Below are 56,435 nucleotides of genomic sequence, written 5' to 3'. Positions count from 1 at the left end.
AACCGCTGCGGCCCTTCATGCACCGACAGATAGGCCCCAACCCCGTGGCCCGTGCCATGGGCGTAATCCAGCCCTGCCTCCCACAGGCGCGCCCGCGCCAGCGCGTCAATATCGCGCCCCGCCAGCCCCTTGGGAAAGCGCAGCCGCGAAATGGCGATCATCCCTTGCAACACGCGGGTGAAGTTCTGCCGCTCTTCCTCGCCGGGGGTGCCGATGGCCATGGTGCGGGTGATGTCGGTGGTGCCATCGACATATTGCCCGCCGCTATCGACCAGCAACAGTTGCCCCTCCAGAACTGGGGCGTTGGTGCTGTTGGTCACGCGGTAATGCACGATGGCCCCGTGCGCGCCCGCGCCGCTGATCGTCTCAAAGCTGATGTCGCGCAGGGCATTGGTGTTGCGCCGCTCGGCCTCCAGCGCCATAGCCACGTCAATTTCCGTCAGCGTGCCGGGGGGCTGCGCATCCAGCCAGCACAGGAATCGCGCCATGGCGGCGGCATCGCGCAGATGCGCCTGACGGCTGCCCTCAATCTCAACCGCGTTCTTGCGCGCCTTGGGGAGCAGGCAGGGGTCTTGCCCCTCGACAACCTGGCGCCCGGCCTCTTGCAACCGGTCCACCACGATCAGCGGAACCGAGGCCGGATCCACCATCACCGGCCCGTCCAATTCGGCCAAGGCTTCCAGGAACGCATCAACCGGACGCTCTGTTACACAGGCCCCAAGGTCCAAACCTTCGGTCTTGCCCGGCGCAATGAACAAGGTCACACGCGCATCGGCATGCAGCACGGCAAACCCATGCGGCACGGGGTTGCGCGGGATGTCGCTGCCGCGGATATTCAGCAGCCAGGCGATGGAATCCGGCAAGGTGATGATCGCACAAGCCGCCTTGCCAAGCCCGGCCGCCAAACGCGCGATCTTGTCTTCCCGCGTCTCACCGGCCAAGGACACCGGCTGTTCAAACACCGTGCCCATGGGCGGCGCGGGCTGATCGTCCCAAACCGCATCGACAAGGTTCGCGCAGCGCACCAGTTCGGCGCCTGTCAGAGTCTCTTCCAACATACGCACCTCGGCCAGCCGGTGCAGCCACGGGTCAATGCCGATTTTTGCCCCCTTTGGTGCCTCAGAGTTCAGCCACTCCGCGACCTCAACCTCGGGCCAGGCCACAGGGGTGAACACATCCGCCACCTGCGCGCGCACCTGAACGCGGTAGCGCCCATCGACAAAGACCCCGGCCTTGTCCATCAACGCCGCGCAAATCCCCGCCGACCCGGTAAATCCGGTCAGCCAAGCCAGCCTATCATCATGGGGCGCTACATATTCGCCCTGATGCGCATCGGCGCGCGGCACCAAAAACCCGTCCAGCCCGCGCTCGGCCATCTGCGCACGCAGCGCGGCCAGCCGCGCCGGGCCCGTGTCCGGCGATGCAATATCATCGTAGGTTTGAAACATGTCGCGGCTCCCCTTGTCAGCCCGCCCGAGACAACCCGAACGCCGCTGCGGATGCAAGCACGCTGCATGTATTTTCTGACTGGAAATATTCCTCGGGGGTCCGGGGGCAGACAGCCCCCGGCGGGCGTCATGACGCCCGCTTGATCCCCATGACACGGGCGCGTGCCCGTGGGTCGCTGTCAAACAGCGATGCCAATTGCTCGGTCATTGCGCCAGCCAGCTGTTCGACATCGGTGATGGTCACCGCGCGGTCGTAATAGCGGGTCACGTCGTGGCCAATGCCGATGGCCAGCAATTCCACCTGCCTGCGCTTTTCCACCATGGCGATCACATCGCGCAGGTGCTTTTCAAGGAAATTGGCCGGATTCACGCTCAGGGTGGAATCGTCCACCGGAGCGCCGTCGGAAATCACCATCAAGATCTTCCGCGCCTCAGGCCGGCCGACCATCCGGCGGTGCGCCCATTCCAGCGCCTCCCCGTCGATGTTTTCCTTCAGCAGTCCCTCTTTCATCATCAGGCCAAGGTTGGCGCGGGTGCGGCGCCAAGGCGCATCGGCCCCCTTATAGATGATATGGCGCAGATCATTCAGGCGTCCGGGCTGCTGTTCGCGGCCATCGTTCAGCCAAGTCTCACGCGATTGGCCGCCTTTCCACGCACGGGTGGTAAAGCCCAGGATCTCGACCTTGACGTTGCAGCGTTCCAGCGTGCGGGCCAGAACATCGGCGCAGATCGCGGCAATCGAAATCGGCCGCCCGCGCATTGAGCCCGAGTTGTCGAGCAGCAGCGTCACAACGGTGTCGCGGAATTCGGTGTCTTTCTCGATCTTGAAGCTAAGCGGCGTGGTCGGGTTGGCGACCACACGGGCCAAGCGGCCTGCGTCCAGAATGCCTTCCTCCAGATCGAATTCCCAGCTGCGGTTCTGCTGGGCCTGAAGGCGGCGTTGCAGCTTATTGGCCAGACGGCTGACCGCGCCTTTCAGCGGCTCCAACTGTTGGTCCAGATAGGCGCGCAAGCGTTCCAGCTCGATCGGCTCGGCCAGATCTTCGGCAAGGATTTCTTCGTCGAAATCCGATTTATAGACTTTGTAATCCGGGTCCGCTTCGGACACCGGGGCAGGGGGCGGCGGCTCTAGCGGGGCCTCGCCCTCGGGCATTTCGGCCTCGTCGCTCAGCTCATCCTCGGCGGATTCGTCCATCGACACCTGAGCCGAACTGGAATCCTGCGTTTCGTCCTGGCTGCGCTCGGGGCTGGCCTCGGTTTCTTCGTCTTCGGAGTTGTCGTCCTGACCGGTCGAATCCGGGTCTTGCTGATCGTCCTGTGAATCCTCGGCCTGTTCTTCGGCCTCGTCTTCGATATCATCCGGGTCATCGCCCAGCTGATCACCATAGCCCAGTTCGCTGATGACCTGACGGGCAAAACGGGCAAAATCGGCCTGATCGGCCAGCCGTTCATTCAGCGTCTCAAGCGAGGTGCCGACCTGCTGTTCGATGAACGGGCGCCAGATGTCCATGACGTTCTGGGCACCATTTGGAAGGGTGCGGCCCGTTGCCAGATGCCGGACCAGATAGCCCGCGGCCTCGGCCAGAGGCGCATCAGATGTGTCTTTGACCTGCGCATACCCGCGCCGAAGCGCTTCGCTGGCGATCTTGGCGTCGATGTTGCCCGCGGTGCCGGGCATGTCGCGCGCGCCCATGGCTTCACAGCGGGCGGTTTCCATCGCTTCGTAAATTTCGCGCGCCATATCGCCCGGAGGCGCATAGCGGGCATGGGTGGCCCCATTGTGATAGCGCCGTTTCAGCGCCAAAGCATCGGCGGTGCCGCGCGCCAGAAGGACTTCATCCCGTGTCATGCGGCGGCTGACCTGAGGCAAGCGCATGGCGTCGCCGGACACGCCCGAAGGATCGACCGTGTAGCTGACTTTCAGTTCTGGGTCATCCGCCATGACCTTGGTCGCTTCGGCCAACGCCTTTTTGAACGGATCTGCGGGGTTGTCTGACTTCTGTGCCATGGGAACGGTTTTCGACCGTTGTCCGGGAATTGGCAAGGGTAATTCTTAGGGTGGGCGGTGCGGATCGGGTCTAACCAACCAACAGGCTGGCGCATTGCGTCAGCAACTGTTGCGAGGTGACCTCGGCCATGCGTTTTTCGCGCGGGGTGCGGGCAAAGGTCGCCCGTTGCAGCAGTTCGGCCTGCGCCATTTTCGCGTCAATGCGCCAGCTTAGCAGGGTCGAGCCATTGATGCCCTCAGCCTCGGCCTGATCGCGCACAGCATCGAGGATATCGAGGAACCCAGCCCGGCGGGCCTCGGTGGCTTCCGAGGCCGCGCCGTCGAACATCCATTGATGTTCCATGAGTGCTGAGAGGCGCCCGGTACAGGTTGCGAACATGCGGACCTGCCCGGACAAACTGCCCGATGCAGCAGGCGTACTCATTAACATGACCACAGCCATGACAGATCCACCTAGATATGTTCGCAAACTGCCCATGACTTAAACATTAAGCTGTAAAAAGCGGTCATCAATTGGGTGAGATGAAAATCTCGGTGTCGTTGTTGCATTCCTGAAACAGAATGCGTTTGCAGCGAGACTTGGTGCAAATGCGGCAATCTTGCGGGATCATGGGGTTATGCGCCGTTTTCAATCCAAGCGCGAATGCCTTGATGTTTGACCAAAAGATCAATTTTCCCGGCCCAAAAGGCTAGGTTTGGCGTATATGCCCGGAAAAAGCCGCAATCGGTTGGCTGCAAAGCAAAAGGGCCAGCGCATGGCGCCAGCCCTTGAAACCTCTGATGTTTGGCAGATCAGTCCAGCGAAACGCTGGCCGCGCTTTCGGGCAGTTCTTCGTCAAAGCAGCGCTGATAGAACTCGGCCACGGTCTGGCGCTCCAGCTCATCACACTTGTTCAGGAAGGACAGGCGGAAGGCATAGCCGACATTGCGGAAGATTTCCGCGTTCTGCGCCCATGCGATGACGGTCCGGGGTGACATCACGGTCGACAACTCGCCATTCATGAAGGCACGGCGGGTGAAGTCGGCGACGGTCACCATCTGGCGGATCGTCTTGCGGCCCTTGTCATTGTTGTAATGCGGGGCCTTCGACAGAACGATGTTCGTTTCGGCGTCGATCGACAGATAGTTCAACGTGGCCACCAGCGACCAACGGTCCATCTGGCCTTGGTTGATCTGCTGGGTGCCGTGATAGAGCCCGGTCGTATCGCCAAGGCCGACGGTGTTGGCGGTCGCGAAGATACGGAAATATTTGTGCGGGGTGATAACGGTGTTCTGGTCAAGCAGCGTCAGCTTGCCATCGGTTTCCAGCACGCGCTGGATCACGAACATCACGTCCGCGCGGCCTGCATCGTATTCGTCGAACACGATGGCGCAGGGGTTGCGCAGCGCCCAAGGCAGGATGCCTTCTTGGAACTGGGTGACTTGCTTGCCGTCGATCAGCTTGATCGCATCCTTACCGATCAGGTCGATCCGGCTGATGTGGCTGTCAAGGTTCACACGAACCGACGGCCAGTTCAGGCGCGCGGCCACCTGTTCGATGTGGGTCGATTTGCCGGTGCCGTGATAACCTTGGATCATCACGCGGCGGTTGTTGCGGAAGCCCGCCAGAATGGCCAGCGTCGTATCGGGATCGAACTTATAGGTCGAGTCCAGATCCGGCACGCGATCTGTCGCATCCGGGAAGCCATGCACGATCATATCGGAGTCAATGCCAAAGACTTCACGAACAGAGATTTCCTCAGTCGGTTTTGCATTGGTGTCGAGCGATGCAACGGCCATGTCGCGCGTCCTTCTTTGGCAGCTTCCAATATTCGGCCTGTGGTGCCTGATATTGCGGGCAAGGGCAAGAGGATCCGGGGGGAATTCCGCCCTTTGGCGCGCAAGCGGCACAAAGGGGCGTGGAAAACGAAAGGCCCGGCCTGTGAAAACAGCAGGCCGGGCCAATGGGTTGCGTGCGGAGGCGTGACCGCCTTGGATGCGCCGATCACTTGAAGTTGCGGCTATCCTTGATCTGATCCCAGGCCCAAACAACCTGCTGCAACTGTTCTTCCTGAGACCGGTCGCCGCCGTTCATATCAGGGTGCAGCACCTTGATCAGGGCCTTATAGGCCTTGCGCACCTCGGCCTTGGACCAGCTGTCCTTGGCGTCAAGGATATCAATCGCCTGACGTTCGGTCGGGGGCAGGCGGCGCGTATGGCCTGCGGTCGAGGCGTTTTTGCCCGGATTGCGCGTGGCATTGTCGCCCAGAACCTGATGCGGGTCTTCGATGCCCAAACGGGCCCAGGCGCGGGCTTCGGGGTCGCGGAAACTTTTGGTTTCGCGTTCCCACACCTTATCTTTGGAATGTTGGGCGTTCATCTCGGCTTCGGTCTTGCCGTCGAAGAAGCTCCATTTGGCGTTATATTCGCGGACGTGGTCCTTACAGAACCAATAGAAGTCGTCCAACACGTCGGGGGCTTTGGGCGCACGGTACTTGCCTGCGGCCTCGCAGCCGTCATGTTCGCACAGCCGCGTGGATGTTTCAGATTCGCCGGTCATGCCGCGCCGGCCGCGTGGTTTCTTTTTCTTGGCCGAACTAACGGACATATCAAAACCGAAGGGGTCTGGTCTGCTCATGGGAACACCTTTTCGACTCGGACGCCAGAGTTTAGACATTCTGACGGAAGAGTGTAGAGGCGAGGCCCGAAAAAATGACCCGAGCGGAAGAAATTCAACAACGTTTGCAACAAGCCTTCGCGCCGTCGACGCTGGATGTGCGCGATGACAGCGAACGGCATCGCGGTCACGCGGGATATCAGGAAGGCGGCGAAAGCCATTTTCACGTGACCATGCGGTCAGATGCGATGGCGGGTAAGTCGCGGATTGCGCGGCACCGGGCGGTTCATGGTGCGATCGGGGCCGAACTGATGGGCCAGATCCACGCGCTATCGCTGGATCTGGACGTCTGATTTATTCGGCGGCCATGCCGCTGCGCTGATGGGCGGGGGCGTCGATCTGTTCGTCGTCCTCGGCCAGCAGATCGATGTCGTCCAGCAGATCTTCGTCGGCCGATAGATCATCCGCCACGGTCAGTTCTTCGGCGTCTTCGATCTTACCCTCGGCACCGCGAATGGTGGCAGCGCGGTTGCGCACCACTTGGCCAAGGGAATCAAGTTCCTGAACGTCGCCTTCGGCCAGATCAAACACCATCGACGCGGCGGTGGCTGCAGCGGGGCGGGGCGCAGGTTTCGGGGCCGGATTGGGCGCGGCGGCTTCGGCGGGCTGGGCCGGCTCGGCCACGGCAGCAACGGGTTTCGCTTCGGGCGCGGGGGCCTCAAGCATCATCGGCGCATCGACTGCGGCTTCGACGGCTTGGCGCGGACGGCGGAACACCAGCACATTGCGCCAGTTTGTCGTGGTCGAGGTCAGACCGCTGCGTTCCTCCGAAGGAAGCGTTTCAGATCTTTGAAATTCCCAGCCCTTTTGCGCCATGTCGTTCATGAGGTTTTCCAACGCAAAGGCGAACCGGCTTTCAGCACCTTTTACACCTTTGGCCCGTTGCCCTTTGGATGGGGCGGGGACCACCTTATATTCGTAACCAGTCATCTGCCCCCCAATGCCTTGGATCTAATCAATAGATGAACCATACGCTTTTGCCATAATTTTTGCACGATCTGTTTGTGATCGTTTACACTTTGGAAACAGAATGTGGAAAAAGTTTGGTCTGTTCCGGGGAATTGCGCGGCATTCGCGGTATTGGTGTAGTATGAATGACAAAAGGGCCACCATCGGCGGCCCTTTGTTGCTTTTTTAAAACGGTTTTTACTCGGCCAGCTTGCGGGCAACCAGTTCGTTGACCGCCTTCGGATTGGCCTTGCCGCCCGTGGCTTTCATCACCTGACCTACGAACCAACCTGCCAGTTTCGGGTTCTGCTTGGCCTTTTCGACCTGCGCGGGGTTGGCGGCGATGATCTCATCGACGGCGGCTTCAATCGCGCCAGTGTCTGTTACCTGCTTCATGCCGCGCTCTTCGACAATCGCCTCGGGGTCGCCGCCTTCGGTGTAGACGATCTCAAACAGATCCTTGGCGATCTTGCCCGAAATGGCGTCGGATTTGATCAGCTTGATGATCCCCGCCAATTGCGCCGGGGTGACCGGGCTTTCGGTGATGTCGTGGTCTTCTTTCTTCAGACGGCCAAACAGTTCATTGATGACCCAGTTTGCCGACAGCTTGCCGTCGCCTGCATCGGCGACCACGGCTTCGAAATAGGAGGCGTTTTGGGTGTCTGCGGTCAGAACGTTGGCGTCATATTCGGACAGTCCGAAATCTTTGACGAAACGGGCCTTCTTTTCATCGGGCAGTTCCGGCAGCGAGGCGGCGATATCGTCGACCCATGCTTGCTCAATCTCTAGCGGCAGCAGGTCAGGGTCGGGGAAGTAGCGGTAGTCATGCGCTTCTTCCTTGGACCGCATCGAGCGGGTTTCGTTCTTGTCGGCGTCGTACAGGCGGGTTTCCTGATCGACGGTGCCGCCGGATTCAAGAATGGCGATCTGACGACGCGCTTCGTAGTCGATGGCCAGCTGAATAAAGCGCATCGAGTTCATGTTCTTGATTTCGCAACGCGTGCCCAGATGGCTGAAGTCCTGCGTTTCTTGGTACTTTTCGTACTGGCCCGGACGGCAGACCGACACGTTCACGTCGGCGCGCAGGTTGCCGTTTTGCATGTTTCCATCGCAAGTGCCCAGATAGCGCAGGATCTGACGCAGCTTGGTGACATAGGCCGCGGCTTCTTCGGGGCCGCGAATATCGGGGCGACTGACGATTTCCATCAGCGCCACGCCGGTGCGGTTCAGGTCAACGAAGGACATCGCCGGATCCATATCGTGGATCGACTTGCCCGCGTCCTGTTCGATGTGGATGCGTTCGATGCGCACCAAACGGGCCACGCCCGGTTCCATATCGACGATCACTTCGCCTTCGCCAACGATGGGTTCGTACAGCTGGCTGATTTGATAGCCCTGCGGCAGATCCGGGTAGAAGTAGTTTTTACGGTCAAAGGCCGATTTCAGGTTGATCTGCGCCTTCAGGCCCAGACCGGTGCGCACGGCCTGTTCGACGCAATATTCGTTGATGACAGGCAGCATGCCGGGCATGGCCGCATCCACAAAGGCAACGTTGGCGTTCGGTTCAGCGCCGAATTGGGTCGATGCGCCTGAAAACAGCTTGGCCTGACTGGCGACCTGGGCATGGACTTCCATCCCGATGACCAGTTCCCAATCGTATTTTGCCCCGGCAATGACCTTGGGTTTCGGCGGCTCAAAGCTCAGATCCAGCATGGCGTCCTCGTATATCGGTTCGCAGGCGGTTCTAAGTCAGCCATGGGGGCGGGGCAAGGGGGTCAGGCGATCGGGAAGATGGACAATCCGCTTTGATCATAGGCAATCCGGTAGCCTGCCTTGATTTCCGGCGCGAAATGACGCGTCAGAGTAGACAGCGCACGCACGCGGCCCGCCTTTTCGGTGCGCTTGGCCGGATCATTGCATTGCACCTGACCGGCGCATTCGGGCAGCGACAACCAAACCATCGGGTGGATTTCGCGCAGCAAGTCGCGGGCGATCCAATCAAAGCGGTCTGCGACCTGAGCCTGCGCGGTGCCGGGTTCGCACCAGCTGCCCATGGTCATACCGGTATAGGCGGCGAACAAGTTCACCATATTCTGACCCGAGCATCGTTCCAGAATGTCTTGCATACCCTGGAGAAACAGATCGACATCCAGTGTGTCAAAGGCGTCAGGGTCGACGGCCAGAGCGTCGAAATAGACCCAAGTGTAGGCCCCATCGCCCCAGATATCTTGGGTGCGTTCCGCCGTGCGGCGGGCTTGCAGGTCCAGCATCTCGTAGCTGCCGAACCAGCGCGGCAACAGGTGGTTGCCCATCGCGCGCATATGACGGGGGCTGTGTGGGTCCAGATCAATCAGATCTTCATAGTCATCGGCGACGCGGTTCGCGGGGTTGGTTTCGGCGGCCAGCAGGGAACAGCGGGCGGCCGCCAGCGATGGCGCATCAAGCTCAAAGGCGTCAAACCGGTCTATGATCCGGGCGGCGGCGCTGAAATGGCCGTGAAAGGCCGCTCGGCGTTCTTTGGGGATATCCCGGCGCCAGCCTTCGCCGCGCCACGCCCAACCCACATCAATATGCGCCTGCGCAATCACCAGCGCGACGCCGTGATCTTCGCAATGTTCGCTCAGAACCTCGTCCAGCGCATCGAGTGGGGCGCGGGCGGCGTCTGGGTCGTTGATCTCTATAGCTTCAAGCGCGGCGGATACCGCGTCGTGCCGCGCGCCAAGGGCCATGACCTCGGCCACTGGCAGACCGCCGGGGGTGCGGGCGCGGGTGCTGTCGAAATGGCGGATCAGCTCGCCCAGCTCGGCCCAGTTTTCCTGACGGGCCAGAAACTGCGCCTGATCGAAATGGCGCTGATAGGCGGTTTGGTCGGCGGTTTTTTCCGCCATGGGAATCGCCAGCCGGGGTTGAAGCGGCGGCAGGTGTTCGTCCGGCTGATGGCCGTGCGCGTCTTTACGAAGTGCAGAGGTCGCGCGGGCCAGGGTGGCCACGGGCGACGAGATTTGCTCAAGCAAAGGAGCAATCCGGGAAGGTAGGTCGCGCATCATCATCTGGGGTGATTTGGTCATCATGACACAAGTATTGCCCCGGCAATCTGACGCAAAGAAGGCGGCCAAGTGAAAGCTACGCGGCTTCGATAGGCTTGGTAGTGCAGACTTGCCCCATTCTGCGCCGAATTTGGACAGGCTCTTGCCGCTGGTTTCGATTGGCGGCACAATTTCCCGATGTGGGGGAGAATTGTTTTTGTCTTTTTTATCCTGTCCTTGCCTGTCTGCCACGGGCTTTGGATAGGGCCAGTTTCGGCGGCGACCCGTGAATTGGCGCCGGCCGTATCGCCGCGTCCGCAGGCCCGGATCACGACCGAGGTTCGCCCCGCACGGTGGGACCATGTGCCGGGCAGCACAGCTTGGTCGCGGGCGGCGCTAAAGGCGCTGCGCAGCCATGCCAGCAATCTGCCCGATATTGTGCCGCGTGATATCGAAACTTGGTGCCCGGCCTACAAACACGCCCCAAGGCCCGAGCGTGAGGCCTTTTGGGTCGGGCTGCTGTCGACCTTGTCCAAGCATGAAAGCACGTGGCGGCCCAATGCCGTGGGCGGGGGCGGGCTGTGGTATGGGTTGCTGCAAATCCTTCCTAGCACCGCCGAATATCGCAAGTGTCGCGCCACCACCCCGTCGCAATTGATGAACGGCCCGGCCAACTTGGCCTGCGGCCTGCGGATCATGTCCGTCACGGTGGCGCGGGATCAGGTGGTCTCGGCGGGGTTCCGGGGGGTTGCTGCCGATTGGGGGCCATTCCACAGCCAGCGTAAGCGCGAAGATATGATGCGCTGGATGCGCCGTCAGGACTATTGCGCAGGTCTTTATACATCGCCGCGCCCGGTGGCCCGGCCCGTGATTGACCCGTTGGTTTGGCAAGCGCGTCATCGGCCCGAGGCACTGCTGCCTCCGCGACCTCTCTACGCCACGCGCCCCGTGGCCCGGCGCATCACGCCTTGAGCCAGGACGGACGGCGCGAGCTATCGACCAAGGACACCGCAGGGGCATGTTCGCCGCCCAAGGCCAATGTCGCACGGCGCAGCACCTCGATCCCGTCTTCAGACCGAGGTGGCAAGGCGCGTGCCGGGATCGGCTCGCCAATGGTGACGCGATAGGGCTGCTGCGCTTTGTTCAGCGTTTCGTGAAATAGCGTGATATCGCGCAGCGTCGGGTGGATCAGGTCGAACAGATAAAACAGTACCGAATTGCGGGCCTGCATGTTCACCGGAATGATCGGAAGATCGAATTTGCGTGCGATCATCGCCGCCGAGGCCATCCAAGGCCGTTCATGCAGGCTTAGCCCGCGCCGTTTGGCCAGGCGGCCTGACGGAAAGATAACCCCAAGACGCCCCTGTTCCACCGCTTTGCGGGTGTAGGCCATGGTTTCGCGGGTCTTGCCGTGGCTGCGTTTTTCCTTTCGCCATTCTACCGGGGCGATCATGTCGGCCATCTGCGGCAGGACGCGCAGAATATCATGGTTGGCAAAGTAATAGACGTCGGGCCGTTGCTTGGCGATCAGGTGATGCAGAACGATCCCGTCCGCAATCCCGGTGGGGTGATTGGCCACGATCAACGCCGGGCCGGTGCCGGGTAGGTTTTGCAAGCCCGAGACATGCGCTTCGCGGGCCAAAAGCTGCCCCATGGTGCACATGATATCGGCAGACGGCTCATCGCGGAACGCGGTCGCCAGCGCGACGGTGCGTTCATAGGCCAGCAGGGCATTAAGCGCGGATTTGATTGGGCGCGTGCCGGGGCGGCCTGAAAACAGCCAAGGCGCACGTTCACGAATCAACGGATCAATACGGTCTTTCATAGGCTGACAAAGCCATGATTTTGCAACGGGCGTATGACAGTTGCAGCGACCGCAGCCGTTCGTTCGTGGTGGGATCGGCAAACCGCGCGGGGCGGTTTGCCAAAGGGCCAAAGCCGAAGGTCAGCGCCCGCCTCCGACATCCAAAATGCTGCGAGTGACATAGCTGGCGCGGTTCGACAGAAGGTACATCACCGCATCGGCGATCTCATCAGCCGTGCCGGGGCGCCCCAGTGGCGGGGTCTTGCCGATCTTTTCCAGCCGGTCCGGCACGCCGCCCTTGGCGTGGATCTCGGTTTCGATCAGGCCGGGGCGGATGGCGTTCACGCGAATGCCTTCGGGGGCCAGCTCATCGGCTAGGCCCAGCGTGAAGGTGTCAACTGCCCCCTTAGAGGCGGCGTAGTCGATATACATGTTCGCGCTGCCCAGACGGGACGCAATCGACGAGATATTGACGATATGCCCGCCAAGCCCCGTTTCGCGCATGTATTGCACTGCCTGACGCGACATCTCGATCAGGCCAAAGACGTTGATGCCGAACATCTGCGCCACCCGGTCGGGGGTCAGATCGGCCACTGACCCGCTGGGGGTGACGACGCCTGCGTTGTTGACCAGATGCAGCGGTGCAGGCGCTTTGGTGCGCAGCAGGTTGAACAGGCGGTCCGTGTCCTCGTGATTGGCCACATCGGCCTTGACGGCGAAGGCATCCACGCCCTGCCGTTTCAGATCGCCCACCACGGCCGCCGCGCCTTCGGCGTCGGAGCGGTAGGTCAGGATCACGCGGGAATAGCCATGGGTCGCCGCCGCGCGGGCGGTGGCGGCGCCAATTCCGGCGCTGCCGCCTGTGATCAGCAGAACCGCACTCATGACAGGATCCTTCCGACCATTTCGGCAGTGTCGCGGCTGAGGCCGTCCTTGCCTTGGATGCGTTCCAATGCGGCCTGCATCTTGGCCTTGCGGCCCGCGTCATAGCGTTTCCACGTCTGGAAGGCGCTGCACATCCGGGCGGTGGTCTGCGGGTTTTTGTCATCCAGCGTGATCAGCCAATCGGCCAGCAGGTCATAGCTGGCCCCATCGGCCCGGTGGAACCCTGCATGGTTCATCGACAGTGAGCCGAACACGGCGCGGAACCGATTGGGGTTCTTCCAGTCAAAGGCGGGGTGTTCGGTCAGGGCCTTGGCGCGATCGGCCGCGCGGTCAGGCAGGGTGGCGGCGATCTGCATGCCGAACCATTTGTCCATCACCAGACGGTCGTCTTTCCACTGTGCTGCGAACGAGGACAGCGCCTCTTCGTCATTGCCAGAGCGGACCAGACAGGTCAGGGCAGACAGTTGCAGCGTCATATTGTCGGCGGTTTCAAACTGGGCACGGGCGCTGGCACCACGATCCAGCCGCGTTTGCAGCGCCAGAACGGCGGCCCCAAGGGCGCGTTGGCCGGCCTGATGGGAATCCGGGCGATAGGCTTCGGTGACGGTGCTTTCGGCCAGAAGACCCGGCAGATGCGCCTCCCAACGTTCGGCCATGGTCTGGCCAAGGCGGTCGCTGGCGGTCCAGATCGCATCCGGGTCGGGCGTGATGCCCATTTCATGCAGCGTTTGCGCCAGTTCCGATTGGCTTGGCCCGGACATCATCAGCGCGCGGTAATTGGCATCGAGCGTGGTGTCGGTGATGACCCGTTCAAGCCCCTCCAGCCATGCTTCATCCGGGGCGGCATCGTCGCGGATCATTGCGATCAATGTGGTGCGGGCCAATTCGCGGTTCGCTTCCCACCGGTTGAAGGGATCGGTGTCATGGGCCAACAGGAAGGCGCGTTCTTCGGCGCTGGTGTCACGGTCCAGCACAACGGGGGCCGAAAAGCCGCGCAAGATCGACGGGATCGGCTTGGACCCCAGACCGTCGAAGGCAAAGCTTTGTTCGGCGTCGGTCATCTCAAGCGTGACGGTCGGCTGCACCTCATCGCCATTGGGGCCAAGCAGGCCGACGGCAATCGGGATCACCTTGGGGTCTTTGACCATCTGCCCGGGCGTTGGCGGCGTGCTTTGCTTGAAGGTCAGCGTATAGGTGCCGTCCTGATAGCTATCTGTCACGCTCAGGCGCGGGGTGCCGGATTGTGAATACCAGCGCTTGAACTGCGCCAGATCGCGGCCCGTGGCATCCTCAAACACGGTCAGCCAATCTTCGATCGTGCAGGCCTGCCCGTCATGGCGGTCAAAATACAGATCCAGCGCCTTGGCATAGGCATCATCGCCCACCAACCGTTTCAGCATACCGATCACCTCGGCGCCTTTTTCATAGACGGTCGCGGTGTAGAAGTTGTTGATCTCTTGGAATTGTTCGGGGCGGACGGGGTGCGATAGGGGGCCTTGGTCCTCGGGGAACTGGCGGGCGCGCAGCTCGATCACATCATGAATGCGTTTGACCGCTTCGCCGCGCATGTCAGACGTGAACTGCGCATCGCGGAACACGGTCAGCCCTTCCTTCAGGCACAGCTGGAACCAGTCGCGGCAGGTGATGCGGTTGCCCGTCCAGTTGTGGAAATACTCATGCGCGATGATCGCTTCGATCCGTTCGAAGTTCGCATCTGTAGACGTGGCGGGGCTGGCCAGCACGCAAGAGCTGTTGAAAATGTTCAGCCCTTTATTCTCCATCGCGCCCATGTTGAAGTCATCCACGGCCACGATGTTGAACGTGTTCAAATCATATTCGCGGCCATAGACGTCTTCGTCCCACTTCATTGAATCTTTCAGCGCCTGCATGCCAAAGGCGCATTTGTCTTCGTCGCCGGGACGGACCCAAATGTTCAGGTCCACCTGATTGCCGGATTTGGTGGTGAACGTATCGGCATGGCCGACCAGATCGCCCGCCACCAAGGCAAACAGATAGGCCGGTTTCGGCCATGGGTCGTGCCATTCGGCATAGCCTGCGCCGGTCTCGCCGGGGTTGCCGTTCGACAGCATAATCGGCAGATCGCTTTCGATGCGCACGGTAAAGGTGCTCATGACATCGGGGCGGTCGGGGTAATAGGTGATCTTGCGGAAACCCTCGGCCTCGCACTGGGTGCAGTACATGCCGTTCGACATATACAGCCCCTCAAGCGCGGTGTTTTCCGCCGGGGCGATTTCAACCTCGGCCTCCCAGACGAATTCGCTGTCCGGCACGTCGCAGGTCAGACCCTCGGGGGTGATGTTTGGCGTCACCTCGGCCCCGTTGATCGCCGCGCGGATCAGTTTGAGCTGTTCGCCATGCAGAAAGAAGGTCTTATCCGACGCCGCAGGATTGGGGGCAAAGGTGATGCGGCTGTGCACCCGCGTGGCACTGGGCGACAGGACAAAGCGCAATGCAACGTCGCGCACCTCATAGCCAAAGGGGGTGTAATCGCTCAGGTAAAAGGTCTGAGGGGCGGCATCTTTCATGAGGCTCTCCAGGCGGGAATACATCCAGTTCGTAAGTCGTAGTGCACAGGTTCGGCGGCGTCCACTTGTTGCCGCCGGTGATCGGCCTAGTTCGGCGAAAAAAGGAAGGTGCCATGCCAAAGGGAATTGCCAAATCTGACCTGCCGACCAAGATCTGCCCGGTTTGCAACCGCCCCTTCGCGTGGCGGCGCAAATGGGCCCGCGATTGGGAGGCGGTGATCTACTGTTCGGATCGGTGCCGCCGAACGGGCAAGCCCGCGTTGCTGCAAAAAGCGGCGTCCCGCACTGACATTAAGCATTGACCGGGCGTGCATCTTTAAACGCAAACAACAATGGGGTATGAGATACAGATCACATTCAGGAGCACCCCATGGCGCGACCCGTCGTCGGTATTATCGGCAATCCGCATCTGATTAACGAAACATATGAAGTGCATGGCGGCGGAAGCATGAACTCCGAAGCCATCGCCAAGGTCTCGGGCTGTATTCCGCTGCTGATTCCGGCGGACCCGTCCTATATGTCGGTCGATGAACTGCTGGATGTCTGTGATGGGTTCTTGCTGACGGGCGGTCGTCCCAATGTGCACCCCGAAGAATATGGCGAAGCGGCCACCGAAGCGCATGGCGCGTTTGACCGGTGCCGTGATGCGATCACCCTGCCGTTGGTGCGGGCTTGCGTGGATCGTGGCCAGCCGTTCCTTGGCATCTGCCGCGGCTTCCAAGAGGTGAACGTGGCGATGGGCGGATCGCTCTACCCGGAAATCCGTGATCTGCCGGGCCGGATGAACCACCGCATGCCGCCCGATGGCACGCTTGAGGAAAAATTCGCCCTGCGCCACGTCGTGACCTTCACCGAAGGCGGGCCATTCCACAAGCTCATGGGCTCACCCAAAGTGATGACGAACACGCTGCACGGGCAGGGGATCAAAACCGCTGGCAAGCGGATCGTCATTGACGGCTACGCCCCCGATGGCACGCCCGAGGCGATCTATGTCGAGGGTGCGCCGGGCTTTACCATGTCGGTGCAATGGCACCCCGAATGGAAAGCGGCCAACGATCCCGTCTCGCGCCCCTTGTTCGAAGCGTTTGGCGAGGCCGTGCGCCAATTCGCGGCGGGCCGCGCTGCGCCGATGGTGCGGTCGGCCTAAACGGATTGCGCCGCCCCGTTGTGGGGCGGTCGCCGTTTCATTTTCAGACCCTAGATAAAGTCGAACATTTTGTTCAGCGGCAATTGCCGCGCCCGTTTGCCTGTCAGGTCAAACAGCGCATTGGCAAGGGCCGGGGCTGCGCCGGGTGTGCCCGGTTCGCCCACGCCGCTGATATGCGGCAGCGTCTCAAGGATGCGCACCTCGACTTGCGGCATCTGGTGGATGCGCAACGCCTCGTAATCAGGGAAGTTTTCCTGCTGCGCTATGCCATTGTCAAAGGTGATTTCTTCGGACATGGCGGCAGACAGCCCATAGACCAAACCGCCGAACATCTGCGCCTCAATGATCGACGGATCGAGCGCAATGCCCGGATCACAGGCCATCCACGCTTTGGCAATGCGGATTGCGCCGCCTTCGTCCTGCACTTCGATCACCGTCGCCACGGGCGTGCCAAAGGCATAGCACATGGCCACGCCGCGCCCGGTGCCATCGGGCGTTTGCCCGGTCCAGCCCGACATGTCCTTGACCGCCTGCAAGACACCCGCCGCCGGGGCCCATTCACGTCGTGCCAAATCCAGCCGGAAGTCCAGCGGGTCGGCGCCTGCGGCATGGGCCATCTCATCCATGAAGCTTTCCATGTAGAACCCGTTGTGCGAATTCCCCACAGACCGCCAGAACCCAATCGGCACTGCGACGTCGGCCTGATGATTGCGGCAGCGATAGTTCGGAATGGCGTAGGGTTGGTTCGCCAAACCTTCGGTGATCACATTATCGGGGCCGCCGGGGGCAAAGCCCATCCAGCGTTTCAACGCCTGCTGCGATGGCGAGGGCGAGGCAACCTGCGCATCCAACATAACCGCTGTGCCGTTTTTCACCGCGCCGCGCATCCGCGCCATGGTGCCGGGGCGATAGAAGTCATGGGTCATGTCCTCTTCGCGGCTCCAGGTCAGTTGCACCGGCACGCCGGGCAGTGCCATGGCCACGCGGGTGGCGTACTGACCGAAATCCACCTCTCCGCGCCGACCAAACCCGCCGCCCATATAGGTCGTGTGGACTGTCACTTGGTCCGCGTCCAGCCCTGCCACCTCGGCGCAGCGGTCGCGCAGGATGGTTGGGCCTTGGTTGCCCGCCCAGATCGTCAGTCCATCGGCGTCAATCAAAGCAGTGGCGTTCATCGGCTCCATCGTGGCGTGGGCCAGATAGGGCGCGGAATAGTCCGCCTCAACCACCGTCGCGCCATCTGGCACGGTGCTGGCATCGCCATCATCGCGAGGCGTGGCGGTCGGCTCAGCACCCAGCGCGGCTGCGATGGGGGCAAAAATCGCATCGGTCGTGGCGGGGTAGGGCGCAGGCCCCCAGTCGAAGGTGATCGCCTCCAGCGCCTGCATCGCCAGCCAAGTGTTGCTGGCCACCACGGCCACGCCATCGCCCACATCGACGATCTGTTCGACCCCCGGCATGGTCCGCGCAGCAGAGGCATCAAAGCCGTTCATTGCCCCACGGCGCGGGCTGACTTTCAGCGCGGCGAACTTCATGCCCTCAACGCGGACGTCGATGCCGAAAGTCGCGGTGCCGGTCGATTTTTCGACGATATCCACACGTGGCAGCGACTTGCCTAGATAGCGCCACTGCGACGGGTCGCGCAGGGCCACATCGCGCGGGTCTTGCGCGGCGGCGTCAGCGGCCAGCTCGGAATAGGTCAGACGCGTGCCATCCGGCGCAATTACCGCGCCGCCTTCCGTGCGCAGATCACGGGCTTTGACGTCCAGCCGCTTGGCGGCGGCCTCTTTCAGCATTTCGCGTGCGGCGGCCCCGGTGGCGCGCATCCGTTCATAGCCGTCGCGCATGGCGGTTGATCCGCCGGTGATCTGCATTTCAAAGACTTTGCCAATGACGCCAAGGGCTTCGCCCAGGTTTCGGGTGAATTCCGACTTGCGATATTCAATCCCCGGTAGGGCGCTGGCCATCATCGCGCTGTTGTAATAGGCGGCTGCGGCTGGCCCGTGGATGACTTTGATGTCTTCCCAGTTGACGTCCAGTTCTTCAGCCAAAAGCGCAGCCCATGTGGTGCGCACGCCTTGCCCCATCTCGGCGCGCGGGGCGACCAAGGTCACGCCGTTGCCGTCGATCACAACAAAGGCGTTCAGGCTTGCTTCGCCCTCTTGCGGGGTCAGTGGGTTGGGCGCAGGGCGCGATACGTACCAAGCGCCGATTGCGACGCCGCCGACCACGGCGGCTGATCCAATCAGGAAGGTCCGGCGGGCGATTTTTCCAATGCGGGACATGGCTTAGCCCTCCATCGCTTTGGCGGCGGAATGGATCGCGGCGCGGATGCGTGGGTAGGTGCCGCAGCGGCACAGATTGCCCTGCATGGCCTCGTCAATCTCGGCGTCGGTGGGGGAGGGGGCCTGCGCCAGAAGCGCTGCGGCCTGCATGATCTGGCCCGACTGGCAGTAGCCGCATTGCGCGACTTGATGGTCGATCCAAGCCTGTTGCAGCGCAGACAAAGCGTCCGGCGTGCCATGGCCTTCGATCGTTGTGACATCGCCCCAGACATCGGACAAGGCAACCTGGCAGGATCGCACCGCTTCGCCATCGATATGGACGGTGCAGGCCCCGCAGGCCGCGACGCCGCAGCCGTATTTCGTTCCGGTCAAGCCGATCTCATCGCGCAGCACCCACAGCAGGGGCAGGTCGTCCGGCAAATCCACGCTGTGCCGGGTGCCGTTGATGGTCAATGTGGTGGTCATGAGAGCCCCTTGGTGACATTTTGACGTTATGACAAAAAGTATATTTAATGTCAGAGATGTCAATTGACATTTTTTTCTAGTTTTGTCAGAACGTCTGTGTGGACCAGAAAACAGACTCGGATTTTCAGAAACAGCAGAAGATCTGCGAATCCGCCGTGGCGGTTTTCGCGCAATATGGCTATCGGCGGACGTCGATGGCGGATATCGCGCAGGCTGCGGGCATGTCACGCCCGGCGCTGTATCTGCATTTCAAAAACAAAGAAGACATTTTTCGATCTCTTGTCAGCGAGTACTACGCTGACTCCGAAATAGCGCTGGACGCGGCCTTGGCCAGCGCAGGACCTGTCGAAAATGTGCTGAAATCCGCTTTTGCGGCCATGCACGGCCCCACTATTCAGCCGCTGTTGGAATCCCCGCATGGGGCGGAATTGCTCGATACCACTGCGACCCTGCATGGCGATATCGCCCGCGACGGTGACGCGGCCTTGACCCTGCGCCTGACGCAATGGCTGGCCGAGGCGGAAGGGCGCCATGAAATCGCGCTGAGCCTGCCTGCGGCTGAAACGGCCAAGGTGATTATGGCCGCGCTGAAAGGTGTGAAAGAGCCGCCCTTCGCACAATATGTGGCCAACCGTGACAGGCTGGCCACCTTATTTGCCAAAGCGCTGCGCCCTTAAAAATCGCCGCCAGCGATCTGAATGGCCTGTCCGTTGACACTGCCAGACTGGGCTGAACACAGCCAAAGCGCGGTTTCAGCGACTTCTTCAACCGTAATCAAGCGCCCGTGTTTGTTGGCGCCAACCATGACATCGCGCGCCGCGGCCTCATCCATACCGGTGCGGGCCATGATGCTTTCTGTGTTGCGGGTGATGATGTCGGTGTCCACATAAGCCGGGCAAATCGCGTTGAACGTATAGGGCTTGCCTAGGTGATCTTCGGCCAAAGCCCGGATCAGGCCGATCACCCCATGTTTGGTGGCGGTGTAACAGGGCGCGCCGCGCAGGCCTTTCAGCCCAGCAATCGAAGACACGGCAACTACGCGACCCCAGTCGGTCTGGTGCATGGATTTCAGGCTTTCCCGAATGGTCAGAAAGACACCGTCCAAATTGGTGGCGACCATATTGCGCCAGAATTCCAGATCCATCTTGTGAAGCGCGCGCCCTTCGGCGATCCCGGCATTGGGCACGCAGATTTGGATCGGCCCACGCGCCGCCACAGCCGAAGCGATGCCATCGACAACCGACGCTTCGTTTTGGACGTCCATCGCCAATGCATGAATGCCGTTTCCGGCGGCGGCCTGAAGCGTTTCAAGCCGCCGACCGGTGATGGTGACTTCGGCTCCTTGTGCGGCCAAGGCGCGCGCAATGCCAAGGCCAATGCCCGTGCCGCCGCCTGTGACGATGGCATGTTTTCCCGCTAAGCTCATGATGTTTCCTCCCTTTGGGCCACGATACGCCATAGATGGGCGCTGGCAAGGGCGGTGCATTAGAACTTGATTTACAAATTCATATCTGTGAATTTAAGGCGAGTTCCGGGGGAGGATCCAATGACTCGTTTTTCCTATTTCGCCCTAATGGCCGTCATCGCCACTTCCGCAGCGGCCAGCGAAGACATCGCAGACAAGTATCCGCAGTCCGATCTTTACGACAAACCCGTTGAGGTGATCCCGCATGTGTTTTCCGCAATCGGGGCGACCGCGCCGCCGACTTATGACAACACCGGACACAATAACAATCTGACATTTATTGTCACAGGTGACGGTGTTGTTGTGATTAATGGCGGCGCGGCGTATCGGCTGGCCAAAGCCCTGCATGATGAGATTAAGGCTGTCACCGATCAGCCGGTGAAACTGGTCATCAATGAAAACGGGCAGGGCCACGCAGTGCTGGGCAACAGCTATTGGCGGGATCAAGGCGTTGATATTCTTGCTCATGTCGAGGCCATCGAAGAGGTTGAGGAAAACGGCCATTTCATCCTGCAAGGGATGGAGCGATACAATCGCGAAAAGGCGGAAGGCACCTATATCGCGGTGCCGAACCTGTCTTTCGAAGATGAATACACTGTCGAGATGGGCGATGTGACGCTTCATGTTCTGCATCTTGGGCCTGCCCATGGACCCGGCGATACGCAGGTTTGGATTCCGCAATGGGGCATGATGGTTGCGGGGGACATTGCCTTTCACGAACGGATGCCGCCGATTTTCCCTGACACCTGCACAGGTTGCTGGATTGAGACATGGGAGACGGGCTTTGCCCCGTTGAACCCGACGTATGTCATTCCGGGGCATGGCCATCCGACGAATTTGGCGCAGGTCACGCGATATACGCATGACTATTTGGTCGATTTGCGCACCAAGATCCGTGACCACATCGACGAAGGCGGCGATCTGGCAGGGGCCTATTATGTTGATCAGTCGAACTGGGCGCATTTGGACACGTTTGAAGAACTGGCGACCAAGAATGCAGGCCGGGTCTATGAAGAGATGGAGTGGGAATGATGCTGCGCGGTTTTACTGGCAAGTCAGTTTCCATGGCGCTGGCCCTTGCGGTTGGTGTCTATCCAATGGTCAGCGCGGCAAGCGACGATCCGGTCGCAGAGGCAATCATCGATTACATGGATTTTGCCACCTATGAATCCGGTATCATCCTGCCTGCCCAAGTGGATGAGAGCGTTTTTGCCGCAGCGACCATTGTCGATACCCGCGACGCTGCTCAATTTGACGCCGAACACATCCCGGGCGCGATCAATATCGAATGGCGTCAACTGCCGGGTCAGCTGGACGCATTGCCGGATGGCATGGTGATCCTGTACTGCAATAAGGGAAGTCTTTCGGCGCAGGCGACCTTTGCCGCGCGCGTAATGGGATATGAAAATGTCGTCGTATTGCAAGGCGGCCTTGATGAATGGCGCAACAGCGCCGCTTACAGGCCCTGAATGCTGAAGTGGTTGGACATACCCCCGGTGTGGTTTGCCGGGTTCGTGGTGCTGGCTTGGCAGCAAAAGACGCATTATTCCATGAGCTTGACGATTGAGACGCCAATTGTCAGCCTGTTGGGCGGCCTTTTGGTCGGCGCGGGCCTGGTGCTGATCGCTTTGGCCTTCTACGAGCTGCGCCGTCATCGCACGACGGTCATTCCGCATCTGACCGCCTCGGCCTTGGTGACCTCTGGCATCTACAAACGCAGTCGCAACCCAATCTATTTGGGCGACGCGATGATCCTTACAGGGCTGATCCTGAACTGGGACGCTGTCCTGTCGCTGCCATTGGTTCCGATCTTTGTCTGGGTCATAGAGCGACGATTTATCCTACCTGAGGAGGATCGTTTGCGACGAAAGTTTGTTGCGCATTTTACACGATACGCGCAACAAACACGCAGATGGGTTTGACCTTCCCGCCAAGTTCGACATTAATCCGCCCGCTGGTTGTGGATGAACGGTCATTTCGCTAGACCGTTCTGTGGACGGGATACTCAACGCAATCGTTTGTTCTGACGCTGAAGGGGACAGAGAACGTGAAGATAGGAACGCCAAAAGAGGCATTCGAGGGTGAAGCGCGCGTCGCGATGACCCCCGATTCGGCGCGGCAACTCCAGAAATTGGGGTATGCTTGCGCAATCGAATCCGGGGCAGGGGTCGCGGCCGGTTTCAGTGATGCCCTTTATGAGGAGGCTGGTGTCGAAATCATCAAGACCGCAGCTGCGCTGTGGAAAGATGTTGATATCATCGCCAAGGTTCGCCAGCCGAATGAAACGGAGTTGAAGCGTCTGAACAAAGACAAGACGCTGATTTCGTTCTTTAATCCGGGTGGCAACGAAGAAGGTCTTGAGCTTGCGAAAGCCAAGGGCGCCAATGTGATCGCCATGGAAATGGTGCCGCGGATTTCCCGCGCCCAGAAGATGGACGCACTGTCGTCGATGGCAAATATCGCGGGTTATCGCGCTGTCATCGAAGCGGGCAACAACTTTGGCCGGTTCTTCACCGGTCAGGTGACCGCTGCGGGCAAGGTGCCCCCGGCGAAGGTGCTGATCGTCGGTGCCGGTGTGGCCGGTCTGGCGGCAATCGGGACATCGACCTCGCTCGGAGCGATCACCTATGCATTCGACGTGCGCCCCGAAGTGGCCGAACAGGTCGAATCGATGGGTGCGGAATTCGTCTATCTGGACTTCGAAGAAGAACAGCAGGACGGCGCGGCAACGGGCGGTTACGCATCTGTTTCCAGCCCCGAGTTCCGCGAAGCGCAGCTCAAGAAGTTCCGCGAATTGGCGCCTGAGATTGACATCGTCATCACCACCGCGCTGATCCCGAACCGCGAAGCGCCCAAGCTTTGGCTGGCCGATATGATCGCGGCGATGAAGCCGGGTTCGGTCATCGTTGACCTTGCGGCCGAAAAAGGCGGCAACGCCGAAGGCACCGTCAAAGACGAGAAGATCGTTACGGAAAACGGTGTGACCATCATCGGTTACACGGATTTCCCGTCGCGCATGGCAGCCCAGTCGTCGCAGCTTTATGCCACGAACATCCGTCACATGATGACCGACCTGACCCCTGAAAAGGACGGCCAGATCGTACACAACATGGAAGACGACGTTATCCGTGGTGCGACCGTCACCCATCAGGGCGAAATCACTTTCCCGCCGCCGCCGCCGAAAGTTCAGGCGATTGCTGCGCAGAAGAAAGAAAAGCCCAAGGAACTGACGCCGGAAGAAAAGCGCGCGAAGGAAACCGCTGCGTTCAAAGCGCAGACCAAACAGCAGGTCACCCTGCTGGCCGTGGGAGGCGCATTGCTGCTGGCCGTTGGTCTGGTGGCTCCGGCCAGCTTTATGCAGCACTTCATCGTGTTCGTTCTGTCGGTGTTCATCGGCTTCCAGGTGATCTGGAACGTGTCGCATTCGCTGCACACGCCGCTGATGGCTGTCACCAACGCGATTTCGTCGATCATCATTCTGGGCGCGCTGATGCAGATCGGCTCCGGGTCGTTCCTGGTGATCCTGCTCGCCGGGCTTTCGGTCTTTATGGCCGGGATCAACATCTTCGGCGGCTTCCTCGTGACACGGCGCATGCTCGCCATGTTCCAGAAATCGTAAGGAGTAGGGGACAATGGAATTCGGATTTACCACGGCGGCTTATGTCGTCGCAGCCGTCCTCTTTATCCTGTCGCTCGGCGGTTTGTCGGGGCAGGAAAGCGCGAAACGCGCCGTTTGGTACGGCATTGTGGGCATGGCGCTGGCTGTGTTCGCAACGCTCATCGGCCCCGGCTCGGGCCTGTGGCTTCTGTCGGCAATTCTGATTGCTGGCGGCGGTCTGATCGGCTGGTACGTGGCCAAAAAGGTCGAAATGACCGAGATGCCGCAGCTTGTGGCAGCCATGCACTCTCTGGTTGGTCTGGCGGCTGTGTTCGTTGGCTTCAACGCGCATTTTGAGCTGTCGAACGTTCTGGCGATGGATCCTGCGGCCCGCGAAGGTCTGCATGGGTTTGCCGAACTGCTGGCGCATAAAACTTCGGTCGAGCAGAACATTCTGCGGGTCGAGCTGTACCTTGGCATCTTGATCGGTGCCGTCACCTTTACCGGGTCGGTCATTGCCTATGGCAAGCTGGCGGGCAAAGTGACCTCGGCTGCAAAGAAGCTGCCGGGCGGGCATATGCTGAACATCGCGGCTGCGGTGATCTCGGTTGTCTGTCTGATCTGGTACTTCACCTCGGGTGGTTTCCTGCCGCTGTTCTTCATGACACTGGCGGCGCTGTTCATCGGCTATCACCTGATCATGGGCATCGGCGGCGCCGACATGCCGGTGGTTGTGTCGATGCTGAACAGCTACTCGGGCTGGGCGGCTGCCGCGATTGGCTTCTCGCTTGGCAACGATCTGCTGATCGTTGTCGGTGCGCTGGTTGGCTCCTCGGGTGCGATCCTGTCGTACATCATGTGTAAGGCCATGAACCGGTCGTTCATCAGCGTGATCCTGGGCGGCTTCGGCGGCACCACCGGTCCGGCGATGGAAGTCGAGGGCGAGCAGATCGCGATCGACGCGGACGGTGTGGCACAAGCTCTGGACGAAGCCGACAGCGTTGTCATCATTCCGGGGTACGGTATGGCGGTTGCGCAGGCACAGCAGAACGTGGCCGAACTGACGCGCCGTCTGCGCGCCAAGGGCAAGAACGTGCGCTTTGCAATCCACCCGGTTGCAGGCCGTCTGCCCGGTCACATGAACGTGCTTCTGGCCGAAGCCAAGGTGCCCTACGACATCGTTCTGGAAATGGACGAGATCAACGATGACTTCCCGGAAACGGATGTGGCCATCGTGATCGGGTCGAACGACATCGTGAACCCCGCCGCACAAGAAGACCCGAACAGCCCGATCGCCGGGATGCCGGTTCTGGAGTGCTGGAAGGCCAAGCAGGTGTTCGTATCGAAGCGTGGTCAGGGCACTGGCTACTCGGGCATCGAAAATCCGCTGTTCTACAAAGAAAACACCCGCATGTATTACGGCGACGCCAAGAAGTCGCTGGACGAGCTGCTGACCAAAATCAGCTAATCGCATACCGCAGGTTAGAAAGGCCCCGCCATCCGGTGGGGCCTTTTTGTTTGCGCGGCTGTAGTGCACGGGCGTGACCCGGATTTGTTGCCAGATTGCCCTGTATACCGATGTATTCAGGCAAGATATTGAAATTGCTTTATCTTTTTTGATCCATGTGTTTCTGTGGCCGGATACTATCGACCGAGTGCCTGATATGATCAACGACCACCCGCTTCGCTACAAACTTGCAAACGAACTTCACGCTCGGCCTTTCCCGTCGCTGAAAGCGCCGTGCCGGGCGGTGTTCTTGGCGATCAAACAGCCGACAAATGCATCGTCGCGGGATCGGTCTGGGGATCTGACCCATCTTTTGGATCTGCTCGATCGCTACGGCACGGCGCATCCGCAGCCGGGGGCGACGCATTTTTCGGGGCAGATCGGTCAGCATTCGCTGAAATGGGAACAGCACACCGAGTTTGTGACCTATACTGTGTTCTTGGCCGGCGTCGGGGATAAGCCCTTTGATCCCAGCGATTTTTCGGTTTTCCCCGAGGATTGGTTGTCGAAGGCGCCGGGGGTTCGGATGACTTCGGCCCTGATCCGGGTGACCGAACAAACGGATGATGCGGCCATCGGTCAATCGCTTGAGGATTGGTTTGTACCTGAAAGCCTTGCGGTCAGTTCCGTGTTGGATGGTGACGCGATTGTTGGCGGCGATTTCCGCATTGATCCGGCAGGCCATCAGCGGTTCTGCGTCTTTGCCCGCCCCGGCGTGGGCGAACGGCGCATTGGCCGGGTGGTGCAGCGCCTGTGTGAGATTGAGACCTATAAGACCATGTCGATGCTGGGCTTTACCCGCGTGCGCGAACTGTCGCCACGCATGGGCCAGATCGAGAGCGAATTGACCGGCCTGATGGAGGCGATGACCTCGGGCAGCGATGCGGCTGAGGAAACGCTCAAGGCGCTTCTAAGCGTCTCGGCTGAGCTTGAGACGCTGGCGGCGCAGACATCCTTCCGGCTGGGGGCGACGGGGGCCTATCGGGCGATTGTGAATCAGCGGATCGAAGTGCTGCGCGAGGCGCGGTTTCAGGGGCGGCAAACATTTCATGAATTCATGATGCGCCGGTATGACCCTGCCATGCGCACCGTTAATTCCGCTGAAGAACGGTTGGAAACGATGACCGCGCGGGCCGTGCGGGCGGGCGATCTGCTGCGCACACGGGTTGAGGTGGAACGGTCTGCCCAGAACCAGAAGGTGCTGGAATCCATGGACAAACGCGCGGACCTTCAGCTCAAGCTACAGAAAACGGTCGAAGGCTTGTCGGTCGTCGCGATCAGCTATTACGCCGTGTCGCTGGCTTCTTACGCACTATACCCCGTGGCGTCGGCCATGGGGTATAGCAAGGGTTTGTTAACGGCGCTGGTTACTCTGCCGGTAGTGCTGATTGTTTGGCTGATGATCCGCCGAATTCACCACGCGATGGAGAAAGGCTCCGGCCGAGAGCTGCATTGAGCAGCAGCGCACCCGCTGCGATAGACCCGATGGCCAGCAAGGCCGCAATCGACAGTGTGGGGATGCCGGCCAGCCCGGCGCCCACGGTGCAGCCGCCCGCCAATACGCCGCCCGTTCCCATCATCACTGCGCCAGTAGCATAGCGCCCGGTTTCGCTGGGTGTGGCAAAGCTCTGCCAGCGGAAGCTGCGGAACAGAACCGAGGCCACCAGCGCACCGGCCAGAACGCCGCCGATCAGGCCAACGCCAAAGTTAGCAGGGATCGACGTGCTGGCAACGGTCCAGAACAGAGTGTCGGCATAGGGGGCGGTGAAGCTGAGGCTCTCCAAGGCGACCGGGTCGAAATCGTCATACAGGACGAAACCGGTGCCAACCCAACCCAGCGGCACCAAAGCGCCCAGCAAGGCAGCGCCGGCCAAAACGGTCAGGCGGTTGCCCGAGCGGGCCGCAACGACCAGCGCGGCCACGGCGATGATCGCCGCCCAAACAAGTCCGCCACCGGGCAGGGCATCAAGGCTGACGGTGTCCACCGGCACGGTGACTGCGCCAAGCGTGGTGCGCAGCGGGGCCAGAACGCCCTTTAGCGTTGCATGGGCCGCGATGGCGAAAATCAGCAGAACGGTCAGGGCGCGCAGGTTGCCCGAGGCCGTCAGCACCGTCAGGCGCGAAACGCAGCCGCGCGTCAGCACCATACCGGCTCCAAACAGCAGACCGCCCACAACGATGGCCAGAACGGGTAGGTCTGTCGCCATGAAACGGTGATCGTCAAAAGAAATCACCTCAAAGGCAACGGCTGCCTGTGTTCCAAGCACCGCCACCGCCAGTGCTGTCAGCCAAACGCCCATGGCCTGACGGCGGTCATCTCCGACCAGACCGCGGCGGAAGCAGAATTTGGTTCGCTCGGCCAGAAAGCCGAAAACCGCCCCCAAAGCGAGGGCGAAAAAGACAGCGGCTTGGGGGGCTGTCAGGGTTTCAAAGCCGAAGGATTCATACATGGCGCGTCTCGGATATAGGAACGATTGTTCCAGTAGTCGGTAAAAATAACCCGGCGCAATGGCTCTAAACTATACGTTGTTGCTTGGCCGCAGAACACTGTTCTGGTTTGGGCGGAAAAGCCGAACCAATGTTGTTAAGCGAATGCGATGATGGGACGGGGTGTTTGTGCCGCTGCGCGGATCGGGGCGTCTGTCCTTAAATCGCGAGGGCGCGGCCCAAAGGCAAAAGGCCTGCCGTAGGTTGTACGGCAGGCCCTTTGACGGCGTTCGGATCGAATCAGCGACCTCGGGTTCGCGGGTCCAGCGCGTCACGCAGCCCGTCGCCCAGATAGTTCACCGCCAGAACCGTCAGCGAAATCGCCACACCGGGCAGCAGAACGCGTTCGGGGAAATCCTCCATCCGGGGAACGGCATCGGCCAGCATCTTGCCCCAAGTCGGGAAGTCCGACGGGAAACCGACGCCCAGAAAGCTCAGCGCGCTTTCAGTGATGATCGCCGTGGCAAGGCCAAGCGTAGCCGAAACCATGATCGGCGACAGCACATTGGGCAGCAGGTGCCGCAGGATGATGTGCAGCGGGCGTGTGCCGATGGACCGGGCGGCCAGGACAAATTCACGTTCCTTCAACGCCAGAATATCGCCGCGTACAATTCGCGCGGTGGGCATCCAGCTTGTCAGGGCGACAACGGTCACGATCAGAACGAACATCCCGCCTTCAGGGCCAAAGGCCGCGCGCAACGGTTGGCGGAAGAAGGTCACCGCCACCAGCAGCAGCGGCAGGATCGGCAGGGACAGGAACAGGTCGGTCAAGCGCATTAGCGGGCCGTCCAGTTTGCGCACAAAGCCCGACAGAACGCCGACGGTGGTGCCGATGACCAAGGTCAGGACCATCGCCGCCCAGCCAACGGCCAGTGACGACCGCCCGCCAGCGATCAGTTGTGATAGACCATCGCGGCCAAGGTTGTCGGACCCCAAAGGATGGGCCCAATCGACCTTGGCGCCGCTATCCCAAAGCGCCGTGTAGATCGGGCGGATATCCCGCGCCCGCATGTTCAGCGCTTGGGCGTCCAGCGTCCAGATATAGGGGCCGACCAGCACGAACAGGGTGATGAACACCAAGAACCCCGCGCCGACCATAGCGCCCGAATGCTTGCGAAACTGTGACCACACATCCAGCCATTGGCTGCGCGGCGGGGCCGAGGGCACCTTGTCTTGCAAGGCCTGAATGGGGGGCGGGGCGTCAGTCATAGCGAATCCTCGGGTCGAGGATGCCGTACAGAATGTCGGCGATCAGGTTAAACAGCAGGATCAGCGCTGCGAAGATAAAGGTCAGGGTCATGATGCCCGGCAGGTCATTGGCAAACAGCCACGTGATCAGCAACTGGCCAATGCCGTTCACCTTGAACACGCTTTCGGTGATGATTGCGCCGCCGAAAATGCTCGGAACGCCAAGGGCGATGACGGTGACGACGGGGATCATCGAGTTGCGCAGCACGTGCACCATAACGACCACGGCCTCGCTCAGGCCCTTGGCGCGGGCGGTGCGCACGTAGTCTTGGCGCAGGTTATCCAGCATCGCGCCGCGCATGTAGCGGCTGATCTGTGCGGTGGTCTGCAAGGCCAGAACCAAGACCGGCAGGATCATCTGGCGCAATTGGAAAACAAAGCTGTCCCAATCGTTTACCACATGCGTGGTGTCATAGATCGACGGGAACCAACCCAGTTGAACCGAGAAGACAACAATCAGCAGCGGTCCGGTGAAGAACGGTGGGATCGAAAAGCCGATCATGGTGATGAAGGTCCCGGCCTGATCAAAGACCGAATATTGGCGGTAGGCCGAATAGATCCCGATGGGCAGGGCAATCAGGATGCCGACGATATAGCTCAGGCCGACCACCCAAAGGGTCTGGGGGATGCGCTGAACGATGATGTCCATCACCGGCGACCGGGTCTGCCAGCTTAGAACGCGCAGCTCGCCCTGATAAAGGTTGGTATCGGGCAGCCAGCCAAACAGCGCGCTTTCACGCGTCATCCAGTCGATCAGAACCTTGGGTTCGATCCAGAACATCTGTTTGAGCCATTTGGCATATTGGATCAGTGGCGGTTCGCCCAGGCCAAGGGCTTCGCGCATCTTCTGTTTGACCTCATCGGGGACGGTCAAAGGCACTTGGGCCATTGGGTCGCCGGGGGCCAGCTGCAGAAGCATGAAAATGACAAAACTGATAAACAGAAGCGTCGGGACGGTTAAAACCAGTCTGCGGATTGCGAAAGTCAGCATTCAACGCCTCAGTTTATTGGTTTTTTGGGCGAAGTAGGGGTAGGGCGCGCTCTGCGCCCCACCCCCGATGATTATTTCACGCGGTGCCAGTCGGCCACGTTCCACAGTTCCGAATCCCAGGTGTTCAGGATCACACCGCCCAGGGAGTTGGAATGCGCGGACACACGACCACGGTCAACCAGAGGAACGATGGTGTAGCTTTCTTTCGTCAGCATTTCGTTCATCTTCTTCGCCAGTTCAGCACGCTTTTCCAGCTCGCCGGTCTGACCAAGCTCGTCGATCAGCTTGTCATATTCCGGGTCACAGTAGCGGTTGATGTTGGCGCCCAGCCACTGGCTTGAGGGCTTGGGTTCGTTGCCGCAGCGATACATCGCCAGATAGGGCTGCGGGTCGGTGCCAGCGAAGTTGTTCGCGTACATTTCGACATCTGCATAGAACTTCTGGAAGGTGTCGGGCGAACCCGGATCGCCACCGAAGAACACAGCGCCTTCGATGTTGCGCAGTTCGGTTTCAACACCGATCTGGCGCCACCAATCCTTAATCAGCAGCTGGAAGTCCTGACGCACGGCGTTGGTCGAGGTCTGGTACAGAATGGCCAGCTTCACGCCGTCCTTTTCGCGCACGCCGTCGCCGTCGCTGTCAACATAGCCTGCTTCTTCCAGAAGGGCCTTTGCGCCTTCCAGATCTTGGGTGAAACATTCGGTGTTGTCGGATGCGAACATTGCCGGGGCCGGAACCAGGTTACAGGTCGGGCGGCCAGCGCGGCCATAGCCGACTTCGACCAGCAGTTCGCGGTCGATTGCCATCGACAGCGCCTTACGCACGCGGATGTCCGACAGGAACGGGTGCGGTTCAGCCACGGTCGCACGGGTTTCTGCCGGAAGTTCCGCCGACGGGTTGGTCAGGTTCATTTCCAGACGCTCAACCAGCGTGCCGAATGCCGACACGGTCTGACCTTTGCCGCCTTCGGCGATCGAGTTCAGAACATCGGGGGCAAGCTGAAGGTTCCAAGCGTAGTCAAATTCGGCAGTTTCCAGAACCGCGCGGGCCGCCGAGGTCACATCGCCGCCGCCCTTCAGGGTCATGGTTGCGAAGGCCGGCTTCGCCGGATCGCGGAATTTGTCGTTGGCTTTGAAGGTGATAACGTCGTTCGGGCGGAAGTCTTCAACCACGAACGGGCCAGTGCCGACGGGGTAGAAGTTTTCGGTCGAACAGGTCGGAGCGTTCGCGCCGGTGCAGTTTTCAAACTGAGCTTTTTGCAGAATCGGCGATTCGGCACCCATGAACGGGCCATAGGGGTTCGGCATCGCGCGTTCGAAGGTGACCTTGACGGTCAGCGGATCCAGAACCTCGATGCTCGACACGCCGTCGAACTTGGCCAACTGCTGACAGCCGCCATCGGGGTCCATGCAGTAATCGGCGGTGAATTTCACGTCCTCGGCAGTAAAGGCCGAGCCGTCCGACCACGTCAGGCCGTCTTTGATTTTCCAGGTGATCGAGGTCAGATCTGCGCTGACGCCGCCGTTGGTCACGGTCGGGATTTCGTCAACCAGCCAAGGCACCATGGCGCCGGTTTCGTTGAAACGGCCCAGTGGTTCAATGACCATCGACGAGGCTTCGATGTCTTTGGTGCCGCTCGACAGATAGGGGTTCATGATGGAAACGGCCTGCCAATACAGGACTTTCACATCGCCATCGGAGCCGCGTTCTGCAAACGCAGCGGGCGCAAATGCCGTCGCGGCCACAGCTCCGAGCAAGAGGGTGCGCAATTTCATATATTACTCTCCATGTTGGACGTTTTTTACGTCATTATTGTGTAGGTCTGCACAGATTGACTGGATGGTACAAGCAAACGCCTGTGGAAAACCGACCAAAAATCGACAAGCACGACCCTACTGCCAACCATCGAAGCAGCTTTTTACAAAAAATCAAGGGTCGCCTTACGGAAGGGCTTTGTCGGGTTTGACACTGCCTTGCCTTCCTCATTAGCGTGAGGCTCTGTAACCTGCAGGAGTTCCTATGCTGGACGACACGATCGCCGAGATTCGCAACTTACGCGTTGAATTTCAAACGAAAGACGGCCCCGTGCTTGGGGTCGAAGATGTGTCGTTCGAAGTTCGCCCGGGTGAAACAGTCTGCGTCGTGGGCGAGTCTGGGTCGGGCAAATCGGTGTCTTCGCTGTCGCTGATGCGGTTGGTGGAATACGGCGGCGGCAAGATCGCGGGTGGGCATTTGCTCTTCAATCGGGCGGATGGTGAACAGATTGATCTGGCCGAAACCCCGGCGTCCTTGATGCGCACCATCCGGGGCAATGAAATCGGGATGATCTTTCAAGAACCGATGACCGCGCTGAACCCGGTGTTCACAGTTGGCCGGCAATTGACCGAAGGTCTGCGGCTGCACAAAAAACTGTCCCGCAAAGAGGCGCAGGCCCGCGCGCTGGAACTGCTTCGCCAAGTCCGAATCCCCGAGCCAGAGCGCCGCTTGACCCAGTATCCGCATGAATTGTCGGGCGGGATGCGCCAGCGCGTGGTGATCGCCATGGCCCTTGCCTGCGAGCCGCGCTTGCTGATTGCGGATGAGCCGACGACCGCGCTTGATGTGACCATTCAGGCGGAAATTTTGGCGCTGATGGACCGGCTGAAGCGTGAAACCGGCACCGCCGTCATGTTCATCACTCATGACATGGCGGTTGTGGCCCAGATGGCCGATCGCGTGGTTGTCATGTTCCGGGGCAACAAGGTCGAAGAAGGCGCGGTTGAGGAAATCTTCGCCAACCCCAAACACGATTATACCCGCGCGCTTTTGGCCGCGGTGCCGCGCTTGGGCGAAATGTCCGGCACGGATTACCCGCGCCCGATGCGCCTGCTGGGGCAGGGCGACAAGCAAGCCGACCCCATCCTCGGCACCGGAGAGCCGCTGCTGGAGGTGCGCAATCTGGTGACGCGTTTCCCGGTCAAAGGCGGGATGCTGCGCAAAACGGTGGCAAATGTGCATGCCGTCGAAGATGTCTCCTTCACCGTGAACAAGGGTGAAACCCTTAGCCTTGTTGGTGAAAGCGGCTGCGGCAAATCCTCGGTCGGGCGGTCGCTGTTGCGCTTGGTTGAACCGCAATCGGGCGAAATTCGTCTGGCCGGTAAGGATGTGATGGCCCAAACGCCGGACGGGCTGCGCAATATGCGGCGCGACATGCAGATGATCTTCCAAGATCCCTTTGCCAGCCTGAACCCGCAGATGCGCCTGATGGAACAAGTGGCCGAACCGCTGCGCAATTTCGGGATCGGATCGCGCAGCGAAATGCAAGACAAGGTCGCCAGCCTGTTTGACCGGGTGGAATTGCCGCGCAGTTTTCTGCGCCGCTATCCGCATGAATTGTCTGGCGGGCAGCGTCAGCGCATCGCCATTGCCCGCGCCCTTGCCCTGAACCCCAGCCTGATCGTCGCCGATGAGGCGGTGTCGGCGCTCGATGTGTCGGTGCAGGCGCAGGTGTTGAACCTGATGATGGAATTGCAGGCCGATCTTGGCCTCAGCTACCTATTTATCAGCCACGATATGGCGGTGGTCGAACGGGTCAGCCATCATGTGGGCGTGATGTACCTTGGGCGTTTGGTCGAAATCGGCCCGCGCCGCGCGGTGTTCGAAAACCCGCAACACCCCTATACGCAGGCGTTGATGCAGGCCGTGCCGGTTGCCGATCCGACCCTGCGCAAAGAAGAAAAAGACCTGAATTTCAAACCGATTCCCTCGCCCATTCATCCGATTGGTCATGAACCGGAGGCGTCGAAATACCAAGAGGTCGCGCCGGGGCATCATGTGCTGATCACCGACTGCGGCTACTGAAGGACCATCCATGACTGACCGCCTATCGCCGCGCGACCTGCTGACCAAACTTGTGTCATTTCCGACGGTCAGCCGGGACAGCAACCTGCCCTTGATCGACTGGGTCGAGGAATATCTGGACAGTCACGGCATCCATTGCCACCGCCATTACAACGAAGATCGGACCAAGGCGGGCCTGTTTGCTCATGTCGGCCCCGAGGTCGAAGACGGCGTCGTTCTGTCCGGTCACACGGATGTTGTGCCGGTGGATGGACAGGCCTGGGACACCGATCCCTTCGTTCTGACCGAACGGGACGGCAAGCTTTATGGCCGCGGCGCCTGCGATATGAAGGCCTTTGACGCGCTGTCGATCTGGGCCTTGGTCGAGGCGAAATATCAAGGCGTGACGCGCCCGCTGCAAATTGCCCTCAGCTATGACGAAGAAATCGGCTGCACCGGCGCGCCGCCTCTGATTGAAGCGATGCAGGGCGTTGTGCCCAAGGCCAATGCCGTGATCGTGGGCGAGCCGTCGATGATGAAGATCGTGACGGGCCATAAGGGCGGGCTGGCCTATTGGGTGCATGTGCATGGGTTCGAGGTGCATAGTTCGATCATGCATACAGGCGTGAATGCAATCATGTCGGGCGTCAAATTGATCGAATGGGCCAACGACCAGAATGCAGAAAGTCAGGCCAACCCGCCGGGCGGGGCTGCGGCGCAGTTCGTGCCGCCTTGGACCACGGTGCACACCGGACAGATCTCGGGCGGGACAGCGCATAACATCACCGCCAAGGATTGCGAATTCGGCGTGGATTTCCGTTTGGTTCCGGGCGATGCCGCCGAAGCGCGGCGCGATGCTTTTATGGCCAAGGTCGCCGAGGTTGAGGCCGATATGAAGGTTGTACGCTCCGAAACCTCAATCGAACTGCGCGAGAAATTCTCGCTCCCGCCGCTGGTGCCAGAGGCCAATGGCGCGGCCGAAACCTTGGTGCGTCAGATCACCGGTGAAAACGGCACATCCGTGGTGTCTTATGGCACAGAGGCGGGGCATTTTCAGGCGGCGGGCTATTCGGCGGTTGTCTGCGGGCCGGGCGATATTGGCGTGGCGCATCAGCCAAATGAATATCTGCCCATTAGCCAGTTTGAGGCCGGTCATGGTTTCATGCGCGATCTGTTGAAGGCATTGGAATGACAAGCGGATTTCCCATCCATGAGGGCACGCCGGTGCAGTTTGATGCGCCCTTGCCCGAGGCGGTGGATTTCGCCGTGATCGGCGGCGGGGTGATTGGTGTGTCGACGGCGCTGCACCTGGCCCGCAAAGGGCATCGGGTGGTTCTGCTGGAAAAAGGGCGCATCGCGGGCGAACAGTCGTCGCGCAATTGGGGCTGGATCCGCCAGCAGGGGCGCGACCCGCATGAGTTGCCGATCATGATTGAGGCAAACCGGATCTGGAAAGATCTGGCGACGCAAACCAATGTCGATATCGGCCTAAAGACCATCGGCGTGACCTATCTGGCCAAGACCCAAGAAGACCTTGAAAACTATGCCAGTTGGCTGCCCCACGCTGAGGCGCACGGGCTCGATACACGGCTGTATGCAGGCGCCGACATGGCCCGTGCCTTCCCTGAACTGGCTGGCAGTGGCTATGCCGGAATTCTGCACACCCCGTCGGATATGAAGGGCGAACCTTGGGTTGCCGTGCCGGCCTTGGCAGGTATTGCCAAACGCGACGGTGCGATCATCATCGAAAACTGCGCGGTGCGGACGCTGGACATTCAAGCGGGGCGCGTCACCGGCGTTGTGACCGAACGCGGCACCATCCGCGCGCCCGAGGTGATCTTGGCCGGCGGCGCGTGGTCCGGCCTGTTCCTGCGCAATCACGGCATTCAGATCCCGCAACTGTCGGTGCGGTCCAGCGTGGCGGCCACCGCGCCGATCAATATGCCGACAGATATGGCCGCCGTGGAAAAGACCTTTGCCTTTCGTGCGCGTTCCGATGGCGGCGTCACATTGGCCCCCGGCGCGTTTCACGAACTGTTCATCGGCCCGTCGGCGGTGCGCCACGCGGCCAAGTACAAGGCACAGTTTCTGGGCGATCCCACCGGCACGCGCTTTGTGGCGATGGCTCCGCGTGGCTATCCCGATGCTTGGACGACCCCGCGCCGCTGGACCGGCGATATCGAAACGCCGTTTGAACGGATGCGCATTCTGAACCCCAAGCCCAATATGAAGCGCCTGAAACGCGCCGCTGAACGGCTTCAGGCAATGTTTCCGGAAATTGGGCCTGTGCGGCTTGAAACTGCTTGGGCCGGGATGATTGATGTCATGCCCGATGTGGTCCCCGTAATTGACCGCGCCAATGGCATCCAAGGCTTGACCATCGGCACCGGCATGTGCGGCCACGGCTTTGGCATCGGGCCGGGCATGGGCCGCGTTTTGGCGGATCTTGCGTCAGGTGGCGATGTGGGCCACGATCTGACACGGTTCCGACTGTCGCGCTTTTCCGATGGGTCGCCCATCGAATTGGGCCCGCAGCTATAGCGCCAGATCGTAGATATTTCGAAACCTCCAACACTCAGGACATCCAATGCCGGTCAAGAACAGATTCGCAGAGCTTCACGACACAATCACCGAATGGCGCCGCGACATGCATGCCAACCCGGAATTGCTGTTTGATACGCATCGTACATCGGCAATGGTTGAGGAAAAGCTAAAGGCCTTTGGCTGCGATGAGGTCGTCACTGGTATCGGCCGCACCGGCGTTGTCGGCGTGATCAAAGGCAAGTCCACGGCGTCGGGCAAGGTGATCGGCCTGCGTGCCGACATGGACGCGCTTCCGATCGAAGAACAGACGGGGCTGGACTATGCCTCCACCGTGCCGGGCAAAATGCACGCCTGTGGACATGATGGGCACACCGCGATGCTGCTTGGGGCGGCGCAATATCTGGCCGAAACCCGCAATTTCGACGGCACCGTTGTGGTGATCTTCCAACCCGCCGAAGAGGGCGGCGGCGGCGGTCGCGAAATGGTTGATGACGGCATGATGGACCGCTTCAACGTGCAAGAGGTCTATGGGTTGCACAACTGGCCGGGCGCGCCCGTAGGCAAGTTCGCCATCCGTTCCGGTCCGTTCTTTGCCTCGGCCGATTTGGTCGAGATCGAGGTGGAAGGCAAAGGTGGCCATGCCGCAAAACCGCATGAAACCATCGACACAACCGTCATGGCCAGCCATATCGTGATCGCCCTGCAAACCATCGCCAGCCGCAATCTTGATCCGGTAGAAAACGCCGTGATTTCCGTGACATCGTTCGAAACCTCGTCCAAAGCTTTCAACGTGATCCCGCAAAAGGTGACGCTGAAAGGCACGGTGCGCACGCTGAATCCGGCGGTTCAGGACATGGTTGAAAAGCGCCTTAAGGAAATTGCCGAAGGGACAGCGGCCGTGTTCGGCGGCGTCGCGCGCGTGACCTACAAGCGCAACTATCCGGTGATGATCAACTCGGACGAACAAACCGCTTTTGCCGCCGAAGTGGCCAAATCGGTCACTGGTGACTGCGAAGAGGCAGATCTGGTCATGGGGTCCGAGGATTTCGCCTTCATGCTGAACGCGCGTCCGGGCGCCTATATTCTGATGGGCAATGGGCCGGGCGCCTCTGTGCACCACCCTGAATACAACTTCAACGACGATGCCATCCCGGCCGGCTGTAGCTGGTGGTCGGAAATCGTTGAACAGCGGATGCCCGCCGCCTGACGCTGGACCATGGCGCTCTCTCCGCGTATGAGGGCGCCAACTCCGGAGGCGATTATGACCGAGACTGCAAACATCATCTGTATCAAATGGGGCACCTTGTTTGGCCCTGAATACGTGAACCGCCTCTATTCCGGCGTGCGGCGAAACCTGAAACGTCCGATCCGGTTCTACTGCATGACAGAACACGCCGAGGGCATTCACCCCGACGTGGAAATCCTACCGCTGCCTATTGAGCCGTTTTCCGAGCCTATGAACGCCGCACTTGCCGTGGCCAACCGCCAAGGCGCCATGCGCAAGGTGTCATTGTTCAAGCCGGGTTTGGTGCCTGATCTGGAAGGGCCCTATTTGGGCTTTGATCTGGATGTGGTTATCACCGGCGATCTGGAGCCGATCTGGTCCATGGCGCCCGGTAAAATCTGCATGCGCCACGACTGGACGGAAAAACGCAAAGGCCGTCCCACGGGGCATGGTTCGGTCTTTCGGTTTGATCCGGCGGAACACGGTTTCCTGTATGAAGACCTCGCGGCAAACCCCTACAAAGAGGTAGAAATCGCCCGCGGGTCTGAACAGCGCTACACCTCGCACAAAGCGATGGAGCGCGGCGTGTTTGAGTACATCCCCGATCCATGGGTGGTCTCGTTCAAATACGATTGCAATCCATTCCCGATGAACTGGCTACGCAGGCCCAAGCTGCAGCCAGAAGCCAAAGTGGTTTGCTTCCACGGTCGCCCTAAAATGCCCGATGCCGTGGATGGCTATAACGGGTCGTTTATTCGTCATGCCAAAGCCTGTGACTGGCTGCGCGAGCATTGGATTGATCGCACCCGCGCAGATCTGGGCGAGGCTTGGGGCTAAGGTGTCCTGTCTTCATCTTTCCAATAAATACTCAAAAGACAATGCATGCCGTTGGCGGCGCTGTTTGAGTATTTAAAAGAAAGATGAAAGGGGGGCGGCGGGCAATCAGCCGCCCGTGTGGCTCATGTGGCGAGAGACGCGTCCATCGACGGTTTGGCGAGAATAATCAAAGTCATGGCCCTTGGGCTTAAGCGCGATCGCGTTGCGGATGGCCTGTTCAAGATGGCTGTTATCGTCTGGGTGATTGCGTAGGGCCGCGCGCAGATCCGCGTTGTCTTCCTGCCCAAGGCACATGAACAATTCGCCTGTACAAGTTAGGCGAACACGGTTGCAGCTTTCGCAGAAATTATGGGTCATCGGCGTGATGAAACCGATTTTCTGGCCGGTTTCCTCTAGGCGGACATAGCGCGCCGGGCCGCCCGTGCGTTCGGGCAGGTCGGTCAAGGCGTAATGCTCGCCCAGTGTCTTCCGCAGATCATTCAAGGACCAGTACTGTGTCAGACGGCTTTCGTTGCCAATATCGCCCATGGGCATGACCTCAATCCAGGTCAGGTCCATGTCGCGCTCGGCGCACCATTTTGTCATCGGGATCAACTCATCTTCGTTGAAGCCTTTTAGGGCAACCGCATTGATCTTGATGCGAAGCCCCGCCTTTTGCGCGGCATCAATCCCTTTGAGTACCTGAGGCAAGCGTCCCCAGCGGGTGATCTCGGCAAACTTGGTGTCATCCATTGTGTCGAGCGACACATTCACCCGGCGCACGCCAGCGGCATAAAGCGCGTCTGCGTACTTTTCGAGCTGCGATCCGTTGGTTGTCAGCGTCAGCTCTTTCAACGCGCCGTTTTCGAGGTGGCGTGACATTTTTTGAAAGAATGTCAGGATGTCACGGCGCACCAGAGGCTCCCCGCCAGTGATCCGAAGCTTTTCGACACCCAGCCCGATGAAGGTTGAACACATGCGGTCAAGTTCTTCCAACGTCAGCAATTCCTTCTTTGGCAAGAAGGTCATGTTTTCAGACATGCAGTATACACAGCGAAAGTCACAGCGGTCGGTCACGGAGACGCGCAGGTAGCTGATCGGACGGTGGAACGGGTCGATGAGAGGTGCTGACATGTCGGTTAAGGTAGCCTTGGGCCAGCAGTCCGGCAAGGGGTATCGCATTATTGCGTGGGGCGGACTTAAGTCGTACCAATTGGGCATGAAATGGATTTTGAGCACTGTTCTTTTCGGCACATTGGCGGGCTGTGGCGGGCTGGTGATCAAGTCGCGTACCGGGGATGCGCCTGTTGTCGCGCCTGCGCAAGATGTCGTGCGCCCGGTCGCTCGTCCGGCGGGGCTGAACGCCGCGCTCAAGCCACCTGCGACTGCGCGGACGGCCGAACAGTTTGATACGACCACAAAGGCAGATCGGGATGCGGCGGCGGTCAAGCCCGTCGCGGGGGGGGAAGCGGCGTTGGGGCTGTCAATTGCAAGCCTTGGCGATCCAACCAGACCGGGTTTTTGGATTGAGACGCCGCTTGTATCTGAGGCCGGGCAGGGACGCGTTGTCTATGCGCCCACCGGCAAATCGGCTCAGGTCACGCTGCTTCCCATTGACGGCCCGAAAACGGCGGGCAGCCGGTTGTCTTTGGCGGCAATGCGGTTGATCGGGGCACCCTTGACGGGCTTGCCCGAGGTGCAGGTGTTCCGGGCCGAGTGATCTTAGGCCAAATGGCGCGCGGCTTCCTTGCGGGCGAAGGGTTTTAGCCGGTCGCCATGCGCCTCAAGAAAGGCGCGGGTGCGCGGGGCGTCATGCTTGGACAGATCGCGCAGCCACCACGCAACGGCCTTCTGAATGAACCAGACCTTGTCGTCGCAATAGCCTTCGGCCCAGCCAAGAACGCGGTCGCGGATCTCCAGATCTTTGGGGGATGGATGGTTCTGTTTGGTCCATGGCAGGGTGATGACCAGCGCGGCGCGGCGGGTCCACATGTGTTCGCTGGTGGTCCATGCCTCAACCTCATCGACGCGGGCCGGATCGGCCAGCACGCGCCGCTGGCCAGCCATGCAGGCATGATCGGCAACGGCCCAACTGTCAAAGTCGGGTAGCCAGTCACAGATCGCGGCCCAGGCGCCATCATCGGGGCGAATACGGGCCTGAGTCAGCAGTTTTGCCGCTGCAAGACGCGCCTCAAAAATATCAGTGGCCCAAAGCTCTCGGGCTAGATTAACCCTTTTTTCAACGGTCAAAGACTGACGCCAAGCCTTTGTCAGGTCGTTCAATTTCGGGTTTGGGATGCCAAGATATTCGCGCGGGATCTTGTGATAGGCGGCCATCTGTTCGGCACGGCCATCAACTGCCAGCGATTTCAGCTCTGACAAAGCCTGTTCAAGTGTCATTCGGTCAGGTTCGCCTCTATTCCGGTGTCTGCGCCGTCGATTGTCTTGCGGTTGCGGGCATCCCAATAGGTGCGCAGACCGTCGTCGCCTTGCTTGGTGGCCCATTGGGTCAGGGTGTCACGCGGGCCCGCGTAGTCCATGAACGGAACCGCATATCCGCAAGAGGTCTGAACCAGATCGACGGTCAGATCATAGATCTGACGCGCCCCGACAGTTTGATCGAATTTTGTCAGAAGGTCAGCCCAGTCAGGATCTGAATGGTGGACCGCGCGGGCGGTGCCGTAACAGCGCAGGATCAGGGGCCGCTTTTCAAAGCTGCACCACATCAGGGTCATACGCGGATCTTTTGCCAAGTGACCGGCAGTCTCATTGCCCGATCCTGTGACATTCAGATAAATGATCCGATTTGGCCCCAGCACGCGCAGGCAATCCATTCCCTTGGGCGACACATTGACCCGCCCGTCAGATGCCGCCGTGCCGGTGAAAAACAGATGCTGCGCCTCGATGAAACTGCGGTGCTGATCTTCGATGCACTCAAACTGCTTGGCCATTTTGGTCCCCCGGCGTAACTGCTTATTCGACCGTCACAGACTTCGCCAAATTGCGCGGCTGGTCAACATCCGTGCCTTTGGCAGCAGCGGTGTGATAGGCCAACAGCTGCGCCGGAAGAGCATACAGCAGCGGGCTGATAATTTCGGGTACTTTGGGCATGATGACGGTTTGCCAAACATCCGGCCCGGCGATCTCGGCCCCGGCGGCATCGGTGATCAACAGAACCTTGCCACCGCGCGCCATCACCTCTTGCATGTTGGATACAGTCTTATCGAAAAGCGAATCCTTGGGTGCCATGACGACAACCGGCACCGTCTTGTCGATCAGAGCGATGGGGCCATGTTTCAATTCGCCCGAGGCATAGGCCTCGGCGTGAATGTAGCTGATTTCTTTCAGTTTTAGCGCGCCTTCCAGCGCCAGAGGATACATCAGGCCGCGCCCCAGGAACAGAACGTCACGCGATTCCGACAGCTTCAGCGCGGCAGCGGCCAAGGTGCGGTCACGGTCCATCGCGGCATTCAGAATGCCGGGCAGGGCGCGCAACTGGCCAATTGCATCGCGGATGGCGTCGGGGGTCATCGTTCCGCGATCCTGCGCAGCTTTCAGCGCCAGCATCAGCAGCACGTTCAATTGGCAGGTAAAGGCCTTGGTCGAGGCGACGCCCACCTCTACGCCCGCATGGATCGGCAGAGCCAGATCGCTTTCCCGCGCGATGGAGCTTTCGGGTACGTTAACCACAGAGACGATCCGGTCGGCTTTGTCTTTGCAATAGCGCAGGGCGGCCAGCGTGTCGGCGGTTTCGCCTGATTGGCTGACAAAGAGCGCGGTCGTGCCTTTGACAATCGGCGGTTCGCGATAGCGGAATTCCGATGCGATATCGACCTCAACCGGAAGCCGCGCTAGCTTTTCAAACCAATACTTGGCGGTGAAACAGGCGTAATAGGCCGTTCCGCATGCCACCATGGTCAGGCGGTCGACTTTGGAAAAATCGACGTTGTCGCCGGGCAGAACCACGGTGTCGTCTTCGCCAAGATAATGGCCCAAGGCGTTCGACAGCACAGAGGGCTGTTCGAAAATCTCTTTTGCCATGAAGTGTTTATACCCGCCCTTGTCGACTTGGGTGGATTCAACCTGAATGGTCTTCATCTCGCGGTTGGCGAGGGCACCCTTGGCGGTGCGGATTTCGATGCTGCTGCGGGTCAGAACCGCGCGGTCGCCTTCTTCGAGGTAGGTGATTTCATTGGTCAGCGGCGCCAGCGCAATTGCGTCCGATCCTACGTAAACCTCACCATCGCCATGGCCAATTGCGAGCGGCGAGCCTTTGCGGGCGGCGATCATAAGATCGTCCTGACCGTCGAACAGGAACACCAGCGCAAAGGCGCCATCCAGACGATCAATCGTTTTAAAGGCCGCGTCCACATGCGACAGACCTTCGTCGATGTGTTTCTGCGTCAGCAGGGCGACGGTTTCGGTGTCGGTTTCCGTGACAAAGGAATACCCGGCTGCGCTCAGCTCTGTACGCAGATCGCGAAAATTCTCGATAATTCCGTTGTGGACCACGGCGACAGGCCCGGCCTTGTGTGGGTGGGCGTTGTCGGTGGTCGGCGCACCATGGGTGGCCCAGCGGGTGTGACCGATGCCCGATTTCCCTGCCAGCGGATCATGCACCAACAGGTCAGACAGGTTCACCAGTTTGCCCACCGCCCGGCGGCGATCCAGATGGCCATTGTTGACCGTGGCAATGCCCGCGCTGTCATAGCCGCGATACTCTAACCGGCGCAGGGCCTCGACCAAAATAGGGGCAACCTCATGCGTGCCCAATACTCCGACAATACCGCACATTATTCTGCCTCTTTGATTTGTTTGGCTTTTTTCGCCTTAAGCATATCCATCAGCTTATAAGCAAAGCCTTGTTTTGTAACCTGTTTCGCCCGCCCGATGGCCAAAGCGCCGTCAGGGACGTCCGACGTAATCACCGACCCGCTGCCGGTCATCGTTTCCGCCCCCAGCTTGACCGGCGCAACCAACATGGTGTTCGAGCCAATGAAAGATCGCGGCCCGATCTCCGTCCGGTGTTTGAAGACGCCGTCATAGTTGCAGGTGATTGTGCCAGCGCCAATATTGGTGCCTTTGCCGATCTCGGCATCCCCTAGATAGCTGAGATGGTTGGCTTTTACACCTTCGCCCAGCAGGGCATTCTTGATCTCGACGAAGTTGCCCACATGCACATCTTCGGACAGTTCCGCCCCCGGACGCAGACGTGCATACGGCCCGACCACCGCGCCACGGCTGACGTGACAGCCTTCAAGATGGCTGAATGCACGGATGCGTGCACCGGTTTCGATTGTCACGCCCGGGCCGAAAACGACGTTCTGTTCAATCTCGGAATCGCGGCCAATCACCGTATCGAAGGCCAGAAAGACCGTATCGGGCGCCGCCATCGTCACGCCCAGTTCCAACAGCTCGGCCCGTGCGCGGGCCTGGAACGCGGCCTCGGCCTCGGCCAGTTGCGCACGCGAATTGACGCCAAGCGTTTCGGCCTCAAGGCAGGTGACGGCGGTGGCGCTGCGCCCGTCAGCAACGGCAAGCGCGACGACATCGGGCAGGTAGTATTCCTGCGCGGCGTTGTCATTGTGCACCCGCGACAGCAGGGTGAACAGCGTTTGACAATCGGCGGCGATGACGCCCGAATTGCAAAGCGTGATGGCCCGTTCCGCTTCGGTTGCGTCTTTGTATTCAACGATGCGTTCAAGTGCCGCGCCGTTCATCACCAATCGGCCATAGCGCCCCGGATCGGCGGCTTCGAAGCCTAATACCACCACGTCATGCGCTTTGCGGGCCTCGGCCATTTTCTCAAGCGTGTCGGTGCTGATAAAAGGCGTGTCGCCATAAAGTACGATGACGTCGCCGGAAAAGCCCTGCAAGGCTGCCTGTGCCTGCTGAACCGCGTGTCCAGTGCCAAGCTGTTCTTCTTGAATGACAATTTCGGCCTCTGGATCGAATTCCTTGGCAGCATCGGCGACCAGATCCGCGCCATGGCCCGCCACGATGATGGTGCGCTCAGGCTCAAACGCTTGACCGGCTTGCATCGCATGCACCAAAAGCGGGGCACCAGCGACCTTGTGCAAGACCTTTGGCAAATCGGATTGCATCCGCGTGCCTTTTCCGGCGGCAAGGATCACAAGGGCAGTGCTCATGGCAAAATCTCTTTGTTATTGGCTCGGCCCCGTTTTATCCGTCTATACGGGCAGGGCAAGGTCGCAGGCTTCACGACTGGTTGCGGCCTGTAACATAGGAACAAAGATGACACGAACGGTAATTTTCGATCTGGATGGCACCTTGGCCGATACCAGCGCTGATTTGATCGCGGCGGCAAATTACTGCTTTGAAAGGCTGGATCTGGGCCAACCGTTGGACCCGGTTGCCGACGCACGCACTGCCTTTCGCGGTGCGCGGGCGATGTTGACGCTGGGGCTAGAGCGGCGCGGGCAGTTTTCAGCGGATTTGGTTGAGGCATGGTATCCCGAATTGCTGGTCCAATATGGCCGCGAAATCGACGTGCATACACGCTTGTATGATGGCGCGATGGAGGCGGTTGAGGCGCTGAAATCCGACGGGTTTCGCGTTGGCATTTGCACCAATAAACCCGAAGGTTTGGCTGATACTCTGCTGCGCCGCCTAGGTGTGCTTGATGCCTTTCATTCGATGATCGGCGCCGACACATTGCCCGTTCGCAAACCGAACCCGACCCCGTATTTTGAGGCGGTTCAGCGCGCCGGGGGCGACGCGGCCCGCAGCATTCTGATCGGCGATACCGAGACCGATCGCGAAACCGCCCGTGCCGCGAGTGTTCCCTGTGTCTTGGTGACCTTTGGACCGGATGGGCACGGGGTCAGCGCCTTGAAATCCGAAGCATACCTAAACCATTTCAACGAGTTGCCGGACTTGGCTGCGCGCCTTTTGGCGTAGCCTGCCGGTCTTGGCCCGCGCGGAAGGTGCTCCATGACAGAACGTTTCACCGGCAGTTTCACCCAGCAAGAGCCCCTTCCGCAGGAGGCGATTGACGCCGCGATGTCTGTGTTGGGGCACGGGCGGTTGCATCGCTACAACCTGACCAAGGACGAAGTGGGGGAAACCGCGCTGCTTGAGCAGGAGTTTGCCCGAATGACAGGCGCGCGCTACTGCGTGGCGGTCGCATCGGGGGGCTATGCCTTGTCTACAGCGTTGCGTGCAGTTGGCGTGCAGATCGGCGATCCGGTGCTGTGCAATGCGTTTACCTTGGCCCCTGTGCCCGGGGCGATTACGTCGGTTGGGGCGCATCCCGTCTATGTTGATGTCACCGAAGACTTGCGGATTGACCTTGATGATCTGGCCGCCAAATCCGGCGCGGCCAAGGTTTTGATGCTAAGCCACATGCGCGGCCACATCGCCGATATGGATCGTCTGAAGCAGATCTGTGATGACGCTGGCATCACAGTGATCGAGGATTGCGCCCACACAATGGGTGCGGACTGGCGCGGAACGCCGTCTGGGCGTCATGGGCTGGTCGCGGCCTATTCTTGTCAGACCTATAAACATGTGAATTCAGGGGAAGGTGGTCTGCTGATCACCGATGACGCGGACGTCGCCGCCAAAGCAACGCTATTGTCCGGTTCTTATATGTTATACGGGCGAAATGGTGCGTCACCTGCGCCTGAAGTGTTCGAAAAACACAAATATCTGACGCCCAACATTTCGGGCAGAATGGACAATTTGCGGGCGGCAATCTTGCGTCCGCAGCTTGCAAACTTGTCCGCGCAAATCGCCCGTTGGAATGAACGGTATCGCCGTGTTGAGGCAGGTTTGGGCAATACGCCGGGTTTGACTCTGATCGAACGGCCCGAGGCCGAAGGCTTTGTCGGGTCGTCCTTTCAGATGCTTTTGCTCGATTGGTCCGATCAGAAGATCGAGGGCGTTTTGGCAGCCTGCGCAAAGCGCGGGGTTGAGTTGAAATGGTTCGGTGTACCAGAGCCGGTCGCCTTCACGTCGCGTTATGATTCTTGGCGGTATTCCGCGCATGAGTCCCTGCCGAAATCGGATCGCATTCTCCGTGCGATTGTTGATATGCGCCTACCGCTGACGTTTAGTTTAGAAGACTGCGATCTGATCGCCAGGATCATTCGCGACGAAGTATCAAAGGCATATCAAGCGCCGTGATCCGCTTGTATGCGGCCTGAATACAAGCCTGTGTGCAACTTCGCCGCATATTTGGCCAGGGACAAATTGCCGGTGATTCCAATCATGAGACCCTACGTCGTGACGGCGTTGGGTTGCTTTTTGTTGACGTGTCGCGATCGCTCAGACTAAATATGAACAGTTGTTCAATAACGGGAGGAGCCGCATGTTCAACGCCGTCATGACCTACGATCTAGGGGAAGATGTGAACGCGCTGCGCGAGATGGTGCATCGCTGGGCGCAAGAGCGGGTAAAGCCGATGGCCGCTGAGGTGGACCGGACGAATGCCTTCCCGAATGAACTTTGGACCGAGATGGGCGAACTGGGCCTGCTTGGCATCACTGTTCCCGAAGAATTCGGCGGCGCCGGCATGTCCTATCTGGCCCATACCGTCGCGACAGAGGAGATCGCCCGCGCGTCGGCCAGTATCAGCCTGAGTTATGGCGCGCATTCGAACCTATGTGTGAACCAGATCAAGCTGAACGGAACGGATGAACAACGCCGCAAATACTTGCCCGGATTGATCTCGGGCGCGCACGTTGGGGCGCTTGCCATGTCCGAACCATCCGCCGGATCGGATGTCGTGTCGATGAAACTGCGCGCCGAAAAACGCAATGATCGCTTTGTGTTGAACGGAAACAAGTACTGGATCACCAACGGCCCCGACGCCGACACGTTGGTGGTCTATGCCAAGACGGACCCCGACGCAGGCAGCAAGGGCATCACCGCCTTTATCGTTGAAAAGTCGATGAAGGGCTTCAGCACCTCGCCGCATTTCGACAAGCTGGGGATGCGCGGATCCAACACCGCTGAGCTGATTTTTGACGACGTGGAAGTGCCGTTCGAAAACGTCCTCGGGGAAGAGGGCAAGGGCGTGCGCGTTCTGATGTCAGGTCTGGATTATGAACGCGTGGTTCTGGCCGGGATCGGGACGGGGATCATGGCGGCCTGCTTGGATGAAATCATGCCCTACATGGTCGAGCGGAAACAGTTTGGCCAGTCCATCGGGGATTTTCAGCTGATGCAGGGCAAAATTGCCGACATGTACACAGCACTGAATTCAGCGCGGGCCTACATCTACGAAGTGGCCAAATCTTGTGATCGCGGCGACGTGACCCGTCAGGATGCGGCGGCTTGCTGTCTCTATGCCTCGGAACAGGCGATGGTGCAGGCGCATCAGGCGGTTCAGGCGATGGGCGGTGCGGGCTTTTTGTCCGACAGCGCAGTGTCGCGCCTATTCCGCGATGCCAAACTGATGGAGATCGGCGCGGGCACGTCGGAGATCCGCCGTATGCTGATCGGACGCGAATTGATGTCGGCTATGCGCTGATGCCGCCTTGGGTGAAGTGGATTCCGTTGGCGGTTCTGACGCTGTGGGTTTCGCTTCACTTTTTGCGGCTCGGCTGGATCGCGGCCAACCTGAGTGAGACGGATGTCATTGATATCTATGCCAATCAATATCTCGAAGATCGTCGCCGTGACGGAACGGGTGAGGGTGCTCAGAAATCTGACTGCCTTGCCTATCCGGGGGAAATTCGCGGGATTTGGTTTGTTGTCGCATGTGGGCCAAAGCCATTCGATGCCGCGCGTCACTATGAATATCACGTCAATCGGTTCGGGGCGTTGCAGTTTTCTGGCGGCCCGAACCTTGCGCCTGAGATCTGAGATATGTTGACGCAAGCGCCGTATACAACGCTGTATTCAGACTTTCGCTGGGACTTGCCTGAGCGGTTGAATATGGCTGATCAGACCTGCGATGCGTGGGTCCGTAAAGCGCCGGACCAAACCGCCATTCTCGACATGTCAGGCGGTGTGCAGCGGGTCAGTTACCGGCAGTTGCAAAAGTTGTCAGGCCGGGTTGCGGCAGGTTTGCAGGCCCGCGGCGTCGTGCGTGGCGACCGGGTCGGCGTGCTTCTGAGCCAGTCGCCCCTAACGGCGGCGGCGCATATCGCTATCTGGCGGCTTGGGGCGATTTCTGTCCCTCTTTTCAAACTGTTCCAACATGATGCTTTGACCACGCGCTTGCAGGATTCCGGTGCCAAGCTGGTTGTGACCGATACGGGCGGCGCGGAATTGCTGGCGCCGATTGGCGTACCGGCGTTGCTTGAGGGCGATCTGACCGACGCTTGCAATTTGGATTGCGCGGACACCGCTGCGGATGATCCTGCCGTTTTGATCTATACCAGTGGCACGACAGGCAAGCCCAAGGGCGCGCTGCACGGGCATCGCATGTTGTTTGGTCATTTGCCTGGGGTTGAAATCAGTCATGATTTTCTGGGGCAGACTGGCGATTGCCTTTGGACACCGGCGGATTGGGCGTGGATTGGCGGTCTGTTCGATGTGCTGATGCCGGGGCTTGCGCTTGGCGTGCCGGTGGTGGCGGCGCGGATGCCGAAGTTCGATGTGCAAACCTGTATTCAGCTTTGTGCGCAGGCCAAGGTCCGCAACGCCTTCTTTCCACCGACCGCCTTGCGCATGATGAAAGCGGCAGATGCTGCTATCCCCGGTTTGCGGTCCGTCGCCAGCGGGGGCGAGCCTTTGGGCGCCGAGATGCTGGCTTGGGGGCAGCGGGCGTTTGGCCTCAATATCAATGAGTTCTACGGTCAGACTGAATGTAATATGGTCGCCAGTTCCTGCGGCGCGGCGTTTCCTGCAAAGCCGGGATGTATTGGCAAAGCCGTACCGGGGTTTGAACTGGCGGTTCTGGATGAGGACGGGAAACCGACGGATCAAGAAGGCGACGTTGCCGTCAAACGCGGCGCGGCCTCGATGATGCTGGAATATTGGAACCGGCCCGACGCCACGGCGGAAAAGTTCAAGGGCGACTGGCTGGTGACTGGTGACCGGGGCATCTGGGACGGCGATTATCTGCGCTTTGTCGGGCGTGAAGATGACGTCATCACCAGCGCGGGCTATCGCATTGGCCCCGCCGAGATCGAGGATTGCCTGCTAACCCACCCGGCGGTGGCGACCGTAGGTGTGATCGGCAAGCCCGATCCGCTTCGGACAGAAATCGTCAAAGCGTATGTGGTTCTGAAAGACGGGGCGCAGGCCGACGAGGCCACGCTTCAGGCGTGGGTCAAGGATCGGCTCGCATCCTACTCATACCCAAGAGAAATCGACTTTGTTCACAGCCTGCCCATGACGGTCACTGGTAAGGTGATCCGTAAGGAGCTTAAGGCGCGTGCGGCGGCGGAGGGGCCGAAATCATGAAACTGACATCTTCTGTCATTGCGTCAGGCGAGGCGTTCCGCGTCAACCGCGATGCCCATCTTGAGGCCTTGGCGACAGTCAAAGCCGCAGCCGATGCAGCTGCCCAAGGGGGCGGTGCCAAATCGCGTGAGCGTCATATCAGCCGGGGCAAAATGCTGCCGCGCGAACGGGTGGCCAATCTGTTGGACCCCGGCTCGCCCTTCCTTGAGGTCGGCGCGACGGCGGCCCATGCTATGTATGATGGGGCTGCGCCAGCCGCGGGCGTGGTCGCTGGCATTGGGCGGGTGCAGGGGATCGAATGCATGATCCTGTGCAATGACGCTACGGTAAAGGGCGGCACCTATTACCCGATGACGGTGAAAAAGCACTTGCGCGCGCAGGAAATCGCCGCCGAGTGCCGTCTGCCTTGTATCTATCTGGTCGACAGTGGCGGCGCGAACCTGCCCAATCAGGATGAGGTGTTCCCCGACCGCGACCATTTCGGACGGATTTTCTACAACCAAGCGCGGATGAGCGCGGCTGGCATTCCGCAGATTGCGGTGGTCATGGGGTCGTGCACGGCTGGCGGGGCCTATGTGCCTGCCATGTCGGATGTGACGATCATCGTCAAAGAACAGGGGACGATCTTCCTTGCGGGCCCGCCCTTGGTGAAGGCGGCAACGGGCGAGGTTGTCACCGCCGAGGATCTGGGCGGTGGCGATGTGCACACGCGCCTGTCTGGCGTGGCCGATTATCTGGCAGAGGACGACGCGCACGCGCTGGCCTTGGCCCGGCGTGCGGTGGCAGGTTTGAACTGGCGCAAGCCCGAGACCGTTGTGTGCCAGGCCAGCGAAGAGCCCGCCTATGACCCCGAAGAGATCCTTGGCGTTGTGCCCTGCGACCTGCGTAAACCCTATGACATCCGCGAGGTGATCGCCCGCGTGGTTGATGGCTCGCGCTTTGACGAGTTCAAACCGCGCTTTGGCGAGACGCTGGTGACGGGCTTTGCCCATGTCAAAGGCTGCCCTGTCGGGATCGTGGCGAACAATGGTGTGCTGTTTTCCGAAGCGGCGCAGAAGGGTGCGCATTTCGTTGAGCTGTGTTCCCAACGCAAGATCCCGCTGGTTTTCTTGCAGAATATCACCGGCTTTATGGTTGGTCGGAAGTACGAAAACGAAGGCATCGCGCGCCACGGCGCCAAGATGGTGACGGCGGTGGCCAGCACCAATGTGCCCAAGATCACCATGCTTGTGGGCGGGTCTTTCGGGGCTGGCAACTATGGTATGGCGGGCCGGGCCTATCAGCCGCGTTTCTTGTGGACTTGGCCGAACAGCCGCATTTCGGTGATGGGCGGCGAACAGGCGGCAGGCGTGTTGGCCACGGTCAAGCGCGACGCGATTGAGCGTGGGGGCGGGGATTGGAGCGCCGAGGAGGAAGCCGCGTTCAAGCGTCCAACGATTGAAATGTTCGAAGAACAGTCGCACCCGCTCTATGCCTCGGCGCGGCTTTGGGATGACGGGATCATCGACCCGCGCCGCACGCGCGATATCTTGGCGCTAAGCCTGAGTGCAGCCTTGTGTGCACCCATAGATGAGACGCGCTTTGGCGTGTTCCGGATGTGATGGGTGATGACATGCGGAATATGCGTTTCGATTGGGGCTGGCCGGGGCGAGGGGCGCTGCCCCTCGCGCTCCCCGGGAATATTTATGGTCAGAAAATGCAGGGAAGAGGGCGCGGGTGATGTTTGACACATTGTTGATTGCGAACCGTGGCGAGATTGCTTGCCGGGTGATGCGCACGGCGCGGGCCATGGGGCTGCGCTGTGTGGCGGTCTATTCCGATGCGGATGCGGGCGCCGCGCATGTGGGGATGGCCGATGAGGCTGTGCATATCGGTGGGGCCGCGCCGGGCGAGAGTTATCTGCGTGGGGATCGGATCATTGCGGCGGCGCTGGCCACCGGGGCAGGGGCGATCCACCCCGGCTATGGGTTCCTGTCTGAGAACCCCGCGTTTGTTGAGGCTGTTGAGGCGGCGGGGCTGGTGTTTGTTGGCCCGTCGGCCAAGGCCATTCGGGCCATGGGGTTGAAGGATGCGGCCAAGGCTTTGATGCAAGAGGCGAATGTGCCTGTGGTGCCTGGGTATCACGGGGCCGAGCAGGACGGGGCTTTTTTGGCCGCGCGGGCAGATGAGATCGGCTATCCGGTCTTGATCAAGGCTGTGGCGGGCGGTGGCGGCAAGGGGATGCGCCGGGTTGATCGCCCTGCCGATTTTGCGGCGGCCTTGGCCTCGGCCCAGTCTGAGGCGCGGGGGGCTTTTGGCAACCCTGCAGTGTTGATCGAGAAATACGTGCTATCGCCGCGCCACATCGAGGTGCAGGTGTTTGGCGACGGCGCGCGGGCCGTGCATCTGTTCGAGCGCGATTGTTCGCTTCAGCGGCGGCACCAGAAGGTGATCGAGGAAGCGCCTGCGCCGGGTATGACCGACGAGATGCGCGCCGCCATGGGGCAGGCGGCAGTTCGGGCGGCTGAGGCGATCGGCTACAAGGGCGCGGGAACGATCGAGTTCATCGTCGATGGCGCAGGAGGGCTGCGGCCCGATGGGTTTTGGTTCATGGAGATGAACACCCGGTTGCAGGTGGAACATCCGGTGACGGAACTGGTCACAGGTGTTGATCTGGTCGAATGGCAATTGCGCGTGGCGGGGGGCGAGCCGCTGCCTTGTGCGCAAGAGGATCTGCGCCTGTCTGGTCATGCCTTTGAGGCGCGGCTTTATGCCGAGGATGTGCCGGCGGGGTTCTTGCCCGCGACCGGGCGTTTGGCGCATCTGGCCTTCCCCGAGGGCGTGCGGGCCGATAGCGGCGTGCGCTCGGGCGATGAGATCAGCCCGCATTATGACCCGATGATTGCCAAGGTGATCGTCCATGGCCCGACGCGCGAGGTGGCTTTGCGCCAGCTGGCTTTGGGCCTTGAGAAGACGCAGGTTGCCGGGACGGTGACGAACCTTGCCTTCCTTGGCGCTTTGGCGCGGCACGAGGGCTTCGGGCGCGGCGAGGTCGACACCGGGCTGATCGAGCGGGATCTGGACGCGCTGGTGGCCGTGTCTGCGCCGAACGCGCGGGCGATGGCTCAGGCGGTTTGGGCCGGGCTGGGGCTGGATGCCGCGCCGGGCTGGGATCGCGGCTTTGCGCTATGGGAGGCGCCTTGGCGGTCTGTGATGATTGAGGTTGGCGGCGAGGAGCAGGCCGTGCGCGTTCAGGTCACGGGGCGGGGCGGCGTGGTTGATCTGGGAGAGGCGCAGGTGGCCGTGGCCTATGATGGCCAGCGGTGGAGTTTTGACGGCATGCCAGCGGCGGCAGTACATGTGGAGGGCGGCACCGTGACGGTGTTCGGTCGCCAGACGTTGGCGGTGAGCTTGATTGATCCGTTGGATCGGGCCGCAGACGCAGGGATTAGTGCCTCGGTCATAGAAGCGCCGATGCCGGGGTTGGTGCGGGCGGTTGATGTGGTTGCCGGGCAAACGGTGGCCAAGGGCGACAGGCTGGCCATTCTGGAGGCGATGAAGATGGAGCACAGTCTGACCGCTGGCCGCGATGCGGTTGTAGCCGAGGTGTTGGTGGCTGCGGGCGATCAGGTGACGGCAGGTGCGCCGCTGATCCGGTTTGAGGAGGAAAGCGAATGATCAAGCTGCATCATGTGCAATACGGGCGCTCATTTCGGGTTCTGTGGATGCTGGAAGAGATCGGGCTAGACAAAATCGGCCCGCTTGAGGTGATTGACTACCAGATCGGCAGCAAAGCCATGCAAGAGGGGGAGTTGCGCAAGGTGTCGCCCGCTGTGCGCATTCCGGCGATTGAACTGGACGGGCTGGTGATGAGCGAGTCCGGCGCGATCATCGAATATCTGGCGGAGACCTATGCGCCTGAACTGGGCCGCGCGGTTGGGCATGCAGAGCGGCCCGAGTGGCTGCAATGGGTGCATTATTCCGAAACCATGGCCAGCCTGATCGAACAGTTAAACCTGCAACTGGTGTTCCTGCGGCCTCCGGCCAAGCCGAGCCCTGTGGTGGTCAAGCTGAACGTGGCGCGGCTGCGTGGCACTTTGGCGGGGATGGAAGCGCGGCTCGGCGATAAGGAGTGGCTGCTAGAGGGCGGTTTCTCGGCGGCGGACATTATGATGGGGTTCAACCTGTTTGCCGTGCCGTTTTATGTGGACATGGACCAGTTCCCAAAGCTGCAAGCCTATCGCAAGCGGATGGAGGCCCGCCCAGCCTATCAGCGATGCATCGAGCGTGAGGGGCCGCAGCGGTTTTATGCCAAGGATTTCTATCCTGTCCCGACCGAGTGAGCCAGTGGCGGGCGCATCGGTGCGTATTTGAAAAGAGAAGAAGCAGGGGGCCGTGCGATGAGTGAACGTGTCGAGATATTCGAAGTTGGGCCGCGGGATGGTTTGCAGAACGAGGCACGCCTGATCCCGACGGCTGAGAAGATCGCCTTGGTCGATTGCCTGAGCCGCGCCGGGTTCCGACGGATCGAGGTGGCCTCATTCGTGAGCCCCAAGTGGGTGCCGCAGATGGCCGATAGCGGCGATGTTCTGGCCGGGATCACGCGGGCGGCGGGCGTGCGCTATGCTGCGCTGACGCCGAACCTACGCGGGTTTGAGGGGGCTGTGGCTGCGCGGGCCGATGAGGTGGCGATTTTCGGGTCAGCGTCGGAAGGGTTCAGCCGGGCCAATATCAATGCCTCGATTGCCGAAAGCCTTGAACGGTTCCGCCCGGTGGCTGAGGCGGCCTTGGCGGCGGGGGTTCCGGTGCGGGGCTATGTGTCTTGTTCGGTCGATTGCCCTTATGAGGGCGCGATTGCACCTGAGGCGGCGGCGAAGGTGGCGGCCGCGTTGTTGGCGATGGGCTGCTATGAGATCAGCATGGCCGACACGATTGGCCGGGCCGCGCCCGAAGGGATTGAGGCGATGCTGAAGGCCACGCTTGAGGTTGCCCCTGCGGATAAGCTGGCGGGCCATTTCCACGACACGGCGGGCCGGGCCTGCGACAATATCGAAGCGGCGCTTGGCCTTGGATTGCGGGTGTTTGATGCCGCTGTCGGCGGGCTGGGGGGCTGCCCCTATGCACCCGGCGCGGCGGGCAATGTGGCGACAGAGGCCGTGATTGAACGGGTGGAGCGCTTGGGCTTTGTGACCGGGCTTGATCGGGCTGTGGTGGCCAAGGCGTCAGCTATGGCACGCAAGATGCGAACAGGAGAGACGGCGTAATGTCAGAGTTCATTCGAGTAGAGCGGGATACGCGCGGCGTGGCGACCCTATGGTTGGCGCGACCGGACAAGCACAACGCCCTGTCCAGCCAGATGATGGAAGAGCTTGAGGCCGAAGCGCAGGCTTTGGCGGCGGATCAGGACGTGCGAGTCGTCGTTCTGGCTGCCGATGGGCCGACGTTCTGCGCGGGCGGTGATCTGGCTTGGATGCGCGCCCAGATGGAGATGGATGCGGACACGCGCCGGTTTGAGTCGGGCAAGATCGCGCGGGCGCTTGGGGCGCTGGCGGCTTTGCCACAGCCGCTGATCGGACGCATCCACGCCAATGCCTTTGGCGGCGGGGTCGGTCTGGCCTGTGTATGCGACGTCACGGTTGCGGCGCAGGGGATTCGCATGGGGCTGACCGAAGTGCGGCTTGGGCTGATTCCGGCAAATATCGGCCCCTATGTCGTGGCGCGGATGGGCCTGACGCGGGCGCGGCGGGTGTTTATGTCGGGGCGTCTGTTCGATGCGGATGAGGCGCTGTCGCTGGATATCCTGAGCAAGGTGGTCCCGCCCGAGGATCTGGACGCGACGATTGAGGCCGAAGTCGCGCCTTATCTGGCCTGTGCGCCGGGGGCGGTGGCCGATGCAAAACGTCTGCTTGCCGCGTTGGGCGGCGACGTGACGCAATCAGCGGTTGAATTGGCTATGGATGCATTGGCCGATCGCTGGCAGACTGAAGAAGCAGCAGAGGGAATCTCGGCCTTCTTCGACAAACGTAAACCCCAATGGGTGAAGTAAAGTGATTGTTTTTACTGTGTTATATGTCGTGCTTTGCACGGCGACTGTGTTTTTCCAGGTGGGACTTATTGCCGGGGCCCCGTGGGGGCATCTGACCCAAGGCGGGCGGGTTC

General features: G+C 60.4%; 51 protein-coding genes (2 of these 51 cut by a window edge). 28 read left to right on the top strand and 23 right to left on the bottom strand.

The window, feature by feature from the left end; translation table 11 throughout:
* From PRI8871_RS11985 to PRI8871_RS11965, 5 genes are all read right to left on the bottom strand, one after another.
* Positions 1-1,448, bottom strand: the 5' portion of a protein-coding gene (locus tag PRI8871_RS11985; protein WP_108886451.1) for an aminopeptidase P family protein. The gene continues 331 nt to the left of window position 1, outside the view; only the first 1,448 of its 1,779 coding nucleotides appear in the window; it begins with the start codon at positions 1,446-1,448; its stop codon lies off the left edge, out of view.
* 127 nt (positions 1,449-1,575) lie between these two features.
* Entirely contained in the window at positions 1,576-3,456 is a 1,881-nt protein-coding gene (cobT, locus tag PRI8871_RS11980) for a cobaltochelatase subunit CobT (RefSeq protein ID WP_108886450.1), read from the bottom strand.
* 70 nt (positions 3,457-3,526) lie between these two features.
* The gene (locus tag PRI8871_RS11975) at positions 3,527-3,799 is read right to left on the bottom strand and encodes a hypothetical protein (protein ID WP_108886449.1); all 273 of its coding nucleotides are present in this window, start codon (positions 3,797-3,799) and stop codon (positions 3,527-3,529) included.
* A 449-nt stretch (positions 3,800-4,248) separates the two neighbouring features.
* Positions 4,249-5,235, bottom strand: coding sequence for a cobaltochelatase subunit CobS (gene cobS, locus PRI8871_RS11970; RefSeq protein ID WP_108886448.1), 987 nt, complete (start codon positions 5,233-5,235; stop codon positions 4,249-4,251).
* 205 nt (positions 5,236-5,440) lie between these two features.
* Complete coding sequence (locus tag PRI8871_RS11965) at positions 5,441-6,073, bottom strand: J domain-containing protein (RefSeq protein WP_108886447.1); 633 nt, start codon at positions 6,071-6,073, stop codon at positions 5,441-5,443.
* Positions 6,074-6,147: 74 nt separating this feature from the next.
* On the opposite strand from PRI8871_RS11965, the gene PRI8871_RS11960 reads away from it, so the two are divergent.
* Entirely contained in the window at positions 6,148-6,405 is a 258-nt protein-coding gene (locus PRI8871_RS11960; protein ID WP_108886446.1) for a BolA family protein, read from the top strand.
* A 1-nt stretch (position 6,406) separates the two neighbouring features.
* Here PRI8871_RS11960 and PRI8871_RS20170 read toward each other — a convergent pair whose 3' ends face one another.
* From PRI8871_RS20170 to PRI8871_RS11945, 3 genes are all read right to left on the bottom strand, one after another.
* On the bottom strand, positions 6,407-7,042 hold the full coding sequence (locus PRI8871_RS20170; RefSeq protein ID WP_306418454.1) for a DUF4177 domain-containing protein: 636 nt from the start codon (positions 7,040-7,042) through the stop codon (positions 6,407-6,409).
* Positions 7,043-7,258: 216 nt separating this feature from the next.
* Complete coding sequence (gene gatB, locus PRI8871_RS11950) at positions 7,259-8,773, bottom strand: Asp-tRNA(Asn)/Glu-tRNA(Gln) amidotransferase subunit GatB (protein WP_108886445.1); 1,515 nt, start codon at positions 8,771-8,773, stop codon at positions 7,259-7,261.
* 62 nt (positions 8,774-8,835) lie between these two features.
* On the bottom strand, positions 8,836-10,131 hold the full coding sequence (locus tag PRI8871_RS11945; RefSeq protein ID WP_219929020.1) for a hypothetical protein: 1,296 nt from the start codon (positions 10,129-10,131) through the stop codon (positions 8,836-8,838).
* Positions 10,132-10,377: 246 nt separating this feature from the next.
* Here PRI8871_RS11945 and PRI8871_RS11940 point away from each other — a divergent pair, with 246 nt between their 5' ends.
* Positions 10,378-11,058, top strand: a complete 681-nt coding sequence (locus PRI8871_RS11940) for a transglycosylase SLT domain-containing protein (RefSeq protein ID WP_245897848.1) — start codon at positions 10,378-10,380, stop codon at positions 11,056-11,058.
* Here PRI8871_RS11940 and PRI8871_RS11935 read toward each other — a convergent pair.
* The 3 genes from PRI8871_RS11935 to pepN all read right to left on the bottom strand — a co-directional run bounded on the left by PRI8871_RS11935 (position 11,048) and on the right by pepN (position 15,321).
* Entirely contained in the window at positions 11,048-11,911 is an 864-nt protein-coding gene (locus PRI8871_RS11935; RefSeq protein ID WP_108886442.1) for a lysophospholipid acyltransferase family protein, read from the bottom strand. The two genes, PRI8871_RS11940 and PRI8871_RS11935, sit on opposite strands and share 11 nt — an antisense overlap.
* A gap of 120 nt (positions 11,912-12,031) precedes the next feature.
* The gene (locus tag PRI8871_RS11930; RefSeq protein ID WP_108886441.1) at positions 12,032-12,775 is read right to left on the bottom strand and encodes an SDR family oxidoreductase; all 744 of its coding nucleotides are present in this window, start codon (positions 12,773-12,775) and stop codon (positions 12,032-12,034) included.
* Complete coding sequence (gene pepN / locus PRI8871_RS11925; protein WP_108886440.1) at positions 12,772-15,321, bottom strand: aminopeptidase N; 2,550 nt, start codon at positions 15,319-15,321, stop codon at positions 12,772-12,774. The genes PRI8871_RS11930 and pepN overlap by 4 nt, the downstream gene beginning before the upstream one ends.
* A 113-nt stretch (positions 15,322-15,434) precedes the next feature.
* On the opposite strand from pepN, the gene PRI8871_RS11920 reads away from it, so the two are divergent.
* Positions 15,435-15,623, top strand: coding sequence for a DUF2256 domain-containing protein (locus PRI8871_RS11920; protein WP_108886439.1), 189 nt, complete (start codon positions 15,435-15,437; stop codon positions 15,621-15,623).
* A gap of 68 nt (positions 15,624-15,691) precedes the next feature.
* Positions 15,692-16,468 carry a gamma-glutamyl-gamma-aminobutyrate hydrolase family protein gene (locus PRI8871_RS11915; protein ID WP_108886438.1) on the top strand — a complete coding sequence of 259 codons (777 nt, stop codon included), beginning with the start codon at positions 15,692-15,694 and terminating at the stop codon, positions 16,466-16,468.
* A gap of 50 nt (positions 16,469-16,518) precedes the next feature.
* Here the strand turns inward: PRI8871_RS11915 and PRI8871_RS11910 are convergent, their stop codons facing one another.
* Together PRI8871_RS11910 and PRI8871_RS11905 are read right to left on the bottom strand one after the other, a co-directional pair.
* A complete protein-coding gene (locus PRI8871_RS11910; RefSeq protein ID WP_108886437.1) occupies positions 16,519-18,753 on the bottom strand; it encodes a xanthine dehydrogenase family protein molybdopterin-binding subunit in 2,235 nt (744 codons plus the stop codon).
* Positions 18,754-18,756: 3 nt separating this feature from the next.
* A complete protein-coding gene (locus PRI8871_RS11905; protein ID WP_108886436.1) occupies positions 18,757-19,218 on the bottom strand; it encodes a (2Fe-2S)-binding protein in 462 nt (153 codons plus the stop codon).
* Positions 19,219-19,316: 98 nt separating this feature from the next.
* Between PRI8871_RS11905 and PRI8871_RS11900 the strand changes: the two genes are divergently transcribed.
* On the top strand, positions 19,317-19,895 hold the full coding sequence (locus tag PRI8871_RS11900; RefSeq protein WP_108886435.1) for a TetR/AcrR family transcriptional regulator: 579 nt from the start codon (positions 19,317-19,319) through the stop codon (positions 19,893-19,895).
* Here PRI8871_RS11900 and PRI8871_RS11895 read toward each other — a convergent pair.
* Positions 19,892-20,644, bottom strand: coding sequence for an SDR family NAD(P)-dependent oxidoreductase (locus tag PRI8871_RS11895; RefSeq protein WP_108886434.1), 753 nt, complete (start codon positions 20,642-20,644; stop codon positions 19,892-19,894). The two genes, PRI8871_RS11900 and PRI8871_RS11895, sit on opposite strands and share 4 nt — an antisense overlap.
* Positions 20,645-20,764: 120 nt before the next feature.
* Here PRI8871_RS11895 and PRI8871_RS11890 point away from each other — a divergent pair, with 120 nt between their 5' ends.
* The 6 genes from PRI8871_RS11890 (at position 20,765) to PRI8871_RS11865 (ending at position 27,244) form a co-directional block, all read left to right on the top strand.
* Positions 20,765-21,715 carry an MBL fold metallo-hydrolase gene (locus PRI8871_RS11890; protein WP_108886433.1) on the top strand — a complete coding sequence of 317 codons (951 nt, stop codon included), beginning with the start codon at positions 20,765-20,767 and terminating at the stop codon, positions 21,713-21,715.
* Positions 21,712-22,152 carry a rhodanese-like domain-containing protein gene (locus tag PRI8871_RS11885; protein ID WP_245897847.1) on the top strand — a complete coding sequence of 147 codons (441 nt, stop codon included), beginning with the start codon at positions 21,712-21,714 and terminating at the stop codon, positions 22,150-22,152. Before PRI8871_RS11890 ends, PRI8871_RS11885 begins: the two co-directional genes overlap by 4 nt.
* Positions 22,153-22,605 carry a methyltransferase family protein gene (locus tag PRI8871_RS11880; RefSeq protein ID WP_181389450.1) on the top strand — a complete coding sequence of 151 codons (453 nt, stop codon included), beginning with the start codon at positions 22,153-22,155 and terminating at the stop codon, positions 22,603-22,605.
* A 125-nt stretch (positions 22,606-22,730) separates the two neighbouring features.
* Entirely contained in the window at positions 22,731-24,302 is a 1,572-nt protein-coding gene (locus tag PRI8871_RS11875) for a Re/Si-specific NAD(P)(+) transhydrogenase subunit alpha (RefSeq protein ID WP_108886432.1), read from the top strand.
* Positions 24,303-24,315: 13 nt separating this feature from the next.
* Positions 24,316-25,749 (top strand): NAD(P)(+) transhydrogenase (Re/Si-specific) subunit beta, encoded by a 1,434-nt coding sequence (locus PRI8871_RS11870; RefSeq protein ID WP_108886431.1) that lies wholly within the window; start codon positions 24,316-24,318, stop codon positions 25,747-25,749.
* A 196-nt stretch (positions 25,750-25,945) separates the two neighbouring features.
* Entirely contained in the window at positions 25,946-27,244 is a 1,299-nt protein-coding gene (locus PRI8871_RS11865; RefSeq protein WP_370742024.1) for a DUF3422 family protein, read from the top strand.
* Here the strand turns inward: PRI8871_RS11865 and PRI8871_RS11860 are convergent.
* From PRI8871_RS11860 to PRI8871_RS11845, 4 genes are all read right to left on the bottom strand, one after another.
* Complete coding sequence (locus tag PRI8871_RS11860; RefSeq protein ID WP_108886430.1) at positions 27,156-28,238, bottom strand: YeeE/YedE family protein; 1,083 nt, start codon at positions 28,236-28,238, stop codon at positions 27,156-27,158. The two genes, PRI8871_RS11865 and PRI8871_RS11860, sit on opposite strands and share 89 nt — an antisense overlap.
* Positions 28,239-28,515: 277 nt before the next feature.
* Positions 28,516-29,484, bottom strand: coding sequence for an ABC transporter permease (locus PRI8871_RS11855; protein ID WP_108886429.1), 969 nt, complete (start codon positions 29,482-29,484; stop codon positions 28,516-28,518).
* Complete coding sequence (locus PRI8871_RS11850) at positions 29,477-30,514, bottom strand: ABC transporter permease (protein WP_108886428.1); 1,038 nt, start codon at positions 30,512-30,514, stop codon at positions 29,477-29,479. The genes PRI8871_RS11855 and PRI8871_RS11850 overlap by 8 nt, the downstream gene beginning before the upstream one ends.
* A 71-nt stretch (positions 30,515-30,585) precedes the next feature.
* A complete protein-coding gene (locus PRI8871_RS11845; RefSeq protein ID WP_108886427.1) occupies positions 30,586-32,289 on the bottom strand; it encodes a peptide ABC transporter substrate-binding protein in 1,704 nt (567 codons plus the stop codon).
* A gap of 244 nt (positions 32,290-32,533) precedes the next feature.
* Between PRI8871_RS11845 and PRI8871_RS11840 the strand changes: the two genes are divergently transcribed.
* The 5 genes from PRI8871_RS11840 to PRI8871_RS11820 are packed head-to-tail and all read left to right on the top strand — an operon-like array spanning position 32,534 to position 38,939.
* Complete coding sequence (locus PRI8871_RS11840) at positions 32,534-34,354, top strand: ABC transporter ATP-binding protein (protein ID WP_108886426.1); 1,821 nt, start codon at positions 32,534-32,536, stop codon at positions 34,352-34,354.
* Between the two features lie 10 nt (positions 34,355-34,364).
* A complete protein-coding gene (gene argE / locus PRI8871_RS11835; protein WP_108886425.1) occupies positions 34,365-35,525 on the top strand; it encodes an acetylornithine deacetylase in 1,161 nt (386 codons plus the stop codon).
* A complete protein-coding gene (locus PRI8871_RS11830) occupies positions 35,522-36,874 on the top strand; it encodes an NAD(P)/FAD-dependent oxidoreductase (RefSeq protein WP_108886424.1) in 1,353 nt (450 codons plus the stop codon). The genes argE and PRI8871_RS11830 overlap by 4 nt, the downstream gene beginning before the upstream one ends.
* 46 nt (positions 36,875-36,920) lie before the next feature.
* The gene (locus tag PRI8871_RS11825; RefSeq protein ID WP_108886423.1) at positions 36,921-38,084 is read left to right on the top strand and encodes a M20 aminoacylase family protein; all 1,164 of its coding nucleotides are present in this window, start codon (positions 36,921-36,923) and stop codon (positions 38,082-38,084) included.
* 54 nt (positions 38,085-38,138) lie between these two features.
* Positions 38,139-38,939: a glycosyl transferase gene (locus PRI8871_RS11820; RefSeq protein ID WP_108886422.1), complete on the top strand. Its 801-nt coding sequence runs from the start codon at positions 38,139-38,141 to the stop codon at positions 38,937-38,939.
* 105 nt (positions 38,940-39,044) lie between these two features.
* Here PRI8871_RS11820 and moaA read toward each other — a convergent pair whose 3' ends face one another.
* Positions 39,045-40,052 carry a GTP 3',8-cyclase MoaA gene (gene moaA / locus PRI8871_RS11815; RefSeq protein ID WP_108886421.1) on the bottom strand — a complete coding sequence of 336 codons (1,008 nt, stop codon included), beginning with the start codon at positions 40,050-40,052 and terminating at the stop codon, positions 39,045-39,047.
* On the opposite strand from moaA, the gene PRI8871_RS11810 reads away from it, so the two are divergent.
* A complete protein-coding gene (locus PRI8871_RS11810) occupies positions 40,051-40,638 on the top strand; it encodes a hypothetical protein (RefSeq protein ID WP_245897846.1) in 588 nt (195 codons plus the stop codon). The two genes, moaA and PRI8871_RS11810, sit on opposite strands and share 2 nt — an antisense overlap.
* Before the next feature lie 2 nt (positions 40,639-40,640).
* Here PRI8871_RS11810 and PRI8871_RS11805 read toward each other — a convergent pair whose 3' ends face one another.
* Genes PRI8871_RS11805 through glmU form a run of 4 tightly spaced genes read right to left on the bottom strand, consistent with a single transcriptional unit; the run spans position 40,641 to position 45,067 of the window.
* Positions 40,641-41,318, bottom strand: a complete 678-nt coding sequence (locus PRI8871_RS11805) for a DNA alkylation repair protein (RefSeq protein ID WP_108886420.1) — start codon at positions 41,316-41,318, stop codon at positions 40,641-40,643.
* On the bottom strand, positions 41,315-41,869 hold the full coding sequence (locus PRI8871_RS11800; protein WP_108886419.1) for a pyridoxamine 5'-phosphate oxidase family protein: 555 nt from the start codon (positions 41,867-41,869) through the stop codon (positions 41,315-41,317). The genes PRI8871_RS11805 and PRI8871_RS11800 overlap by 4 nt, the downstream gene beginning before the upstream one ends.
* A 22-nt stretch (positions 41,870-41,891) precedes the next feature.
* Positions 41,892-43,712 carry a glutamine--fructose-6-phosphate transaminase (isomerizing) gene (glmS, locus tag PRI8871_RS11795; RefSeq protein ID WP_108886418.1) on the bottom strand — a complete coding sequence of 607 codons (1,821 nt, stop codon included), beginning with the start codon at positions 43,710-43,712 and terminating at the stop codon, positions 41,892-41,894.
* Complete coding sequence (glmU, locus tag PRI8871_RS11790) at positions 43,712-45,067, bottom strand: bifunctional UDP-N-acetylglucosamine diphosphorylase/glucosamine-1-phosphate N-acetyltransferase GlmU (protein ID WP_108886417.1); 1,356 nt, start codon at positions 45,065-45,067, stop codon at positions 43,712-43,714. Before glmU ends, glmS begins: the two co-directional genes overlap by 1 nt.
* A 106-nt stretch (positions 45,068-45,173) precedes the next feature.
* Here glmU and PRI8871_RS11785 point away from each other — a divergent pair, with 106 nt between their 5' ends.
* The 11 genes from PRI8871_RS11785 to PRI8871_RS11735 form a co-directional block, all read left to right on the top strand.
* Positions 45,174-45,839, top strand: a complete 666-nt coding sequence (locus PRI8871_RS11785) for an HAD-IA family hydrolase (RefSeq protein WP_108886416.1) — start codon at positions 45,174-45,176, stop codon at positions 45,837-45,839.
* Positions 45,840-45,872: 33 nt separating this feature from the next.
* Positions 45,873-47,066 carry a DegT/DnrJ/EryC1/StrS family aminotransferase gene (locus tag PRI8871_RS11780; protein WP_108886415.1) on the top strand — a complete coding sequence of 398 codons (1,194 nt, stop codon included), beginning with the start codon at positions 45,873-45,875 and terminating at the stop codon, positions 47,064-47,066.
* 184 nt (positions 47,067-47,250) lie between these two features.
* Positions 47,251-48,414, top strand: a complete 1,164-nt coding sequence (locus tag PRI8871_RS11775; RefSeq protein ID WP_108886414.1) for an isovaleryl-CoA dehydrogenase — start codon at positions 47,251-47,253, stop codon at positions 48,412-48,414.
* Positions 48,414-48,749 carry a hypothetical protein gene (locus tag PRI8871_RS11770; protein ID WP_108886413.1) on the top strand — a complete coding sequence of 112 codons (336 nt, stop codon included), beginning with the start codon at positions 48,414-48,416 and terminating at the stop codon, positions 48,747-48,749. Before PRI8871_RS11775 ends, PRI8871_RS11770 begins: the two co-directional genes overlap by 1 nt.
* 72 nt (positions 48,750-48,821) lie before the next feature.
* Entirely contained in the window at positions 48,822-50,297 is a 1,476-nt protein-coding gene (locus PRI8871_RS11765; protein WP_370742021.1) for an AMP-binding protein, read from the top strand.
* Complete coding sequence (locus PRI8871_RS11760) at positions 50,294-51,898, top strand: carboxyl transferase domain-containing protein (RefSeq protein ID WP_108886411.1); 1,605 nt, start codon at positions 50,294-50,296, stop codon at positions 51,896-51,898. Before PRI8871_RS11765 ends, PRI8871_RS11760 begins: the two co-directional genes overlap by 4 nt.
* A gap of 118 nt (positions 51,899-52,016) precedes the next feature.
* Positions 52,017-53,954: an ATP-binding protein gene (locus PRI8871_RS11755; protein WP_108886410.1), complete on the top strand. Its 1,938-nt coding sequence runs from the start codon at positions 52,017-52,019 to the stop codon at positions 53,952-53,954.
* On the top strand, positions 53,951-54,619 hold the full coding sequence (locus PRI8871_RS11750) for a glutathione S-transferase family protein (protein ID WP_108886409.1): 669 nt from the start codon (positions 53,951-53,953) through the stop codon (positions 54,617-54,619). Before PRI8871_RS11755 ends, PRI8871_RS11750 begins: the two co-directional genes overlap by 4 nt.
* A 57-nt stretch (positions 54,620-54,676) precedes the next feature.
* Positions 54,677-55,540 carry a hydroxymethylglutaryl-CoA lyase gene (locus PRI8871_RS11745; protein WP_108886408.1) on the top strand — a complete coding sequence of 288 codons (864 nt, stop codon included), beginning with the start codon at positions 54,677-54,679 and terminating at the stop codon, positions 55,538-55,540.
* Entirely contained in the window at positions 55,540-56,322 is a 783-nt protein-coding gene (locus tag PRI8871_RS11740; protein WP_108886407.1) for a crotonase/enoyl-CoA hydratase family protein, read from the top strand. The genes PRI8871_RS11745 and PRI8871_RS11740 overlap by 1 nt, the downstream gene beginning before the upstream one ends.
* A gap of 58 nt (positions 56,323-56,380) precedes the next feature.
* Positions 56,381-56,435, top strand: partial view of a hypothetical protein gene (locus PRI8871_RS11735; RefSeq protein ID WP_245897845.1) — the 5' portion only. Its footprint extends 260 nt past the window's final position; only the first 55 of its 315 coding nucleotides appear in the window; its start codon is at positions 56,381-56,383; its stop codon lies off the right edge, out of view.

It is taken from the genome of Pseudoprimorskyibacter insulae (assembly GCF_900302505.1).
In the GTDB taxonomy this organism is placed as follows: Bacteria; Pseudomonadota; Alphaproteobacteria; order Rhodobacterales; family Rhodobacteraceae; genus Pseudoprimorskyibacter; species Pseudoprimorskyibacter insulae.
Note: the sequence above shows the minus strand (reverse complement) of the source record. Positions and strands in the feature narration are given on the sequence as shown.

What these genes read in the sequence shown, in the direction of transcription:
- cobT (WP_108886450.1), bottom strand. Translation starts at nt 3,456, where the DNA reads ATGGCACAGAAGTCAGACAACCCCGCAGATCCGTTCAAAAAGGCGTTG.
- PRI8871_RS11975 (WP_108886449.1), bottom strand. Translation starts at nt 3,799, where the DNA reads ATGGAACATCAATGGATGTTCGACGGCGCGGCCTCGGAAGCCACCGAG.
- cobS (WP_108886448.1), bottom strand. Translation starts at nt 5,235, where the DNA reads ATGGCCGTTGCATCGCTCGACACCAATGCAAAACCGACTGAGGAAATC.
- PRI8871_RS11965 (WP_108886447.1), bottom strand. Translation starts at nt 6,073, where the DNA reads ATGAGCAGACCAGACCCCTTCGGTTTTGATATGTCCGTTAGTTCGGCC.
- PRI8871_RS11960 (WP_108886446.1), top strand. Translation starts at nt 6,148, where the DNA reads ATGACCCGAGCGGAAGAAATTCAACAACGTTTGCAACAAGCCTTCGCG.
- PRI8871_RS20170 (WP_306418454.1), bottom strand. Translation starts at nt 7,042, where the DNA reads ATGACTGGTTACGAATATAAGGTGGTCCCCGCCCCATCCAAAGGGCAA.
- gatB (WP_108886445.1), bottom strand. Translation starts at nt 8,773, where the DNA reads ATGCTGGATCTGAGCTTTGAGCCGCCGAAACCCAAGGTCATTGCCGGG.
- PRI8871_RS11945 (WP_219929020.1), bottom strand. Translation starts at nt 10,131, where the DNA reads ATGATGACCAAATCACCCCAGATGATGATGCGCGACCTACCTTCCCGG.
- PRI8871_RS11935 (WP_108886442.1), bottom strand. Translation starts at nt 11,911, where the DNA reads ATGAAAGACCGTATTGATCCGTTGATTCGTGAACGTGCGCCTTGGCTG.
- PRI8871_RS11930 (WP_108886441.1), bottom strand. Translation starts at nt 12,775, where the DNA reads ATGAGTGCGGTTCTGCTGATCACAGGCGGCAGCGCCGGAATTGGCGCC.
- pepN (WP_108886440.1), bottom strand. Translation starts at nt 15,321, where the DNA reads ATGAAAGATGCCGCCCCTCAGACCTTTTACCTGAGCGATTACACCCCC.
- PRI8871_RS11920 (WP_108886439.1), top strand. Translation starts at nt 15,435, where the DNA reads ATGCCAAAGGGAATTGCCAAATCTGACCTGCCGACCAAGATCTGCCCG.
- PRI8871_RS11915 (WP_108886438.1), top strand. Translation starts at nt 15,692, where the DNA reads ATGGCGCGACCCGTCGTCGGTATTATCGGCAATCCGCATCTGATTAAC.
- PRI8871_RS11910 (WP_108886437.1), bottom strand. Translation starts at nt 18,753, where the DNA reads ATGTCCCGCATTGGAAAAATCGCCCGCCGGACCTTCCTGATTGGATCA.
- PRI8871_RS11905 (WP_108886436.1), bottom strand. Translation starts at nt 19,218, where the DNA reads ATGACCACCACATTGACCATCAACGGCACCCGGCACAGCGTGGATTTG.
- PRI8871_RS11895 (WP_108886434.1), bottom strand. Translation starts at nt 20,644, where the DNA reads ATGAGCTTAGCGGGAAAACATGCCATCGTCACAGGCGGCGGCACGGGC.
- PRI8871_RS11890 (WP_108886433.1), top strand. Translation starts at nt 20,765, where the DNA reads ATGACTCGTTTTTCCTATTTCGCCCTAATGGCCGTCATCGCCACTTCC.
- PRI8871_RS11885 (WP_245897847.1), top strand. Translation starts at nt 21,712, where the DNA reads ATGATGCTGCGCGGTTTTACTGGCAAGTCAGTTTCCATGGCGCTGGCC.
- PRI8871_RS11880 (WP_181389450.1), top strand. Translation starts at nt 22,153, where the DNA reads ATGCTGAAGTGGTTGGACATACCCCCGGTGTGGTTTGCCGGGTTCGTG.
- PRI8871_RS11870 (WP_108886431.1), top strand. Translation starts at nt 24,316, where the DNA reads ATGGAATTCGGATTTACCACGGCGGCTTATGTCGTCGCAGCCGTCCTC.
- PRI8871_RS11865 (WP_370742024.1), top strand. Translation starts at nt 25,946, where the DNA reads ATGATCAACGACCACCCGCTTCGCTACAAACTTGCAAACGAACTTCAC.
- PRI8871_RS11860 (WP_108886430.1), bottom strand. Translation starts at nt 28,238, where the DNA reads ATGTATGAATCCTTCGGCTTTGAAACCCTGACAGCCCCCCAAGCCGCT.
- PRI8871_RS11855 (WP_108886429.1), bottom strand. Translation starts at nt 29,484, where the DNA reads ATGACTGACGCCCCGCCCCCCATTCAGGCCTTGCAAGACAAGGTGCCC.
- PRI8871_RS11850 (WP_108886428.1), bottom strand. Translation starts at nt 30,514, where the DNA reads ATGCTGACTTTCGCAATCCGCAGACTGGTTTTAACCGTCCCGACGCTT.
- PRI8871_RS11845 (WP_108886427.1), bottom strand. Translation starts at nt 32,289, where the DNA reads ATGAAATTGCGCACCCTCTTGCTCGGAGCTGTGGCCGCGACGGCATTT.
- PRI8871_RS11840 (WP_108886426.1), top strand. Translation starts at nt 32,534, where the DNA reads ATGCTGGACGACACGATCGCCGAGATTCGCAACTTACGCGTTGAATTT.
- argE (WP_108886425.1), top strand. Translation starts at nt 34,365, where the DNA reads ATGACTGACCGCCTATCGCCGCGCGACCTGCTGACCAAACTTGTGTCA.
- PRI8871_RS11830 (WP_108886424.1), top strand. Translation starts at nt 35,522, where the DNA reads ATGACAAGCGGATTTCCCATCCATGAGGGCACGCCGGTGCAGTTTGAT.
- PRI8871_RS11825 (WP_108886423.1), top strand. Translation starts at nt 36,921, where the DNA reads ATGCCGGTCAAGAACAGATTCGCAGAGCTTCACGACACAATCACCGAA.
- PRI8871_RS11820 (WP_108886422.1), top strand. Translation starts at nt 38,139, where the DNA reads ATGACCGAGACTGCAAACATCATCTGTATCAAATGGGGCACCTTGTTT.
- PRI8871_RS11810 (WP_245897846.1), top strand. Translation starts at nt 40,051, where the DNA reads ATGTCGGTTAAGGTAGCCTTGGGCCAGCAGTCCGGCAAGGGGTATCGC.
- moaA (WP_108886421.1), bottom strand. Translation starts at nt 40,052, where the DNA reads ATGTCAGCACCTCTCATCGACCCGTTCCACCGTCCGATCAGCTACCTG.
- PRI8871_RS11805 (WP_108886420.1), bottom strand. Translation starts at nt 41,318, where the DNA reads ATGACACTTGAACAGGCTTTGTCAGAGCTGAAATCGCTGGCAGTTGAT.
- PRI8871_RS11800 (WP_108886419.1), bottom strand. Translation starts at nt 41,869, where the DNA reads ATGGCCAAGCAGTTTGAGTGCATCGAAGATCAGCACCGCAGTTTCATC.
- glmS (WP_108886418.1), bottom strand. Translation starts at nt 43,712, where the DNA reads ATGTGCGGTATTGTCGGAGTATTGGGCACGCATGAGGTTGCCCCTATT.
- glmU (WP_108886417.1), bottom strand. Translation starts at nt 45,067, where the DNA reads ATGAGCACTGCCCTTGTGATCCTTGCCGCCGGAAAAGGCACGCGGATG.
- PRI8871_RS11785 (WP_108886416.1), top strand. Translation starts at nt 45,174, where the DNA reads ATGACACGAACGGTAATTTTCGATCTGGATGGCACCTTGGCCGATACC.
- PRI8871_RS11780 (WP_108886415.1), top strand. Translation starts at nt 45,873, where the DNA reads ATGACAGAACGTTTCACCGGCAGTTTCACCCAGCAAGAGCCCCTTCCG.
- PRI8871_RS11775 (WP_108886414.1), top strand. Translation starts at nt 47,251, where the DNA reads ATGTTCAACGCCGTCATGACCTACGATCTAGGGGAAGATGTGAACGCG.
- PRI8871_RS11770 (WP_108886413.1), top strand. Translation starts at nt 48,414, where the DNA reads ATGCCGCCTTGGGTGAAGTGGATTCCGTTGGCGGTTCTGACGCTGTGG.
- PRI8871_RS11765 (WP_370742021.1), top strand. Translation starts at nt 48,822, where the DNA reads ATGGCTGATCAGACCTGCGATGCGTGGGTCCGTAAAGCGCCGGACCAA.
- PRI8871_RS11760 (WP_108886411.1), top strand. Translation starts at nt 50,294, where the DNA reads ATGAAACTGACATCTTCTGTCATTGCGTCAGGCGAGGCGTTCCGCGTC.
- PRI8871_RS11755 (WP_108886410.1), top strand. Translation starts at nt 52,017, where the DNA reads ATGTTTGACACATTGTTGATTGCGAACCGTGGCGAGATTGCTTGCCGG.
- PRI8871_RS11750 (WP_108886409.1), top strand. Translation starts at nt 53,951, where the DNA reads ATGATCAAGCTGCATCATGTGCAATACGGGCGCTCATTTCGGGTTCTG.
- PRI8871_RS11745 (WP_108886408.1), top strand. Translation starts at nt 54,677, where the DNA reads ATGAGTGAACGTGTCGAGATATTCGAAGTTGGGCCGCGGGATGGTTTG.
- PRI8871_RS11740 (WP_108886407.1), top strand. Translation starts at nt 55,540, where the DNA reads ATGTCAGAGTTCATTCGAGTAGAGCGGGATACGCGCGGCGTGGCGACC.